Annotated in this window: 53 protein-coding genes and 1 rRNA gene (1 of these 54 running past the window's edge); 20 read left to right on the top strand and 34 right to left on the bottom strand. The window is 54.8% G+C overall.

Going from position 1 to position 57,671, the window contains the following annotated elements:
• A protein-coding gene (locus E2L00_RS15985; protein ID WP_167613369.1) for a nickel/cobalt transporter crosses the window boundary here: on the bottom strand, positions 1-348 show its 5' end (the start). Its footprint begins 636 nt before the window's first position; the window shows 348 of its 984 coding nt (coding positions 1-348); the start codon lies at positions 346-348; its stop codon lies beyond the left edge, outside the window.
• Complete coding sequence (locus E2L00_RS15980) at positions 339-986, bottom strand: DUF1007 family protein (protein WP_167613367.1); 648 nt, start codon at positions 984-986, stop codon at positions 339-341. The genes E2L00_RS15985 and E2L00_RS15980 overlap by 10 nt, the downstream gene beginning before the upstream one ends.
• 126 nt (positions 987-1,112) lie before the next feature.
• Here E2L00_RS15980 and csiE point away from each other — a divergent pair, with 126 nt between their 5' ends.
• Positions 1,113-2,393: a stationary phase inducible protein CsiE gene (csiE, locus tag E2L00_RS15975; protein WP_167613365.1), complete on the top strand. Its 1,281-nt coding sequence runs from the start codon at positions 1,113-1,115 to the stop codon at positions 2,391-2,393.
• On the opposite strand, the gene E2L00_RS15970 is transcribed toward csiE, so the two are convergent.
• Positions 2,390-3,532, bottom strand: coding sequence for a 3-phenylpropionate MFS transporter (locus E2L00_RS15970; RefSeq protein ID WP_167613363.1), 1,143 nt, complete (start codon positions 3,530-3,532; stop codon positions 2,390-2,392). The genes csiE and E2L00_RS15970 overlap by 4 nt on opposite strands.
• A 188-nt stretch (positions 3,533-3,720) precedes the next feature.
• Here E2L00_RS15970 and E2L00_RS15965 point away from each other — a divergent pair, with 188 nt between their 5' ends.
• Entirely contained in the window at positions 3,721-4,143 is a 423-nt protein-coding gene (locus E2L00_RS15965; protein WP_167613361.1) for a DoxX family protein, read from the top strand.
• Between the two features lie 205 nt (positions 4,144-4,348).
• Here E2L00_RS15965 and glyA read toward each other — a convergent pair whose 3' ends face one another.
• The gene (glyA, locus tag E2L00_RS15960) at positions 4,349-5,602 is read right to left on the bottom strand and encodes a serine hydroxymethyltransferase (RefSeq protein ID WP_167613359.1); all 1,254 of its coding nucleotides are present in this window, start codon (positions 5,600-5,602) and stop codon (positions 4,349-4,351) included.
• A gap of 332 nt (positions 5,603-5,934) precedes the next feature.
• Here glyA and hmpA point away from each other — a divergent pair, with 332 nt between their 5' ends.
• Positions 5,935-7,125, top strand: coding sequence for an NO-inducible flavohemoprotein (gene hmpA / locus E2L00_RS15955; protein ID WP_167613357.1), 1,191 nt, complete (start codon positions 5,935-5,937; stop codon positions 7,123-7,125).
• A 57-nt stretch (positions 7,126-7,182) separates the two neighbouring features.
• Here hmpA and hutG read toward each other — a convergent pair whose 3' ends face one another.
• From hutG to hutU, 4 genes are read right to left on the bottom strand one after another with little or no spacing between them, the layout of a single operon-like run.
• A complete protein-coding gene (hutG, locus tag E2L00_RS15950; protein ID WP_167613355.1) occupies positions 7,183-7,986 on the bottom strand; it encodes an N-formylglutamate deformylase in 804 nt (267 codons plus the stop codon).
• Entirely contained in the window at positions 7,979-9,187 is a 1,209-nt protein-coding gene (gene hutI, locus E2L00_RS15945; RefSeq protein ID WP_167613353.1) for an imidazolonepropionase, read from the bottom strand. The genes hutG and hutI overlap by 8 nt, the downstream gene beginning before the upstream one ends.
• 11 nt (positions 9,188-9,198) lie before the next feature.
• The gene (locus tag E2L00_RS15940) at positions 9,199-10,599 is read right to left on the bottom strand and encodes a purine-cytosine permease family protein (RefSeq protein WP_167613351.1); all 1,401 of its coding nucleotides are present in this window, start codon (positions 10,597-10,599) and stop codon (positions 9,199-9,201) included.
• 59 nt (positions 10,600-10,658) lie between these two features.
• Positions 10,659-12,335, bottom strand: a complete 1,677-nt coding sequence (hutU, locus tag E2L00_RS15935; protein WP_167613349.1) for a urocanate hydratase — start codon at positions 12,333-12,335, stop codon at positions 10,659-10,661.
• 560 nt (positions 12,336-12,895) lie between these two features.
• On the opposite strand from hutU, the gene E2L00_RS15930 reads away from it, so the two are divergent.
• The 5 genes from E2L00_RS15930 to E2L00_RS15910 are packed head-to-tail and all read left to right on the top strand — an operon-like array spanning position 12,896 to position 17,762.
• Positions 12,896-13,987 (top strand): ABC transporter ATP-binding protein, encoded by a 1,092-nt coding sequence (locus tag E2L00_RS15930; RefSeq protein ID WP_167613347.1) that lies wholly within the window; start codon positions 12,896-12,898, stop codon positions 13,985-13,987.
• Positions 13,987-14,631, top strand: coding sequence for an ABC transporter permease (locus tag E2L00_RS15925; protein WP_167613646.1), 645 nt, complete (start codon positions 13,987-13,989; stop codon positions 14,629-14,631). Before E2L00_RS15930 ends, E2L00_RS15925 begins: the two co-directional genes overlap by 1 nt.
• Before the next feature lie 2 nt (positions 14,632-14,633).
• The gene (locus E2L00_RS15920) at positions 14,634-15,314 is read left to right on the top strand and encodes an ABC transporter permease (RefSeq protein WP_167613345.1); all 681 of its coding nucleotides are present in this window, start codon (positions 14,634-14,636) and stop codon (positions 15,312-15,314) included.
• Between the two features lie 29 nt (positions 15,315-15,343).
• On the top strand, positions 15,344-16,219 hold the full coding sequence (locus E2L00_RS15915; RefSeq protein WP_167613343.1) for an ABC transporter substrate-binding protein: 876 nt from the start codon (positions 15,344-15,346) through the stop codon (positions 16,217-16,219).
• A gap of 4 nt (positions 16,220-16,223) precedes the next feature.
• Positions 16,224-17,762 (top strand): HAL/PAL/TAL family ammonia-lyase, encoded by a 1,539-nt coding sequence (locus tag E2L00_RS15910; RefSeq protein WP_420808860.1) that lies wholly within the window; start codon positions 16,224-16,226, stop codon positions 17,760-17,762.
• Positions 17,763-17,799: 37 nt separating this feature from the next.
• Here the strand turns inward: E2L00_RS15910 and E2L00_RS15905 are convergent, their stop codons facing one another.
• Positions 17,800-18,360, bottom strand: coding sequence for a HutD/Ves family protein (locus tag E2L00_RS15905; RefSeq protein ID WP_167613341.1), 561 nt, complete (start codon positions 18,358-18,360; stop codon positions 17,800-17,802).
• On the bottom strand, positions 18,357-19,118 hold the full coding sequence (gene hutC / locus E2L00_RS15900; protein ID WP_167613339.1) for a histidine utilization repressor: 762 nt from the start codon (positions 19,116-19,118) through the stop codon (positions 18,357-18,359). Before hutC ends, E2L00_RS15905 begins: the two co-directional genes overlap by 4 nt.
• Before the next feature lie 108 nt (positions 19,119-19,226).
• On the opposite strand from hutC, the gene E2L00_RS15895 reads away from it, so the two are divergent.
• The gene (locus E2L00_RS15895) at positions 19,227-20,594 is read left to right on the top strand and encodes a formimidoylglutamate deiminase (RefSeq protein ID WP_167613337.1); all 1,368 of its coding nucleotides are present in this window, start codon (positions 19,227-19,229) and stop codon (positions 20,592-20,594) included.
• Positions 20,595-20,711: 117 nt separating this feature from the next.
• Here E2L00_RS15895 and glnB read toward each other — a convergent pair whose 3' ends face one another.
• From glnB to purL, 5 genes are all read right to left on the bottom strand, one after another.
• Entirely contained in the window at positions 20,712-21,050 is a 339-nt protein-coding gene (gene glnB / locus E2L00_RS15890) for a nitrogen regulatory protein P-II (RefSeq protein ID WP_002438074.1), read from the bottom strand.
• Positions 21,051-21,123: 73 nt separating this feature from the next.
• Positions 21,124-22,461 carry a two-component system response regulator GlrR gene (gene glrR / locus E2L00_RS15885; protein ID WP_167613335.1) on the bottom strand — a complete coding sequence of 446 codons (1,338 nt, stop codon included), beginning with the start codon at positions 22,459-22,461 and terminating at the stop codon, positions 21,124-21,126.
• The gene (gene qseG, locus E2L00_RS15880) at positions 22,458-23,216 is read right to left on the bottom strand and encodes a two-component system QseEF-associated lipoprotein QseG (protein WP_167613333.1); all 759 of its coding nucleotides are present in this window, start codon (positions 23,214-23,216) and stop codon (positions 22,458-22,460) included. Before qseG ends, glrR begins: the two co-directional genes overlap by 4 nt.
• Before the next feature lie 2 nt (positions 23,217-23,218).
• Entirely contained in the window at positions 23,219-24,655 is a 1,437-nt protein-coding gene (gene qseE, locus E2L00_RS15875; RefSeq protein ID WP_167613331.1) for a two component system sensor histidine kinase QseE/GlrK, read from the bottom strand.
• A gap of 643 nt (positions 24,656-25,298) precedes the next feature.
• Positions 25,299-29,186, bottom strand: coding sequence for a phosphoribosylformylglycinamidine synthase (gene purL / locus E2L00_RS15870; protein WP_167613329.1), 3,888 nt, complete (start codon positions 29,184-29,186; stop codon positions 25,299-25,301).
• A 265-nt stretch (positions 29,187-29,451) separates the two neighbouring features.
• Here purL and mltF point away from each other — a divergent pair, with 265 nt between their 5' ends.
• Positions 29,452-31,002: a membrane-bound lytic murein transglycosylase MltF gene (gene mltF / locus E2L00_RS15865; RefSeq protein WP_167613327.1), complete on the top strand. Its 1,551-nt coding sequence runs from the start codon at positions 29,452-29,454 to the stop codon at positions 31,000-31,002.
• Here mltF and tadA read toward each other — a convergent pair.
• Positions 30,893-31,429, bottom strand: coding sequence for a tRNA adenosine(34) deaminase TadA (gene tadA / locus E2L00_RS15860; RefSeq protein ID WP_167613325.1), 537 nt, complete (start codon positions 31,427-31,429; stop codon positions 30,893-30,895). The genes mltF and tadA overlap by 110 nt on opposite strands.
• A 31-nt stretch (positions 31,430-31,460) precedes the next feature.
• On the bottom strand, positions 31,461-32,099 hold the full coding sequence (gene yfhb, locus E2L00_RS15855) for a phosphatidylglycerophosphatase C (protein WP_167613323.1): 639 nt from the start codon (positions 32,097-32,099) through the stop codon (positions 31,461-31,463).
• Between the two features lie 236 nt (positions 32,100-32,335).
• Between yfhb and E2L00_RS15850 the strand changes: the two genes are divergently transcribed.
• Positions 32,336-33,184: a MurR/RpiR family transcriptional regulator gene (locus tag E2L00_RS15850; RefSeq protein ID WP_167613321.1), complete on the top strand. Its 849-nt coding sequence runs from the start codon at positions 32,336-32,338 to the stop codon at positions 33,182-33,184.
• 55 nt (positions 33,185-33,239) lie between these two features.
• On the top strand, positions 33,240-33,500 hold the full coding sequence (locus tag E2L00_RS15845; protein ID WP_167613319.1) for a YfhL family 4Fe-4S dicluster ferredoxin: 261 nt from the start codon (positions 33,240-33,242) through the stop codon (positions 33,498-33,500).
• Here the strand turns inward: E2L00_RS15845 and acpS are convergent.
• From acpS to rseD, 12 genes are all read right to left on the bottom strand, one after another.
• Positions 33,497-33,877 carry a holo-ACP synthase gene (gene acpS, locus E2L00_RS15840; RefSeq protein WP_167613317.1) on the bottom strand — a complete coding sequence of 127 codons (381 nt, stop codon included), beginning with the start codon at positions 33,875-33,877 and terminating at the stop codon, positions 33,497-33,499. The genes E2L00_RS15845 and acpS overlap by 4 nt on opposite strands.
• On the bottom strand, positions 33,877-34,608 hold the full coding sequence (gene pdxJ, locus E2L00_RS15835) for a pyridoxine 5'-phosphate synthase (RefSeq protein ID WP_167613315.1): 732 nt from the start codon (positions 34,606-34,608) through the stop codon (positions 33,877-33,879). The genes acpS and pdxJ overlap by 1 nt, the downstream gene beginning before the upstream one ends.
• Positions 34,609-34,682: 74 nt before the next feature.
• Positions 34,683-35,420 carry a DNA repair protein RecO gene (gene recO / locus E2L00_RS15830; protein WP_167613313.1) on the bottom strand — a complete coding sequence of 246 codons (738 nt, stop codon included), beginning with the start codon at positions 35,418-35,420 and terminating at the stop codon, positions 34,683-34,685.
• A gap of 3 nt (positions 35,421-35,423) precedes the next feature.
• The gene (gene era / locus E2L00_RS15825) at positions 35,424-36,326 is read right to left on the bottom strand and encodes a GTPase Era (protein WP_167613311.1); all 903 of its coding nucleotides are present in this window, start codon (positions 36,324-36,326) and stop codon (positions 35,424-35,426) included.
• A complete protein-coding gene (rnc, locus tag E2L00_RS15820; protein ID WP_167613309.1) occupies positions 36,323-37,003 on the bottom strand; it encodes a ribonuclease III in 681 nt (226 codons plus the stop codon). Before rnc ends, era begins: the two co-directional genes overlap by 4 nt.
• Positions 37,004-37,175: 172 nt before the next feature.
• Entirely contained in the window at positions 37,176-38,150 is a 975-nt protein-coding gene (gene lepB / locus E2L00_RS15815; RefSeq protein WP_167613307.1) for a signal peptidase I, read from the bottom strand.
• 14 nt (positions 38,151-38,164) lie between these two features.
• Positions 38,165-39,964, bottom strand: coding sequence for a translation elongation factor 4 (lepA, locus tag E2L00_RS15810; protein WP_167613305.1), 1,800 nt, complete (start codon positions 39,962-39,964; stop codon positions 38,165-38,167).
• Between the two features lie 206 nt (positions 39,965-40,170).
• Complete coding sequence (gene rseC, locus E2L00_RS15805) at positions 40,171-40,650, bottom strand: SoxR-reducing system protein RseC (RefSeq protein WP_167613303.1); 480 nt, start codon at positions 40,648-40,650, stop codon at positions 40,171-40,173.
• On the bottom strand, positions 40,647-41,603 hold the full coding sequence (rseB, locus tag E2L00_RS15800; protein ID WP_167613301.1) for a sigma-E factor regulatory protein RseB: 957 nt from the start codon (positions 41,601-41,603) through the stop codon (positions 40,647-40,649). Before rseB ends, rseC begins: the two co-directional genes overlap by 4 nt.
• Positions 41,603-42,250, bottom strand: a complete 648-nt coding sequence (gene rseA / locus E2L00_RS15795) for an anti-sigma-E factor RseA (protein ID WP_167613299.1) — start codon at positions 42,248-42,250, stop codon at positions 41,603-41,605. The genes rseB and rseA overlap by 1 nt, the downstream gene beginning before the upstream one ends.
• Before the next feature lie 31 nt (positions 42,251-42,281).
• Positions 42,282-42,857, bottom strand: a complete 576-nt coding sequence (gene rpoE, locus E2L00_RS15790) for an RNA polymerase sigma factor RpoE (protein ID WP_167613297.1) — start codon at positions 42,855-42,857, stop codon at positions 42,282-42,284.
• Positions 42,854-42,922: a rpoE leader peptide RseD gene (gene rseD, locus E2L00_RS22015; RefSeq protein WP_167613642.1), complete on the bottom strand. Its 69-nt coding sequence runs from the start codon at positions 42,920-42,922 to the stop codon at positions 42,854-42,856. Before rseD ends, rpoE begins: the two co-directional genes overlap by 4 nt.
• Positions 42,923-43,290: 368 nt before the next feature.
• Between rseD and nadB the strand changes: the two genes are divergently transcribed.
• Complete coding sequence (nadB, locus tag E2L00_RS15780; protein WP_167613295.1) at positions 43,291-44,907, top strand: L-aspartate oxidase; 1,617 nt, start codon at positions 43,291-43,293, stop codon at positions 44,905-44,907.
• Here nadB and trmN read toward each other — a convergent pair.
• The gene (gene trmN / locus E2L00_RS15775; protein ID WP_167613293.1) at positions 44,892-45,629 is read right to left on the bottom strand and encodes a tRNA(1)(Val) (adenine(37)-N(6))-methyltransferase TrmN; all 738 of its coding nucleotides are present in this window, start codon (positions 45,627-45,629) and stop codon (positions 44,892-44,894) included. The genes nadB and trmN overlap by 16 nt on opposite strands.
• A gap of 133 nt (positions 45,630-45,762) precedes the next feature.
• On the opposite strand from trmN, the gene srmB reads away from it, so the two are divergent.
• Positions 45,763-47,085, top strand: coding sequence for an ATP-dependent RNA helicase SrmB (gene srmB, locus E2L00_RS15770; protein WP_167613291.1), 1,323 nt, complete (start codon positions 45,763-45,765; stop codon positions 47,083-47,085).
• Positions 47,086-47,230: 145 nt separating this feature from the next.
• On the opposite strand, the gene grcA is transcribed toward srmB, so the two are convergent.
• The gene (grcA, locus tag E2L00_RS15765; protein ID WP_167613289.1) at positions 47,231-47,614 is read right to left on the bottom strand and encodes an autonomous glycyl radical cofactor GrcA; all 384 of its coding nucleotides are present in this window, start codon (positions 47,612-47,614) and stop codon (positions 47,231-47,233) included.
• A gap of 319 nt (positions 47,615-47,933) precedes the next feature.
• Here grcA and ung point away from each other — a divergent pair, with 319 nt between their 5' ends.
• A complete protein-coding gene (gene ung, locus E2L00_RS15760; RefSeq protein ID WP_167613287.1) occupies positions 47,934-48,617 on the top strand; it encodes a uracil-DNA glycosylase in 684 nt (227 codons plus the stop codon).
• A gap of 179 nt (positions 48,618-48,796) precedes the next feature.
• Here ung and E2L00_RS15755 read toward each other — a convergent pair whose 3' ends face one another.
• Complete coding sequence (locus E2L00_RS15755; protein ID WP_167613285.1) at positions 48,797-49,858, bottom strand: tRNA/rRNA methyltransferase; 1,062 nt, start codon at positions 49,856-49,858, stop codon at positions 48,797-48,799.
• A 211-nt stretch (positions 49,859-50,069) separates the two neighbouring features.
• Here E2L00_RS15755 and trxC point away from each other — a divergent pair, with 211 nt between their 5' ends.
• From trxC to E2L00_RS15730, 5 genes are all read left to right on the top strand, one after another.
• Positions 50,070-50,489 carry a thioredoxin TrxC gene (trxC, locus tag E2L00_RS15750; RefSeq protein WP_167613283.1) on the top strand — a complete coding sequence of 140 codons (420 nt, stop codon included), beginning with the start codon at positions 50,070-50,072 and terminating at the stop codon, positions 50,487-50,489.
• Positions 50,490-50,564: 75 nt separating this feature from the next.
• Positions 50,565-51,266, top strand: coding sequence for a tRNA-uridine aminocarboxypropyltransferase (locus tag E2L00_RS15745; RefSeq protein WP_167613281.1), 702 nt, complete (start codon positions 50,565-50,567; stop codon positions 51,264-51,266).
• A 32-nt stretch (positions 51,267-51,298) separates the two neighbouring features.
• The gene (locus tag E2L00_RS15740) at positions 51,299-53,959 is read left to right on the top strand and encodes a bifunctional acetate--CoA ligase family protein/GNAT family N-acetyltransferase (RefSeq protein WP_167613279.1); all 2,661 of its coding nucleotides are present in this window, start codon (positions 51,299-51,301) and stop codon (positions 53,957-53,959) included.
• Positions 53,960-54,072: 113 nt separating this feature from the next.
• A complete protein-coding gene (pssA, locus tag E2L00_RS15735) occupies positions 54,073-55,428 on the top strand; it encodes a CDP-diacylglycerol--serine O-phosphatidyltransferase (protein ID WP_167613640.1) in 1,356 nt (451 codons plus the stop codon).
• 55 nt (positions 55,429-55,483) lie between these two features.
• Positions 55,484-55,807, top strand: coding sequence for a YfiM family lipoprotein (locus tag E2L00_RS15730; protein WP_167613277.1), 324 nt, complete (start codon positions 55,484-55,486; stop codon positions 55,805-55,807).
• On the opposite strand, the gene E2L00_RS15725 is transcribed toward E2L00_RS15730, so the two are convergent.
• Together E2L00_RS15725 and rrf are read right to left on the bottom strand one after the other, a co-directional pair.
• On the bottom strand, positions 55,804-57,108 hold the full coding sequence (locus E2L00_RS15725; RefSeq protein ID WP_167613275.1) for an MFS transporter: 1,305 nt from the start codon (positions 57,106-57,108) through the stop codon (positions 55,804-55,806). The two genes, E2L00_RS15730 and E2L00_RS15725, sit on opposite strands and share 4 nt — an antisense overlap.
• Before the next feature lie 320 nt (positions 57,109-57,428).
• Positions 57,429-57,544: ribosomal RNA gene (rrf, locus tag E2L00_RS15720) — 5S ribosomal RNA — on the bottom strand.
• Positions 57,545-57,671 lie beyond the last annotated feature (127 nt).

Raw genomic sequence — 57,671 nt, 5'->3', positions numbered from 1 at the left:
GGCGAACGTCAGTTTCAGGCTGCTTTTCAACTGCGAAGGATGTGTGGCGAGCCACGTCGTTATAACAATCTTGCCATGCCCCGGCCCCAAAGCGTGCAGCACGCCGTAAACAAGGCTGAACGACAGCAATGACCATTCCGCCCGCGCGGGGTTTTCCGCCACTTGGCGCAGTAGGCTGCTTAGCTGCTGATTAATTGATTTTTGCCATCCGGCACTATGAAAAAGGATTTGCGGCCAGTATTGCCAGACGGCATATAGCGCGCCCATCGACGCCAGCAGAAAAAGCGCCAGCGGCCACATTTGCAGAACGCGTCGGGTATCCGGTTTAGCGCAGAAAATTACTGACATTGTAACGTTACCTGCTGAGCAAACTGTTTACCCAGGCCCATATCTTCCGGCGGTGCATCGGCCTTATCAAGGGACTGGGCGAAGGCCAGCGTATTTTCCGTTGGCTGTGGCGTTTTCACGGTAATATGGCAGTTTTGCGCCAGCTCTTTTGGCAGCGTTGCATCCGTCGGCCGGGCATAACTCATATCAACAAAGTAGGTCGGGTCAAAGGTGGCAAAGGTATAAGTTTGCCCCGACAAGGGCTGTGGATGCGCCAGCGGTAACGTAAAAGTAAGCACCGCCTGATGTTTAACCCGCGCCAGGCTATATTCGGTGGGCAAATTATTGAACTTCACTTTTTCACCGTTATGCCAGAATTCCGTAAAGTAGTGCTGCCCCAGTACGTTAGCCATTACCTCAGCGGCCAGCCTCTTCCAGACCGGTGAGTCAGGCTTTGCATCACCCGCGTCATACAGTAGATCTGCTGAAGTAATTTCATCCATCGTCCACTGCATTTTCAGGCCGGTCATTTGCCCGTCTCGCACCATCACCGTGGAGACAAGCGTGATAAAACTGTGAGGATGCGCCAGCACAACGGGTGCCCAAAACGCCGTGGCAAGTGCCACTGTCCTTATTTTGATATGCAAATTCCTGCGCATTTTCCCCTCAGGAAAAAAATTCTGTGAGCCAGTCATAATTCCGCAATTAAAAAGTGTGAATGCAGCGATCTGCATCAAAAGCTTTAGCTATTCTTAGCAATAATCACTATAACTGGACCCCTACGGATGATGACATTGCTCTCCCCACCACCATCTGTGCTCTCCAGTCCGCAGCGACGCTGCCACCTGCTTTTGATGCTTTATCTTCCGGGTCAGGCGGTGACCCCGGAGATTCTGGGCAGGATTAACGGAGTAGACAGTATTAAAGCCCTGCAAGATATAGCCGACACGGGCGATGAAATCCAGCGTTATCACCGGCTGGCGATGATCACCGAGCCCGACGGCAGCTACCGGATTGAAGGCAGCGCCCTCAACAGGCGCCTTTGTTTGTTGCACTGGCTGCGACGAGCGCTGCGGCTGTGTCCGCACTTCGTGCAGCATCACTTTACTCCGGCGCTTAAAGAGCAGCTCAGACAGCAGGGCATCACGAAAGCCCTGTATGACGAAACTAATCTTCAGGCGCTGGTAAGCCTCTGCGCTCGCCGCCTGCAACGCCAGTTTGATAGCCGCGACGTCCAGTTCTTAAGCCTGTTTTTGCAGTATTGTCTGCATCAGCATCAGTTGGGGAATACGCCTGAGTTTAACGAAAAACAGCGTGAATGGACGCGCCTGCGCCCGGAATACCTCGCCGCACAGGAGATAGCCCGGCACTGGACGCGTCGTGTAAAGCAGCCGGCTCACGAAGAAGAACAGCTTTTCCTTTCCCTGCTGTTCCGGATGTTGCGCACCCCGAATCCGCTTCGCGATAATCATCAGCAAGATTTACGCCTGCGCGCGTCTGTTTCCGCGATGATTGCCCGTTTTCACGAGCTGGCGGGAATGTCGTTCAGTGATGAACAGGGGCTGAGCGACCGGCTCTATATTCATCTTGCCCAGGCTCTCGACCGCTGTCTGTTCGCTATCGGCATCGACAACAGCCTGCCGGATGAGATCACCCGCCTGTACCCAAAACTAATGCGCACCACTCGCCGGGCATTTGACGCATTTGAAGCAGATTATGGCGTCCAGTTCTCAGACGAAGAGGTAGGCCTCGTGGCGGTAATTTTTGGCGCCTGGCTAATGCAGGAGAACGATTTGCAGGAAAAGCAGGTGTTATTGCTGACGGGTAATAATGCCGAGCTGGAACAGCAGATCGAACAGCAGCTTCGCGAACTCACTTTGCTACCGCTGAATATTAAGCATCTGACCGTGCATGGTTTTCAAAAAGACGGTGCACCGAAAGAAGTGGTGCTGGTTGTAACGCCCTACTCAACCAGCCTGCCGCTTTACTCGCCTCCCCTGATCCACGCTACGCTGCCGCTGGGCGACCATTTGCAGCAGCATATTCGTGAAATACTGGAGGCTTAATCTGGCCTTGCCGCGACTCGTGGACGCAGCACGAGCGCTGGCAACGCTACCAGCGCCATAATCCAGAACATCCTACCCTGCATATGCTGGTACAGAAAACCTGAGAACATCGTCATGATGGCAATCCCGCCGCCCATTGCTACGGCCGAATAGACCGCCTGCAGACGAATAACCTCGCTACCCTGCCGCGCCGAGATATAACGCATGGCCGCCAGATGGCAAACGGTGAAGCTTCCGCAATGCAGAATCTGCGCCGCAATCAGCCACGGCAGATCGGTAGTCCAGGCCATCAGGCTCCAGCGAAGAATGCCCGCCGCGCCGGAAAGCAGCAGCAGGTCACGGGCGCCCCAGCGGCGGAACAGCTTGTTGCTAAGCGCAAAGACGACGATTTCCGCCACCACGCCCAGCGACCATAAATAGCCGACCACCGAGGCAGAATAACCTGCGCCCTGCCAGTAAATGGCGCTGAACCCGTAATAGGCGGCGTGCGCCCCTTGCAACAGCGACACGCAGGCAAGAAAACGCCACGAGCTGAATATTAGCGTCTTCCAGGCCTGCCAGCCCGCGGCCTCTTTCTGACGTGTTTCCCCCTGCGGCATTACAGACGGGCGCAGCAGCATGCCAATCAGCATGGAAGCCACGCCGATGCTGAGCAAAACCAGAATCGCCTGGTAGCTGAACACGCTGACCAGCTTGCCGGTTAGCGCCGACCCAATAACAAACGCCAGCGATCCCCACAGGCGTACCCGCCCGTAATCCATGGTGATTTGTTTTTGCCAGGTGCCAGCCAGGGCATCCGTAAGCGGCACCAGCGGTGAGAAAAAGAGGTTAAAGCCAACCATCACAATCAGTAGCCAGGCAGACGTTTGCCCGAACCAGAAAGCCACGGCAAAAAGCAACGTCAGCAGGGCCAGCAAGCGGAGAGCAAACACCAGTCGGGAAGGATCGGCGACGCGCGGTGCCAGGAGCAGGCTACCAAGGAAACGCGCGATTAAACCCGCGCCTAACAGAAGCCCGATAGTTTCAGGCGGCAGACCTACTCCGGTAAGCCAGACGCTCCAGAATGGCAGGAAAACCCCGTAACTAAAGAAGTAGGTAAAATAACTGAGCGCCAGCCAGCGCGTAGAGTGCAAAACCATGATCCCTCCCGTTTTGGAGGCGATAGTGTGGCGGAGCGCTGGCTGGCTTGCAAGCTATCATTAACAGATTAATAACACCTGTTTTTTGAAAGGTTAAGCGTTTTTCGGCAACAAGAAATGCTATTTCCAGGCGCGCTTTATGGTTGTGTATTACGTTTATTTTGTACTCCCCATAAATCGAGCCCGTTATGAACACATTACGTTATTTCGATTTTGGACAGTCGCGCTCGGTGCTACTGCTGATTGCCCGCATCGCCCTCGTGCTGCTATTTATTATTTTTGGCTTGCCAAAAATGACAGGCTTTAGCGGAACCGTGCAATATATGGCTTCCGCTGGCGCACCGCTGCCGATGATTTCCGCCATTATTGCCGTGCTGATGGAGGTCGTCGCCGCCATTCTTATCGTGCTGGGCTTCTTTACCCGTCCGCTGGCGATACTTTTTATTTTTTATACCCTGGGAACCGCGGTGATTGGCCACCATTACTGGAATATGACCGGCGATGCGGTAGTGCCGAATATGATTAACTTCTATAAAAATATCAGCATTGCTGCGGCATTTCTGCTGCTGGCGATTGCCGGGCCGGGAAGCATTTCCCTCGATAAGCGCTGAGACGGTTTGCAAAAAAGGCCGCTTTCGCGGCCTCTTGAGAATGCTAAATTTCGTGCTGACAGGTTTTAAAAAACGCATCTGAAATTAACAGGAAAACCAATTCATTGATTTTTATCTGCTAGCTCCTGGGAAAGAAAAACCACGTTTTTTCTTTCCTGTTAGCAAAGTAAGGCCGCTTTCGCGGCCTTTTTATTGACTGTTTAACTTACGCGTAAACCGGCAGACGAGCGCAGATATCGAGCACTTTCTGTTTGGTGCGTTCAATAACGGCTTCGTCGTTGATGTTGTCCAGGACATCACACATCCAGCCAGCCAGCTCACGGACGTCTGCTTCGGTAAAGCCACGGCGAGTTACCGCCGGAGTACCAATACGGATACCGGAAGTCACAAACGGGCTCTTCGGATCGTTTGGCACGCTGTTTTTGTTCACGGTAATGTTCGCGCGGCCCAGGGCTGCATCCGCTTCTTTACCGGTCAGATTTTTGTCGACCAGATCCAGCAGGAACAGATGGTTATCGGTGCCGCCGGATACCACTTTATAGCCGCGTTCCAGGAAGACGCTTACCATCGCTTTGGCGTTTTTAGCAACCTGCTGCTGATAGGTTTTGAACTCCGGCTCCATCGCTTCTTTCAACGCAACCGCTTTGCCCGCAATAACGTGCATCAGCGGGCCGCCCTGGGCGCCCGGGAATACAGCGGAGTTCAGTTTTTTGTACAGCTCTTCGCTGCCGCCTTTCGCGAGGATTAAACCACCGCGCGGACCCGCCAGCGTTTTATGCGTAGTGGTGGTGACGACATGAGCGTGCGGAACCGGGTTCGGATAAACGTCTGCGGCAATCAGACCGGCGACGTGCGCCATATCCACGAACAGGTAAGCGCCAACCATGTCGGCGATTTCACGCATTTTTGCCCAGTCAACCACGCCGGAATAGGCAGAGAAGCCGCCGATGATCATTTTCGGCTTATGTTCTTTAGCCTGCTTTTCCAGATCTGCGTAGTCGATATGGCCTGTTTCATCGATACCGTAAGGAACGATGTTGTACAGCTTGCCGGAGAAGTTTACCGGGGAGCCGTGAGTCAGGTGGCCGCCGTGCGCCAGGTTCATACCCAGAACGGTATCGCCTGGATTGAGCAGCGTGGTGTAGACCGCGAAGTTAGCCTGGGAGCCGGAGTGCGGTTGTACGTTAGCGTAATCAGCGCCAAACAGCGCTTTTGCGCGGTCGATAGCCAGCTGCTCGACCACATCAACGTATTCGCAACCGCCGTAGTAGCGCTTGCCCGGGTAACCTTCAGCGTACTTATTAGTCAACTGAGAACCCTGTGCCTGCATAACGCGAGGACTGGTGTAGTTTTCGGAGGCGATCAGTTCAATGTGCTCTTCCTGACGTACTTTTTCTTGCTCCATAGCCTGCCACAGTTGGGCATCATAATCGGCAATATTCATTTCACGCTTTAACATTCGCATCTCCTGACTCAGCTAACAGTAAAAATTTGGGCTGCTTTGAGGGGCCCTTCCGGGCGACGGGCAACAGTGTAAACCGAATTGATAGCGGGTGATAGGTCTTGACAACGCTTTTTACGCAAACGATTGGCTGCGCGTGGCATAAGGGTTTGATGGCGAAAACTCTGCGTTGATTTGGCGGATATTTCTTCATCAACAACGTGCATGTTTTTCACTTTCTGTGATCCGTGTCGTTAACAACAATAACCCATTTACAACATGGGCTTATTTTTATAAGATGCATATAAAATACCACTTATACAAAACACGTTGTTTTTCAGGAGCCACCCATGCTTGATGCACAAACCATCGCCGTTGTGAAATCCACCATTCCTCTGCTTGCCGCAACCGGCCCAAAACTTACCGCCCACTTCTACGACCGCATGTTCAGCCATAACCCCGAGCTGAAAGATATCTTTAACATGAGCAACCAGCGCAACGGCGATCAGCGTGAAGCGCTGTTTAACGCCATCTGCGCCTACGCCACAAATATTGAAAATCTTGCGGCGCTGCTGCCTGCGGTAGAGAAAATCGCGCAAAAACATACAAGTTTCCAGATCAAGCCTGAGCAATACAACATCGTAGGCGGTCACCTGTTAGCCACGCTTGATGAGATGTTCAGCCCGGGCCAGGAAGTGCTGGACGCATGGGGCAAAGCCTACGGCGTGCTGGCCGGCGTATTTATTAATCGCGAAGCGGAACTTTACCAGGCGAATGCGGCTAAAAGCGGCGGCTGGGAAGGCACCCGCGCCTTCCGTATCATGGCAAAAGAACCGCAGAGCGCGCTAATTACCAGCTTTGAGTTCGCGCCTGTGGATGGGTTGCCGATCGCCGATTATCAACCGGGCCAGTATCTTGGCGTGTGGTTAAAACCGGAAGGCTTCCCGCATCAGGAAATTCGCCAGTATTCTTTAACCCGCAAACCCGACGGCAAGACCTATCGTATAGCGGTAAAACGTGAAGATCTGGGGCAGGTTTCCAGCTGGCTGCATAATCACGCGAAGGTGGGTGATGAAGTGCATCTGGCCGCGCCTGCGGGTGATTTCTTTATGGAAGTTGCGGCCCAAACCCCGGTCACGTTGATTTCTGCGGGCGTGGGTCAAACACCGATGCTGGCGATGCTTGATACCCTGGCTAAAAATGCCCATTCAGCTCAGGTTAACTGGTTCCACGCCGCCGAATACGGTGATGTACATGCCTTTGCCGATGAGGTGCAGACGTTGGGTGAACAGCTGCCGCGCTTCGAACGTCACGTCTGGTACCGCACGCCGAGCGAGAACGATCGCGCTCAGGCAAAATTCGACAGCGAAGGATTAATGGATTTGCTTGCGCAGGAAGGGAAAATCAGCGCGCCGGATATGCAGTTCTATCTGTGCGGCCCGGTGAACTTTATGCGCTTTGCCGCAGAGCAGCTGGTGAAGCTGGGCGTGGGCCAGGATCGCATTCACTATGAATGTTTCGGGCCACATAAGGTAATGTAATTTCAATTAATTATCTCCCGATCGGTTTCCCGGTCGGGAGATAATCCCTCGCAAGCCTCAGGGCGCGCCGTACTGCTGCCGTCCCCACTGCAACGCCGTGTGAATCAGCTTCTCCAGTAGCCGCTGAACCTGCTCTCCCCGCTCGGGAAGATAGTCAAAGCTCTCCTCATCCATATAGATGCACTGCGCCATTTCAAGCTGCACCGCGTGGATATGATTCGCAGGATTGCCGTAGTGGCGGGTGATGTGGCCGCCTTTAAATCTGCCGTTGAATACCCGACTGTACTGCGGAAAATCATCACAGCCGGCCAGCAGCGCCTCGCTGAGCTGGGGCGAACAGCTTGCTCCTTCGGCGGTTCCAAAGTTCAAATCCGGCAGACGCCCTTCAAACAGGCGCGGCACGACGGATTTAATCGAATGCGCGTCCCACAGCAGCGCATAGCCAAACTTCTCCCGCAGGCGCGCCAGCTCGTTGGCCAACGTTTGGTGATAAGGTTGCCAGACGGTTTCAAGAATCTTAGCTTTCTCCGCCGGTCCAGGCTCGCTACCCGGCAGGAAAAGAGGTTCCCCGTCGAAAAAGATATCGGTGAACAGACCGGTCGTTGCCGTGCTGTATAAAGGCTTATCGTCCGCCGGGCGGTTGAGATCCACCACATAACGAGAATAGCGGGCGCAAAGCGTGCTGGCTCCCATCTGCGCGACGGTCTTGTAAAGCAATGGAATATGCCAGTCGGTATCTTCCAGCCGTCGCGCCCTTGACGTGAGCCCTCGTTCAATTTCCGGAGTCAATAACGTTCCCGGATGGGGCATGCTAACCAGCAGCGGCAATTCTCCTTGCTGAAAATCAAAAGCCTTAATCACGATAGACCTCCTCACCTTGATAAATAACCTGCTTTGAAAGCGAGCCGCCCAGCCAGTAGCTCAGCTCCGCCGGATGCTGAATATCCCATGCCACAAAACTGGCCTCTTTTCCCGCTTCCAGAGAGCCGCAAACCTCGTCCAGCCCCAGGGCCTTCGCGCCGTTGATCGTTACGCCCGCCAGCGCCTCTTCCGGCGTCATGCGGAACAGCGTGCAAGCCATATTCATCATCAGGCGTAGCGACAGCACCGGAGAGGTTCCCGGATTTAAGTCGCTGGCAAGCGCAATGGGAATCTGATACTGGCGCAGCAGTTCCACCGGCGGCAGCTGTTTCTCCCGCAGAAAGTAGAACGCGCCGGGCAACAGGACGGCCACGGTTTTCTGACGGGCCATGAGGGCAATATCCTCCTCACAGAGATACTCAAGATGATCCGCCGACAACGCTTGATAGCGAGCGGCCAGCGCGGCTCCGTGCTGAAGCGACAGCTGCTCGGCATGAAGCTTCACCGGCAATCCCAGCCGATGGGCCGTCAGGAAAACGCGCTCCACCTGATCCGGGGAAAACGCCAGATGTTCACAAAACGCATCCACCGCGTCGACCAGTCCTGCCTGGTGAAGCTCTGGCAGTAGGCTTTCGCAGATATAGTCGATCCACGCGTCCGCCCTGCCCTGATATTCCACCGGAACCGCGTGAGCGGCCAGGCAGGTGCTGCGGAGGGTGAGCGGGAGAGATTCGCTAAGCTTGCGAACAATCCGCAGCATTTTCCTCTCGTTCGGCAAATCCAGACCGTAGCCGGACTTAACCTCAAGCGTCGTGACGCCGTCCCGGCAGAGCGCAGCCACGCGCCGTCGCGCGCTTTCCAGAAGCTGCTCTTCGCTGGCCTGCCGCGTGGCATTTACCGTGCTGGCGATGCCTCCTCCCGCGGCGGCAATCTCCGCGTAGCTTGCCCCTTCAAGGCGCATTTCAAACTCCCGCGCCCGGTCGCCGCCAAATACCGCGTGGCTGTGGCAATCCACCAGCCCTGGCGTGACCAGCCGGCCCTGTAAATCAACCCGCTGGGCAACGGGAAAATTCGGCAGATCCTCCCGGCGGCCAACCCAGAAAAGCGTGCTGCCCTGGGTCAACATCGCGCCGTCGGCGATAAGCTGATAGCGGCCACCCTCCATGGTGGCAATCTGGCAGTGATGCCAAAGGGTATACATATCGCACCTCATTAGCGGGTTGCGGCCGTACCGGCTGCCGGGTTGGCGGACTGCACTTTGCGCAGAATGTAATAGACCGCGGCAGGCAGCACCAGGCCAATTATCCAGGAGATATCAATCCCACCCAGCATTTTGACGAACGGACCAGAATAGAAGCCGCTGTCGATAAAGGGAGTCTGCACCGCCACACCAAGGATATAGACGCCGATGCCGGTAGCATTCCACGCCTTGTATTTCCCGTTAGGATCATTCAGGGCAGCCAGATCGATCTCCTGATGATTAAAGAAATAGTAATCCACCAGGTTGACTGCGCTCCACGGCGTAAAGAAAGTCAGCAGGAACAGCAGGAAAGATTTGAACGCCGCGAGGAAGGAGTGCTGGCCAATAATCGCGATGGCGGTGGCGAGGGCAATAATCAGGGCCAGCACTACCAGACGCACCCGCTGGCTGATACGGACCTGCCGCTTCCCGCAGCTATAGACCGTAGCCAGACACATCAGGCTACCATAGGCGTTCAGGGTATTAATGGTCAGCTTGCCGAAGGCGATACTCAGATAAAGCAGCGTTGCAATCGCTCCGGTTCCTCCTAATCCCACGATGTAATCCACCTCATGACCAACCAGCTTGCCCTGCGAGATAGCAGCCGCCAGCACGCCGACGGTCATCGCAATCTGAGCGCCAATCACCGCTCCGCTTCCGACGGCGAAAAAGACTTTTCGGCTGGAAGTGTTGCGCGGCAGATAGCGGGAATAATCCGCCACGTAAGGGCCAAAGGTGATTTGCCAGGAAGCTGAAAGGCCGGTTGCCGTTAAAAACGTGCTCCAGCTAAAGGCCCGGACGGTGAGCAACTCGCCCACCGGCTGAAAGGCGCTGATTCGCCAGAACAGATAGATAAACGCGACAATACCGACGATGCTCGCCAGCTTGCCCAGCAGGTGGATCAGGCGATAGCCGACGTAGGCGATAACCAGCGTCGCCACAGCGAAGATCAGGATGCCGCCGGTTTCAGAGGTATGGAAAACCGCAGAGATCGCCTGCCCGGAGAGGACGACGCCGGTGGCGATAAAACCCAGATACATCAGGCAGACCAGCAAAATCGGCAGGCAGGCGCCGTAGACGCCAAACTGCACGCGGCTGCTGATCATTTGCGGGATCCCAAGCTTCGGCCCCTGGGCTGCGTGCAGCGCCATGACAATCCCACCGGCAACCTGGCCCAGCGCCAGACCGGCCAACGACCAGAAGACATCCCCGCCGAAGACGATGGTTAATGCGCCGGTCACAATAGCGGTGATTTGCAGGTTCGCGCCCAGCCAGAGGGTGAACTGGCTGAAGATACTGCCGTGGCGCTCGTTATCAGGAACAGGCTCAATAGAACGTGTTTCAATGTATGTGTTGTTGCTTTGGTTACTCATGGCAGCGCTCCGCTAAAGGTGAAGGGGCGACATCGCGCCGCGCCGCTTCACCGCAGGAATTAATCCGCAATCATTGGCAGGTTGAGCCCTTGTTCCCTGGCGCACTCAATAGCAATGTCGTAGCCCGCATCGGCATGACGCATCACGCCGGTGGCCGGGTCGTTGCTTAATACTCTCGCGATACGCTCCGCCGCTTCGTCAGTTCCGTCACAGACGATGACCACCCCGGAATGCTGGGAGAAGCCCATGCCAACGCCGCCGCCGTGGTGCAGGGAAACCCAGGTCGCCCCGCTGGCGGTGTTCAGCAATGCGTTTAGCAGCGGCCAGTCGGAAACCGCATCGGAGCCATCCTTCATCGCTTCGGTTTCGCGGTTAGGGCTTGCGACCGAGCCGGAATCGAGATGGTCGCGGCCAATCACCACAGGCGCAGAAAGCTCGCCGCTGCGCACCATTTCATTGAAAGCCAGACCAAGACGCGCGCGCTGCCCTAAGCCAACCCAGCAAATACGGGCCGGTAATCCCTGGAAGCTGATCCTTTCCCGGGCCATGTCCAGCCAGCGGTGGAGGTGTTCATCGTCGGGAATAAGCTGTTTAACTTTCGCGTCGGTGCGATAAATATCCTCCGGGTCGCCGGAAAGCGCTGCCCAACGGAACGGGCCGATGCCGCGGCAAAATAGCGGGCGAATGTAGGCCGGGACAAAGCCGGGGAAGTCAAAAGCGTTTTCCACGCCCATCTCTTTTGCCATCTGGCGGATATTGTTGCCGTAATCGAAAGTTGGCACGCCCTGCTGCTGGAAGGCGAGCATGGCTTTGACGTGTTCAGCCATGGAGGCCTTCGCCGCCCTGATAACTTCCGCAGGCTGAGTCTGAGCGCGGTCGCGATACTCTTCCCAGCCCATACCCAGCGGCAGGTAGCCGTTCAGCGGATCGTGGGCGCTGGTCTGGTCGGTGACCATATCCGGACGCACGCCTCTTCTTACCAGTTCGGGCAAAATCTCTGCCGCATTGCCGTGCAGGGCGATGGAAACCGCCTTCCCTTCGGCGGTGTAGCGGGCGATACGCGCCAGCGCGTCGTCCAGATCCTGCGCCTGCTCATCGACATATTTCGTGCGCAGGCGGAAATCGATACGCGACTGCTGGCATTCAATGTTCAGGGAACAGGCGCCCGCGAGAGTGGCCGCCAGCGGCTGAGCACCGCCCATTCCACCGAGGCCCGCGGTCAATACCCAGCGCCCGCGCAGGCTGCCGTTGTAGTGCTGACGTCCGGCTTCGACGAAGGTTTCATAGGTGCCCTGGACAATGCCCTGGCTGCCGATATAAATCCATGAGCCGGCGGTCATCTGGCCGTACATCGCCAGACCTTTCGCATCCAGCTCGTTAAAATGTTCCCAGTTTGCCCAGTGCGGCACCAGATTAGAGTTGGCGATCAGCACCCGCGGTGCGTTGCTGTGGGTTCGGAAAACGCCGACGGGTTTACCGGACTGGATCAGCAGAGTTTCGTCATCGTTAAGCTCTTTCAGGCTCTCGACAATCTTGTCGTAACACTCCCAGTTACGGGCCGCCCGGCCTATGCCGCCGTAGACCACCAGTTCCTTCGGGTTTTCCGCCACGTCGGGATCCAGGTTATTCATCAGCATGCGCAGCGGGGCTTCGGTGAGCCAACTTTTTGCGTTCAGCCTCGTACCACGTGGAGCTCTGATTTCAACGTCGCGAAAACGGTTTGCTTGCTTACTCATGCGCTTTACCTTCTCATCGGTTATCTGTTGCATGTTGCTGGAGTGTTAACGTTATGGTGCATCGCTGTCTTGTATATACATGATAAGCACATAGGATGCCAAATTAGCAACAAAATAAAATAAACAGTAAATATCAATAAGTTAATAAATATTCATTAAATACAATGGTGGAAATCACCGTCGAAACGCATAAGTAATGAGCCATTTAAGTGCAAAAAAATAGCGTCCATGCCTCATTTTTGTGCACAAAATCATTACAAGCAGCTAACAATTGTGCTTTTATTGCATGCACAACACCCTGAACCCGGCCAAAAAACGGTGCAGACACCAGGCATAAAAACGCATTAACGACATGAATTAAAATGGATAAATGGCCTGATAGCTCAGCGCTCATTTTGGTCATGGCACAAGCATTGCTAGTTGTACATACAAGACAGTACATACAAGACAGGCGTACAAGAAAAACCTGCGAAGCTGAGCGGATAAGATCCTGCCAGGAGCCGTTTGTCGCCTCGCTCCCCGTCAGGCGGGAACCCAACACAACGACCAGAGGTGTGAAGATGATTACCTTCCAGAATGTGACCAAGCACTACGGCAACGGTTCGGTAGTAGACGGCCTAAGCCTGGTGGCACCCGGGGGCAAAATTACGGTATTTGTCGGCCCTTCCGGCTGTGGAAAAACAACCTCGCTGCGGATGATCAACCGCCTCGTGGAACCGTCCTCCGGCAAGATCCTGCTTAACGGCGAGGCTACCGACCAGATGGATATCGTGCAGCTTCGCCGCCGCATCGGCTACGTCATTCAGAATGCGGGTTTATTCCCGCATAAAAACATCATCGATAACATCGCCACTACCGCCATCCTCAATGGCATCCCCAAAAGCAAAGCCAGAATCAGGGCCGGTGAGCTGTTGGAAGTCGTGGGGCTGGACCCGCAGATTGCAAAGCGTTTTCCGTGGCAGCTTTCCGGTGGCCAACAGCAGCGCGTCGGCGTGGCCCGCGCCCTGGCGGCTGACCCGGAGTTTATGCTGATGGATGAGCCATTCAGCGCGGTTGACCCGGTGGTTCGCGAACAGCTTCAGGAAGAGTTTCTGCGCATTCAGAAAGAGGTGAGCAAAACCATCATTATGGTCACCCACGATATTGATGAGGCCATGAAGCTTGGCGATCTGGTCGCGGTGCTGAGACCGGGCGGCAAGCTGGCGCAGATGGCCTCTCCCGGCGAGCTGTTAAACACGCCGCAGAACCATTTTGTGGCAGACTTTATCGGGCGTGACAGGGGCTACCGTAAACTCAGCTTCCACGGCACCGATGCCGCTTCCGTGTTACGAAGCGAACCCTGTGCGGAGCTGGACTGCACGCTTGAGAAGGCCAAAGCGGCAACCACGGACCGCTGGCTGCTGGTTACCCAAAACGGCAAAGCCTTTGGCTGGTTCGATACCCATCAGCCGGTGACCTCCATTACCCTCGACAACATCAATCTGGGCGCCACCTTCCACCAGCAGGGCGGCGCGCTGCGTCATCTGCTGGACGCCGCGCTTAGCTCTCCCAACCACCGCGCGGTTATCGTCAATGAACAGCAAATCCCGCAGGGAAGCGTGCATCTGGATCAGGTGCTCGATATGTGTAAATCCACACGGCAGGGGGCATGATGAGATTCGACTGGCTATGGGCGCAAAGTGATAAAATCTTCAGTCTTCTGCTCTGGCACTGCTACCTCTCCATTGTGCCGGTGGTCATTGGCCTGCTCCTGGCGATTCCCGTAGGCTGGGGAGTAAACAACCTGCCGTCGGTGAAATCGGCCATTATTAACCTTTTTGGCCTGCTGTATACCATTCCTTCGCTGGCGCTGTTCGTGCTGCTGCCACCGCTGCTCAACACCCAGATTCTGGACCCTATTAACGTGGTCGTCGCGCTGACGGTCTACAGCTTTGCGTTGCTGGTGCGCACGGTCTGCGACGGGCTGGATTCCGTCTCCGCCGATACGCGCCAGTCCGCCGCGGCGCTGGGCTATAAACCCGCTCAGCAGTTCTTCCAGGTGGATCTGCCCCTGGCCGTGCCGGTTATTGGTTCCGGCCTGCGGGTTGCCGTCGTCTCCAACGTTAGCATCGTCTCCGTCGCCGCGTTAATCGGCGCGCCGCAGCTCGGTTCATTGTTTACCCAGGGCTTCCAGCTCCAGTTCCTGACCCCCATTATCGCCGGGATCGTGCTGAGTATCATTCTGGCGCTGCTGCTGGATATTCTGGTGGTCTACGTCACCCGTCAACTAAGCCACTGGCAACCGCAGAGAGGATAACTATGGCTACCTGGTTTCTGGATCCCGCCCACTGGTTTGGGGACGACGGCATTTTTCCTCTGCTGTTGCAGCATATCGGCTACAGCCTCGTCGCGCTGGTCATTGCTTTTGTCATCGCCTTCCCGGTGGGGTGCTATACCGGCCATACCGGGAAAGGTGAAGGGGTGCTGATCGGCACGACAAACGCCCTGCGCTCCCTGCCCTCGTTCGGGCTGATTATTCTGCTGGTGATTTTGCTTTCCGGCGCGTTTGAGTCCGATATGGCGTTTATCCTGCCCTGCATTCTGGTACTGGTTGCGCTGGCGCTGCCGCCGATTGCCCTCGGCGTTCACGCGGGGATCCGCTCGGTCGATCCCTATGTACATGATGCGGCTCGGGGAATGGGACTCACGCCGTTCCAGATCCTGACCCAGGTGGAATTACCCTGCGCGCTGCCGCTAATTCTTTCGGGCGTGCGCAGCGCCACCTTGCAGATTGTCTCTACCGCAACCATCGCGGCCTACGTCTCGCTGGGCGGGCTTGGCCGCCTGATTATTGACGGACGCGCGGCTAACGATTTCAGCCAGATGACGGCGGGTGCCGTGCTGGTTGCCCTGCTGGCGCTGCTAATCGACTTCGTGTTTTCCGTTTCGCAAAAAATGGTCGTTTCTCCCGGTATTACCCGGCGGGTCAAAAACCAATAACCACGCTCCGCCCATAAAAGGATACAAAGATGAATGTGAAAAAACGTGCTTTGACGCTGTGCTCCGCTCTGCTTATGTCCGTGACCTCATCCGCCTGGGCCGCCCCGAAAGTGGTTGTCGGTTCGGCTGACTTCCCGGAAAGCCAGTTGCTGGGCACCATTTATGCAGGAGCGCTGGAGGCGCAAAACATTCCGGTGGAGAAAAGGCTCAACATCGGCAGCCGCGAAGTCTATATCCCGGCCCTGCTGGACGGCTCCATCACCCTAATTCCTGAATACAGCGGCGCGCTGCTGAGCTACCTGGACGCGAAAAACGCAGCGCACAGCAGCGAGGAGATTGCGACCGCCCTGGCCAGCAAGCTGCCCGCGAAGGTCAAAATGCTGGATTTCTCTCAGGCCCAGGATATCGATGTGCTGGCCGTCACCCAAAAAACGGCGGATAAGTACAAGCTCAAAACCATTACCGACCTCCAGCCTGTCGCCAGCCAGCTCGTACTGGGCGGCCCGGCAGAGTGGAAAACTCGCCACGAAGGCCTGTCTGGCCTGCGCGAAGTGTACGGGCTGAACTTTAAGAACTTCAAGGTGCTGGATGTGGGCGGGCCGCTGACGCTAAGCGCCATGAAAAATAACCAGGTTCAGGTAGCCGACCTGCTTTCCACCACGCCTGCTATCAAAAAAGATCGCCTCGTCGTGCTGGAAGATCCTAAGCACCTGTTCGCCGCGCAAAATATCGTGCCGATTGTCGCCAGCGACACGCTGAACGACACCATCACAACCACGCTGAATAAAGTCTCCGCCGAACTGACCACCGAGGAGCTTATCGATATGAATGAGCAGATCGCCGAGTTTGTCAGCATCGACGACGTTGCGCAGCAGTGGCTGGTCAAGCACGGATTCAGCAAGTAAGGGCATGACGATGACAACTCATCCGCACAGCCCTGTCATTCTGGGACGCGACCCGAGCAGCATAGATGATATTGTGCGCATCGCCGACGGTGCTCCTGTCGCGCTGGACCAGGCGGCGCTGGACAATATGGCCGTGGTTAGCCAGCGCATCGAACTCGCTATTGAAGAAGGCCAGGTTATTTACGGGCTGACGACCGGCGTGGGCGATCTGGTGACGACCCGCCTCTCCAGGGAGCAGATTTCCGGCACGCAGCTAAATATGTTACGCAGCCACGCCTGTGGCGTAGGGCCGGATCTGAGCCTCCGGGAAGTGCGGGCGATGATGGTAGTAACGTTAAAATCGCTGCTGCAAGGTTATAGCGGCGTGACGCCAGCCCTGGCCCAGCGCATCGCCGATATGTTGAATCAGCAGGTTACGCCCTGGTCACCGGGTAGCGGCTCGGTTGGCTATCTGATTGCTACGGCCCATATCGGTCTTGCGGTCTTTGGCGAAGGAAGGTGCTGGTATCAGGGGGAAATGCTGCCTGCCGATAAAGCGCTGGCGCTGGCAGGCATCCCGCCTTACGCGCCCGGACCCAGAGAGGGACACGCCCTCGTGGGCGGCACCTATGAGATAACCGCCCTGGCCTGCCTGGCGGTAGCTGACTTCGGGCGTCTGCTTCCCGTCGCCGATATGGCGGGAGGAATGTGTCTGGAAGCGCTGCGGGGCAACACTCGCGGATACGATGCCAGACTGCACGCCCTGCGCCCTCATCCCGGACAGCAGGAAACGGCCCGGCGTCTGCGCCACCTGCTGAAAGACAGCGAGATTCTGACCCGCTATCGCGATCACCGAATTCAGGATGCCCTGAGCCTGCGCTGCATTCCTCAGATTCACGGCGCGGTGCGCGATCAGCTGGCAAACTGTCGGCAGATTGTTACCACCGAGCTGAATTCGGTAACCGATAATCCGCTGTTCCTGGTCGAGGAGCAGCAGCTTACCGTTCTGCCGGGTGGAAATGGTCATGGAGCGCCGGTCGCGCTGGCGCTGGACTCGCTGGCTATCGCGATAGCCCAACTGAGCACCGCCTCCCAGGCTCGTTCCGACCGTATCACCAACGTGCATCTGAGCGGGCTGCCTGCTTTTCTCGTCACGCCGGGAGCGGGCTGTTCCGGAATGATGATTCCGCCTTACGTCGCCGCCGCGCTGGCCGGGGATAACCGCAGCCTGGCGGGACCCGCCAGCATCCACACGGTGCCTACCTGCGCCGGGCAGGAAGATCATGTGAGCATGGGCGTTTCGGCTGCCCGCAAGGCGCTGAAGGCGGTGGAGAACGCCGTGGATATCGTCGCGATTGAACTGCTGTGCGCCTGTCAGGCGCTGGAGTTCCACCGCCCGCTGCGCGCCGCGGTCGGCAGCGAAGCAACGCTCGCCCTGGTGCGCGAGGTTGTTCCCTGGCGGGAAAAAGACACGGCGCTTTATCCAGATATGCATGCGCTACGGGATCTCATTAATCGTGGAAAGCTCAGCGCGATGCTACAGGAAATGTGTGTAGGGGAGTAAAACGACTGGCCACGGGCGGCCATGCTGCTCGTGGTGATTAACGTGAGAAAAGAGTGATACGCGCCAGCCGGGCTTCACTATGTTCGGCGTGGATAACCAGATTCCCCGGCTCATCCACCAGCAGGCTGTCATAATGGTTTAGCGTATACGGTTCGCCACCCACCGTCACCCGTAAGGCGGGCCCGGCGTTAAACAGCACCCGCAAACCGCCCTCATAAAGCCACTCTTTGGCCCCGCTCCACTCCACGGTGGTCCGGATCTCAGCTTCGCGATAGATGACGTTAAAATCCAGCAGCGGGCCGCCGATAATCTCACAGGAAACGGTGCTCGCGCCGTTGAAACCAAGGGCCTGGAAAGGCGCGATTAGCGGACTGCGCTGGCCGTCAATCGTCAGGAACATTCCTTCGCCTTCCAGTACGCTGATATTGCGCAGGTAGCCGGGGAAAGCTGAAAACGGGCCCGCCTCGCGAATGGTCGCCAGGGAGATGCGCCAGTCGTAGTCGCCATCCTGCGGATAGCGGCACACTTCGCGGGTAATGCCCTGACCGTTCTTCCAGGGCATATCTGTATACTGCCCGGCGGATAGCAAACGGATCATTTGCGCATGCTTCCTTCCAGACGGTAGCGGGAGCCGGGGTAGACCAGGCGCACGCTGGTGACGATTTTCTTCTCCTGACGACCGGTCCAGGTACGCCTGTTGACCATCAGGCAAGGCGTATGCTCGTCGATTTCCAGCCAGACGCATTCCGCCCGGCTGACGTTAACCGCCTCGATAACGTGCTCGCCTTCAACGATGGGCGCAATCGAAGATAGATAGGCGTTGGGGGTAATGCGGGTAAAGTCCTGCTGGAGATAGTCCGGCACGACCTGAGTGTTCACCAGGCGATCTTCGAGCATGACCGGCACGCCGTTTTCGTAGTGGCAAATCAGAGAGTGATATAGCGCGCTGCCCTGTTGCATACCAAAGCTGAGCGCCTGCTGCGCATCGGCTTCTATTTCCGTCAGCCTGAAGACCCGGGCATGGTGGCGATGGCCCCGGCTGGCAATCTCATCGGCGATATTGTTGATTTCCAGCAGCGCTGACTGGCCGCGGATTTCCGCCACAAAAGTTCCCACGCCCTGCATACGCACTAAAAGCCCCTCAGCCGTCAGCTCGCGCAGCGCACGGTTGACCGTCATCCGGCTATAGCCAAACAGCGTAACCAGTTCGCTTTCGGAAGGAACACGGTAGTTAACGGGCCAGGCTCCGCTGTGGATTTTGGTTTTGATCATCGCCTTCACCCTTTCATAAAAAGGGGCCGGATGCTCAGGTAGCTCACCCACGGAAGCCGGGTTTGCCAGGTCATTGTGCGCCATTAATCATTCCTCAATCTGCTGACTTTGTTAGTTTACTCTATGACCTGTTAGATGTATATCTATGTACATGTATATACATTTACAACAAGCTGAAAACAAGGTGATAACATGGCAGTCTGGTTCGCAGAAAAAGCGCTCTTGCCTGACGGCTGGGCGCGTAATGTCGGCATAACCGTCTCTGAAGAAGGTATCATCACGGCCCTGGAGAAGGATACCCAACCTGACCCGCAGGCGACGCTTATCAAAGGGCCCGTCGTGCCGGGAATGCCCAACCTCCATTCACACGCCTTCCAGCGGGCCATGGCCGGGCTGACGGAGGTGGCGGGCAACCCATCTGACAGTTTCTGGACCTGGCGCGATCTGATGTACAAGCTGGTGGATAAAATCACTCCGGAGCAGCTCGAGACGGTCGCCACCTATCTGTATATCGAAATGCTCAAGGCCGGATACACCGCCGTGGCGGAATTCCACTATCTGCATCACAGCAGCACGGGCGCCCCTTATGGAGAACGCGCGGAATTAGCATTGCGCATTGCCAGCGCGGCCAAAAACGCCGGCATCGGCCTGACATTGCTGCCCGTACTTTATAGCCACTCAGGATTTGGGGCCCAACCGCCCTCCATCGGACAGCGCCGCTTTATCAACGACAGCGACAGCTACCTGGCGCTGTACGAAACGCTCACCTCCCGGCTGGCTCACGAACCAATGCAGCGCACCGGGCTGTGCTTTCACTCTCTGCGCGCCGTTACGCCCGGGCAGATTGAGACCGTGCTGGCCTGCCATCCAGGGCAGCAGCCGATTCATATCCATATCGCAGAGCAGCAAAAAGAGGTGGATGATTGTCTGGCCTGGGCCGGTGAACGCCCGGTTGAATGGCTGTACAACCATGTGCCGGTGGACGACCGCTGGTGCCTGATTCACGCCACTCATCTGACCCAGCAGGAGACGGTAAAAATCGCAGCGTCCGGCGCCGTGGCGGGTCTTTGCCTGACGACGGAGGCCAACCTGGGCGACGGGATCTTCCCTGGACAACATTACCTGGCCTGCAACGGCGTCTGGGGCATCGGCTCGGACAGCCATATCAGCGTCAGCGTCACCGAGGATTTACGCTGGTTTGAATACGGACAGCGCCTGCACGCCCAGCGCCGCAACAGGCTTTACACACCGGGAGAGCCGCACATCGGCAACGTGCTGTATAAGGGCGCATTACGCGGCGGCGCTCAGGCGCTGGGCCAGAACATCGGCCAGCTAAGCGTGGGCTATCGCGCCGATCTGCTGGTGCTTGACGAGCGGGATCCTTTCATTGCCAGCGCTCAGGACGAGATGCTGCTCAACCGCTGGATCTTCGCCTGCGCCTCCAGTCCCATTCGCGCGGTAATGACCGGCGGACGCTGGGTTATCGAGGACGGACACCATAGCCAGCAAGAAAAGATAACTCTGGAATTTACTCAGGTATTAAAACAACTGGCGAGCTGATTGATAAGGCAGGAAGGAAGAGCTGACGTGGATCCGGCGCACCGTCTTTGCTTACGGACAGTGAACCGGATCTGTTTTACCACGAGGCCGCGAATGCGGAACGGAAAGGGGTAAAACTTAAATCGCCGCGTCGTCTTCTTCGCCGGTGCGGATACGCACCACGCGCGCCACGTCAAAGACAAAGATTTTACCATCGCCGATTTTGCCGGTCTGAGCGGTACGGATAATCGTGTCCACGCAGGTATCGACGATATCGTCGGTGACCACGATTTCAATTTTTACCTTCGGCAGAAAATCCACCATATATTCGGCACCGCGATACAGTTCGGTATGCCCTTTCTGGCGGCCAAAGCCTTTTACTTCGGTCACCGTCATGCCGGTGATACCAACTTCCGCCAGCGCTTCGCGCACGTCATCCAGTTTGAACGGCTTAATAATCGCGTCAATTTTTTTCATGATTTTCTCTGTCATTTCCGCACAACTTATGTGTGCTGCAAGCATGGTAATCGGTTGCTCAAATTACCATAGACTACTCTTTAAAGTCATTGGCATCGAGTTCATGCCGGGAGAGTAATTTATAGAATTCAGTGCGATTGCGCCCCGCCATGCGCGCTGCATGGGTAACGTTGCCTTTAGTGATTTGCAGCAGCTTGCGCAGATAATTGAGTTCGAACTGATTACGCGCCTCGACAAACGTCGGCAGGACGGTGTTTTCACCTTCCAGCGCCTGCTCGACCAGCGCTTCACTGATAACAGGAGCGGAAGTCAGCGCCACACACTGTTCGATAACGTTAACCAGCTGACGCACGTTACCCGGCCAGCTTGCGGCCATTAAGCGTTTCATCGCGTCGGTTGAGAAGCTGCGCACAAACGGCTTGTGGCGGTCGGCCGACTGGCGCAACAGATGATTTGCCAGCAGCGGGATATCTTCCGCACGCTCGTGCAGCGCCGGAATTTTCAGGTTCACCACGTTTAAGCGATAGAATAGATCTTCGCGGAACTCGCCGCGCTCCATCGCTTTTGGCAGGTCGCGGTGGGTCGCGGAGATAATACGCACGTTAATATCCAGATCGCGGTTGCTGCCCAAAGGACGCACTTTGCGTTCCTGCAGGACGCGCAGCAGCTTAACCTGTAAAGGTATCGGCATATCGCCAATCTCATCGAGGAATAACGTACCGCCTTCCGCCGCCTGGAACAGCCCTTCCCGGCTGCTCACCGCGCCGGTAAACGCCCCGCGCGCATGACCAAACAGCTCCGATTCAAGCAACTGCTCCGGCAACGCGCCGCAGTTAATAGCAATGAATGCGTTTTTACTGCGCGGGCTGGCGTTGTGGATTGCCTGCGCCAGAATCTCCTTTCCGGTACCGCTTTGTCCGTTAATCAGCACGCTGACATCGGACTGCGCAACCATGCGCGCCTGCTCCAGCAGACGGAGCATATTCGGGCTGCGGGTGACTATCGTTTCGCGCCACATGTCATCGCCCGCGGCGACGGTGTGCACCAGCGCATCATCGATAGCCTGATACAACGCGTCTTTGTCTACCGGCTTGGTCAGGAAGCTGAACACGCCCTGCTGCGTGGCGGCAACGGCGTCCGGAATCGAACCGTGAGCGGTGAGAATGATAACCGGCATCCCCGGCTGCATCCTCTGGATTTCCGCGAACAGCGCCATGCCGTCCATTTCATCCATGCGCAGATCGCTTATTACCAGATCGATTTTTTCCCGCCCGAGCAACCGAAGCCCTTCTGCACCACTTTCCGCCGTCGAAACGGTATAGCCTTCGCTTGCCAGACGCATGCCGAGGAGCTTGAGCAACCCCGGATCGTCATCAACAAGCAGCAATCGGGCCGGTTTGCGTTGTGTCATGGTTTTGCCTCCTGCTGATTTTTATTATCCGTTTCGGGAGCGGGCTTAGCGATATCGTCATCCGCCTTGCCCTGCGCCGCCGGAGCCGGAGCTACCTTTTCGGCGTCTCGTCCGCCTTCCGGCAGATAGCTGCTGGCTGGTTTGCGGCTGGAAAGCTGCCGTTCGATATCTGTCAGATTTTCAAGCTTGCGGGTGGTCAGATCCAACTGACTACGCAGGCGTTGCTGCTGCTCGCGCAGCGTATCCAGCTCCCCATCCGCCGATTGCTGGAGCTTGCTATAGCGCGTACGCTCATCAGAAAGGTCGAGCAATGAAGCCTGGCCATCGCGCCATAGCTGGAAGAGCGGCCGTACCTGGGCAGGAACTTCACTCGCCATCGTATCGAGCTGAGTCATATAACGACGGCGTTCTGTTGGGGTGATTTTGGCGTTAGCTAACAGGATGCCGCGCTTAAAGGTGTCCTGCCAGGTATCGTCTGCCCACCTGCGGGCTTCCGTCCGCGCTTCTGCTGGCGACAATCGTTCCGCGCAGTCCATACCGCGCAGCCAGAACAAGGGGTTGTTAACCGCTTCATATCCCTCAATGTGCCAGATTTCCATACAGTCGGTGGAGAGATAATCCGCCAGTTTCTGCTCCGGTTCTTGTAGCTGATGGGGCTGTTTAATGGAGCTGGTTACCGTATCTTGCACGCAGCCTGCCAGCATTAATGGCAGTAGAAGTACGCCAATACGGCGATGGAATAGTGTCACTTTCATTTTTAATCATTCTCGGGAAAGACGGGCAATTCGATACGGAAACAGACATCGGTTGTGTTGTCCTCAACCAGACGCAGCTCGCCGTGCATACGGCGGATACAATCCTGAGCGATGCTCAGCCCCAGGCCACTGCCTTTGACCGCACCTTTACGTTGTAGACTGCCCTGATAAAAAGGCTCAAAGATCATCTCCCGTTCGGTGGCCGGAATAGGTTGCCCGGTATTCGCCACCTCGATACGTAACGCAGAGCCAACCTGTGAGCTGCGCAGGTAAATGGTACCGGATTCACTGCCATAGTGCACCGCATTGGAATAGAGATTATCCAGCACGCTCATAAGCAACATGGGTTCCGCCAGACAGGCCACGGGACTGAGGTCACACTCGGTATGCATCATTTTAGCCCGTGCCGGCAAACTGTGGGCAGAGATTACCACCTCGACTAATGGCGCAAGCCGCACCTTTTCCAGCTCTATCTGGCCGTCCGCCAGCTTGCGATTGTAATCCAGCAGTTGTTCGATCAGTTTCTGCAGGTGGCGACTGCTGTTATCCAGAATTTCCACCACCTCTTTTTGATCGGCCGTCAGCGGCCCGGCAACTTCGTCGGCCAGCAGCTCTGTCCCCTCACGCATGCTCGCAAGCGGCGTTTTTAATTCATGGGAAATATGCCGCAAAAATTCATGACGTTGCGATTCAAGCCAGGAAAGGCGTTCGCTTAGCCAGACGATACGCTGACCAACAGAGCGCAGTTCGCGCGGGCCTTTAAACAAAACGGAGTTGCCCAGCGAGCGTCCTTCACCAAGCAGATTTATCATCCGCTCAATGCCTTTCACCGGACCGATAATCATGCGGGTAAAAATAATCACCAGCCCGAGGCTCAGTAAAAACAGCACCAGCGCCTGCCAGCCAAAGAACTGACCGCGTTCGGCGATTTCCTGCTGGAGCTGCTGGCCGCGAGAAAACACTACCGTACGCGTGGCCTGGACCATTTCAGCGTTGGCCGTTGCAAATTTTTCAAGGTGTAACGCAGCCGCCGCGTCGGGACCGCTGTTTTTACACTGTAGCGCGGCAAGACTGTTTAAGGACTGGCGCAGCGCCTGATAGAGATGATCGTCAGGGAGCACACCCGTGTGGGCATCAAGCATTTCCGCATAGCGCTTACGCTGCCCCTGGTAAACCTTTGCAAGCGTTGTGTCGTCCAGCACGCAGTACTGGCGATAGCTGCGTTCCATTTCGAGGGCTACGTTGGTCATCGCCTCGCTGCGACGGGCATCGATTAGCGTGGTACGGTTGGTTTGTGCGGCCTGCGCGCTAAGCGCGTTCAGGCTCTGCCAGGCCTGCCAGGCAAGAACCAGCAACGGAACCAGCACCAGCAAAAAAGCCATCATCACGAGCTGGCGTAACGATCGGGGAAAAAAGTGCCACTGGTTCAATAGCTTCATCTCAAATTTACCTGTGAGACATGATGCTAGCCGGGATTGGAGGGAGTTTAAAGCCTGGAAGTCCAGAAACCACAAAGGCAGTAGAAAAAACGGCGAACTATATGCGAGAGATTGGTGGTTTTTTTTTGTAAAAGCTTTTTTAACCACAAAGAAGGAAAAACCACGTTTTTTCCTTCTTTGTCAGCAAATAACAAAGGCAGGGTCAAAAACCCTGCCTTTGCTCTGGAATCAGGCGGTGCCTTACTCAACGTTTCGCCCGGAGTATGCCAGGTCTCGAAGACTGTTGGCAAAAGGTGGACGGCAGGCACCTTGAGTGCATCATTCGATGGTTTATGTAGCACAACTCTGAAAACAGAGGGCTGACATAAGAGGGTGAATGAGCCACTGAGTAATTTAATGCAGGATGCATGCCAGCTTTAAATTAAAAATTATATCCCGCTGTTTTTATTATATTTATTTAATATGATAGCTCTATCTGTTACGCACGATTTTTCGGCCTTTTGTCGTCAATCGGCAACACGATAAAAACGCCCCAAATAAACCATTTAAAAACAAGTAATTAAATGTCTCCATCTGGAGACACCTAAAAGAACGCTATGTCGGGATTTGTAGACAATAACCCCGCCGCAGCGGGGAATGATAATTAACCCAGCTGCTTACGGGCATTACGGAAGATACGCATCCACGGGCTGTCTTCACCCCATTCCGCCGGATGCCAGGAGTTGCTGACGGTACGGAACACGCGCTCCGGGTGCGGCATCATAATGGTGACGCGCCCGCTTTCGTTAGTTACCGCTGTAATGCCGTTTGGCGAGCCGTTCGGGTTAGCCGGATAGTTTTGCGTGACCTTACCGAAGTTGTCGATAAAGCGCAGCGCCACCAGGCCTTTGCTTTCAAGCGCGGCCAGATGCGCGGCGTCACGCATTTCCACATGTCCTTCCCCATGCGACACGGCGATTGGCATATGGGAACCTGCCATGCCTTCTAATAGCAGGGACGGGCTGGCGCTGACTTCCACCAGGCTGAAACGCGCTTCAAAACGGTCGGACTGGTTACGCACAAAGCGTGGCCACAGGTCGCTGCCGGGAATCAGCTCGCGCAGGTTAGACATCATCTGACAGCCGTTACACACGCCCAGCGCCAGGGTTTGCGGACGATGGAAGAAGGTTTCGAACTCGTCACGCACGCGCTGGTTGAACAGAATCGATTTCGCCCAGCCTTCGCCCGCGCCTAACACGTCCCCATAGGAGAAGCCGCCGCAGGCCACCAGCGCCTGGAAATCTTCCAGGCCGCGACGCCCTGCCAGCAAATCGCTCATGTGCAAGTCGATGGCGTCGAAACCGGCGCGGTGGAAGGCCGCAGCCATTTCAACATGGGAGTTAACGCCCTGCTCGCGCAGCACGGCAACTTTCGGACGGGCGCCCGTGGCGATAAACGGCGCGGCGATATCTTCTTTGATATCGAAGTTCAGCTTCACGTTCAGGCCAGGATCGTTGTCATTTGCTTTCGCTTCATGCTCCCGATCCGCGCAGTCCGGGTTGTCGCGCAGGCGCTGCATCTGCCAGGTGGTTTCCGCCCACCACATACGAAGCGTAGAGCGCCTTTCGCTGAACACGGCATGCCCATCCGCCGTGATAGTGAAACGGTCGCCAGCAACGGCTTTACCCAGCAGGTGCACGCAATCCGCCAGGCCGTGATCGGCAAGGATTTGTTCAACCGCCGCGCGATCCGCCGCGTTAACCTGGATCACCGCACCCAGCTCTTCGTTAAACAGCGCGGCAAGACGATCGCTACCCAGCGCGGCGATATCTGCCTCCACGCCGCAATGGCCGGTGAAGGCCATTTCCGCAAGCGTAACCAGCAAACCGCCGTCTGAACGGTCGTGGTAAGCCAGCAGTTTCTGCCCGGCCACCAGCGCCTGCATCGCGTTATAGAAGCCTTTAAGCTGTTCAACGTTACGCACGTCGGCAGGCTTGTCGCCCAGCTGGCGATAAACCTGAGAGAGCGCCGTTGCGCCCAGCGCGTTGTGGCCTGCACCCAGATCGATAAGCAGCAAGGCGTTATCTTCCGTGCTCAACTGAGGCGTTACCGTGCGGCGCACGTCTTCCACACGAGCAAACGCGGTGATAACCAGCGAGAGCGGAGAAGTCATCTCACGCTGTTCGTTGCCTTCCTGCCAGCGGGTTTTCATCGACATAGAATCTTTGCCCACCGGAATGGTGATGCCAAGCTGCGGGCAAAGCTCTTCGCCCACGGCTTTAACCGCTTCATACAGGCCTGCATCTTCGCCGGGGTGACCTGCCGCGGCCATCCAGTTAGCGGACAGCTTGATGCGTTTAAGCGAGCCAATCTGCGTGGCGGCGATGTTGGTCAGCGCTTCACCCACGGCAAGACGTGCGGATGCGGCAAAATCCAGCAATGCAACCGGCGCACGTTCACCGATGGACATCGCTTCGCCGTAATAGCTGTCCAGGCTTGCGGTAGTAACCGCGCAGTTGGCTACCGGGATCTGCCACGGACCGACCATCTGGTCGCGCGCAACCATGCCGGTTACGGTGCGATCGCCAATAGTTATCAGGAAGGTTTTTTCCGCAACCGCCGGCAGATGCAGAACGCGATTGACCGCGTCGGCAATAGTAATAGTGCTGCTATCCAGCGCATCGCCCTTCGCTTTCAGAGTTTCAACGTTGCGTTCCATCTTCGGCGTTTTGCCCAGCAGCACGTCCAGCGGCATGTCGATTGGCTGGTTGTCAAAATGGCCGTCGTTAAGCGTCAGGTGCTTTTCTGCGGTGGCTTCACCGATAACCGCGTACGGCGCGCGCTCGCGGCGGCAAAGCTCGTCAAACAGTTCAACCTGCTCAGGTGCTACCGCCAGAACGTAACGTTCCTGGGATTCGTTACACCACACTTCAAGCGGGCTCATGCCCGGTTCGTCGTTGAGGATGTCGCGCAGTTCAAAACGACCGCCGCGACCGCCGTCGCTTACCAGTTCCGGCATCGCGTTAGACAGGCCGCCCGCGCCGACATCGTGAATAAACAGAATTGGGTTGTCATCGCCCATCTGCCAGCAGCGGTCGATAACTTCCTGACAGCGACGCTCCATTTCCGGGTTATCGCGCTGTACCGATGCAAAATCCAGATCCGCATCTGACTGGCCTGAAGCCATAGAAGAAGCCGCCCCGCCGCCCAGACCGATATTCATGGACGGGCCGCCAAGAACGATAAGCTTCGCACCCGGTGGAATTTCGCCTTTTTGTACGTGATCGGCACGGATATTACCAATTCCGCCCGCCAGCATAATTGGCTTGTGGTAGCCGCGCAGCTCAACGCCGTTGTGGCTGTTAACCTGCTCTTCGTATGTACGGAAATACCCTGTTAACGCCGGACGGCCAAACTCGTTGTTAAACGCGGCGCCGCCGAGCGGGCCTTCGGTCATGATATCCAGCGCCGTAACGATACGGTCTGGCTTACCAAAATCTTCTTCCCACGGCTGTTCAAAACCCGGGATACGCAGGTTAGAAACGGAGAAGCCAACCAGGCCCGCCTTCGGTTTCGCACCGCGCCCGGTTGCGCCTTCGTCACGGATTTCACCGCCGGAACCGGTCGCGGCGCCCGGCCATGGCGAAATCGCCGTCGGGTGGTTGTGCGTTTCGACTTTCATCAGGATATGGGCGTCTTCCTGGTGGTAATCGTAGCGGCCCGCTTCACGGTCTGCGAAGAAGCGCCCTACCTGTGAGCCTTCCATCACCGCCGCGTTGTCTTTATAGGCAGACAGCACGTGGTCAGGCGTTTGTTCAAAGGTATTTTTAATCATTTTGAACAGCGACTTCGGCTGCTGTTCGCCATCAATTACCCAGTCGGCGTTGAAAATTTTATGACGGCAGTGCTCGGAGTTGGCCTGCGCAAACATATACAGTTCGATGTCGTTTGGATTGCGGCCCAGTTTTGTAAAAGCGTCCTGCAGATAGTCGATTTCGTCTTCCGCCAGCGCAAGACCGAGGCGGACGTTGGCTTCCACAAGCGCGCCGCGACCCAGGCCCAGCAAGTCAACGCTTTGCACCGGTGCCGGTTCGTGATGGGAAAAAAGCTTCTCGCCATCGTTCAGAGAACCAAACACGCTTTCCATCATGCGGTCGTGCAGCAGCCCGTGTACTTCCTGCCACTGTGCCTCAGTCAGCGTTTCACCGCTGACGTAATAAGCTACGCCGCGCTCCAGACGCTTTACCTTAGCAAGATCGCAGTTATGGGCAATATCGGTAGCTTTGGAGGACCAGGGCGAGATGGTACCAGGGCGTGGCGTCACCAGAATCAGGTGGCCCGTCGGGGCGTGGTCTGCAAGGGTTGGGCCATATTTCAGCAGCCGTTGCAGTCGTGCGTGCTCTGAGGCCGCAAGCGGCGCGTCTAAATCGGCAAAGTGAACATACTCGGCGTAAATGTCGCTCACCGGCAGGTGGGCATCTTTAAAGCGGGCCAGCAGTTTGTTAATACGGAATGCCGATAGAGCGGGGGAACCACGCAGAATTTCCATCATCAAATCTCTCGTCTTCAAGCGTGAGCGACGCTCACGTGGGCGCAAGGGGAAAACGGGCGTCATTATAGAGAATACCGCGCCGTGACGAAACCGTTTGCGTAGAAATAAACGCATTACTTTATGCGGTACGATAAATGTACGAAACAGCCGAATAAGTTGCGCGCTGGCGCTTTGTTAAGCAAAATGCGCCTCATCCGCTGACTGAACCGCCCCGGTAAATGACCATTGTTAGCTAAGTCCTGAGGCACCGCAGAAGATTAACCCTTTGAAAAAATTTAAAATTAATTATCTGCTTATCGGTGCCGTAACCTTGTTGCTGGCAGTGGCGCTCTGGCCCTCTATTCCCTGGTTCGGAAAAGCCGAAAACCGCGTCGCCGCTATTCAGGCGCGGGGAGTTCTGCGCGTCAGTACGATTACTTCTCCGCTGACCTATAGCGTAGCGAACCATAAAGCGCTGGGTCTTGATTACGAACTGGCTCAACAGTTCGCCGACTATCTTGGCGTGAAGCTTCAGGTCACCGTTCGTCCGAATATCAATGCGTTGTTTGACGATCTGGATAATGGCGATGCCGATTTACTTGCCGCCGGTCTGGTCTATAACACCGCGCGTAGCCAGCACTACCAGGCGGGTCCGGCTTACTATTTCGTGTCGCAGCAAATGGTTTATCGCGTGGGCAGCCCCCGCCCTAAAACGCTCGCAGGCGTAAAAGAGAACAAGCTGGTCCTATCGTCAGGTCTTGCCGTGCTAAGCGATCTCCAGGCGCTGAAAGAGAGCAAATACCCCGATCTGTCGTGGAGCATCGATAACAAGCACACCAGCAATCGGCTCTTACAGCAGGTCATAGACGGCAGCATTGCGTTCACTATTTCCGACTCCATCGCCATCAGCATTTTCCAGCGCGTTCATCCGCAGCTGGCGGTAGCGCTGGACGTGACCGACGAGCAGCCGGTGACCTGGTTTAGCGTGCGCAACGGTGACGATAGCCTTTCCGCAGCCCTTCTCGATTTTTATAACAAACTGAGCGGCGACGGCATCCTGGCGCGCCTGGAAGAGAAATACCTCGGTCACATTGGGGATTTCGATTATGTCGATACCCGCACCTTCCTTAGCGCCGTAGATAACGTCCTGCCGGAGCTTCGGCCGCTGTTTGAAAAATACGCTACGGATATCGACTGGCGTTTGCTTGCCGCTATCTCTTATCAGGAATCACACTGGGATAGCCAGGCCACCTCCCCTACCGGCGTGCGCGGCCTGATGATGTTGACAAAAAATACCGCGCAAAGTCTGGGTCTGACGGACAGGCTCGACCCGGAACAGAGCATCAGCGGCGGCAGCCATTATCTGCAGGACATGATGGGGAAAGTGCCAGAAACGGTGTCGGAAGACGAAAGGATTTGGTTTGCTCTGGCAGCCTACAACATGGGTTACGCCCATATGCTTGATGCGCGGCAGCTCACCGCGAAACTGAAAGGAAATCCCGATAGCTGGGCCGATGTTAAATTGAGGCTGCCGCTGTTAAGCCAGAAGCAGTACTACAGCAAAACCACTTACGGCTACGCACGCGGCCATGAAGCCTATGCGTACGTTGAGAATATCCGTAAGTATCAGTTAAGTCTGGAAGGATATCTGCAGGAGAAAGAGAAGCAGGCGGCGCAGGAAGCAAAATTTGCTGAAGCTTATCCGGCGGTGGCGCCGGTGGAGCTGGCTACTCCGCCTTACGGGCCATTTCCTTTAGGGCCTTTTTCTCCAGACGCCGGGCACGGAAAAAATCACTCAGCATTGCCGAACACGCTTCTGCCAGCACGCCTTCAATAACGCCGACCTGGTGATTCATGCCAGGGTGCCCCAGCACATCCATCAGCGAGCCAATCGCCCCGGTTTTAGCATCGCGCGCGCCAAACACCAGAGAGCCAATACGGCTGTGAACCATCGCGCCCGCGCACATGACGCAAGGTTCGAGCGTGACATAAAGCGTGGTATCTAACAGACGGTAGTTTTGCAGCACCATACCGCCCTGGCGCAGCGCCATGATTTCCGCGTGCGCCGTTGGATCGTGGCGGCCTATGGGTCGGTTCCAGCCCTCACCAATCACTTTATTCTCATGCACCAGCACAGCGCCGACCGGAACTTCCCCCTCATCCCAGGCACGCTGTGCAAGCGTTAGCGCATGGCGCATCCAGTCTTCATGGGTACATTCACTTTTTGACACGGGAAACTCCTGAGGAACTAAGGCGCGGCGCATTATACACACCGCTTAGCGGATGCGAAATGCGTTACTCAAGCTGCTGGAGCTGGCCCTGCGGGGTGACGCGCCAGCGGTGCTGGCAGAAGTAGAGCAGCGGGTTATCCTGCTTGCTGTCGCTGTAGCCGCTGTAAAGCTGGAGAGGCGTGCCGATATGCTGCTCAAGCTGCGCTACTTTTTCGTGCCCGAGGCAGCGCATCGTCAGCACCCAGCCGCCGTGCGAGCGTTTAATCTGGCTGGCGATAAGCTTCACTTTGGGCAACCATAGCGTATCGTAATATACCTGCTGTACCAGCGGCTGCGGCGAGCCGGTGATAAGCCAGACGTCGGCATCGGAACTGGTGAGATAGTCAGTAAGCCTTTGTTGCACAATAGGAAACGCCGTCACACGGGTACGAAACCAGGTAACAAAGTTCATCTCCAGTTGCTTAAGCCGCGCTTCGCTGTGCCCGAAAGTCGCGCCCCACAGCAGCAGGCTCATCGGCCAGCGAGCGGCACGCCCTTTAATCAGCAGCGCAGCGCCTATTACCGGCAAAAGCGGAGTAACAAGCAGCAGATTGAGGGGTTGATGACGCAGCAGGTAACGTAAAAAACTGCCGAACATATCCTGCTGATGCAGGGTGCCATCTAAATCAAAAAACACTACCCGACGCTCGCTCTGGTTTGCCAAACGCAACTCCTTTGAATGGTTAACTTCCCCAGGCCGTATAAAACGTCTCCGACGGCGACCGTTACACAAAGCCTAACAGATAGACTCACAACTTTCCGGTAACTATCGCCGGGCGCCCTTTGATTGAATAATTAATTCCATCTAACAGCGTAATAATGGAATCAACATACATTCAGCTGCGTAATTTACGTTATCATCTAACAGACCTGTTATTGCATTGATCCAACGGAGCGGAAATGAATTGTTTACTGCGTATTCGTCAGCGTTATCCCACTCTGGCGCAAAGTGACCGTAAACTGGCAGATTTTCTGTTGGCGAATCCCGACAAATCCCGTCATCTCAGTTCTCAACTTCTCGCCAGAGAAGCAGGCGTCAGCCAGTCAAGCGTGGTTAAGTTCTCCCAGAAGCTGGGCTTTAAGGGCTTTCCCTCACTTAAGCTTGCCATCAGTGAGGCGCTGGTCAGCGGCCAGGATCCCCACTCCGTGCCGGTCCATAATCAGATCCTTGGTGACGACCCGCTAAGGCTGGTGGGTGAAAAGTTGATTAAAGATAATCTCGCCGCCATGCATGCAAGCCTTGATATCAACAGCGAAGAAAAGCTGCTGGCAAGCGTTGCAATGCTGCGTAACGCACGGCGCGTGCTGATTGTCGGTATTGGCGCATCGGGCCTGGTTGCGAAAAATTTTGCCTGGAAGCTGATGAAAATCGGCATTAATGCCGTCGCGGAACAGGATATGCACGCCCTGCTGGCCACCGCGCAAGCGCTTAGCCCGGACGATGTCCTTTTCGCCATTTCCTATTCAGGCGAACGGCGCGAAATTAACCTCGCCGCCGATGAAACGTTACGCACAGGCGCAAAAATTCTCGCCGTCACCGGCTTTACGCCAAACGCGCTACAGCAGCGCGCCACGCTTTGTTTGTACACCATCGCTGAAGAACTGGCGACGCGCAGCGCGGCTATTTCCTCCACCAGCGCGCAAATGATGCTGACGGATTTACTTTTTATGGCGCTTGTTCAGCAGGATCTGGAAAACGCGCCGGATCGTATCCGGCACAGCGAGGCTTTGGTGAAGAAGTTGGTATGAGAAGGGATTGGGCGTATAATGCCCGCCCTGTTTATGTTGTTACTGAGATTTCCCCATGGCGCTGCTTATCACAAAAAAATGTATTAATTGCGATATGTGCGAGCCTGAGTGCCCGAACCAGGCGATCTCTATGGGGGAGAGCATTTACGAGATCGATACCGATCGCTGTACCCAGTGCGTGGGCCATTATGAAACGCCAACCTGTCAGCAGGTCTGCCCGATTGTGAATACCATCATCATTGACCCGGCGCATCAGGAAAGCGAAGAACGCCTGTGGGACAAATTTGTTCAGCTCCATCACGCCGATAAAATCTAGCTTTCGATAATAACCGTCGCGCAGGCGTAGTGGCGTTCATCAGCCAGCGTAACGTGGACTGACCGCACGCCCATCTGCTCAGCAAGCCGTTCCGCCTCTTCCCAGAACCGCAGTTGTGGTTTGCCTAAGGCATCGTTAAATACTTCAAACTGATTAAACGCAAGGCCGTTGCGAATACCAGTCCCGAAGGCTTTGGCTGCCGCCTCTTTGACCGCAAAGCGTTTGGCAAGAAAACGCACCGGCTGCTGGTGCGCTGCATATTGTTTCCATTCGTTGGCGCTCAGCACGCGCTTCGCCAGCCTGTCTCCCGAGCGGGAGATAACGCTTTCAATGCGCGCTATTTCCACGATGTCCGTGCCGAGGCCAAGGATCGCCATTAGCGACGCGCTTCCTGCATCAGGCGTTTCATTTCCGCAACGGCTTCTTTCAGGCCGCTCATCACCGCACGCCCGATAATCGCATGGCCGATATTCAGCTCGTGCATTTCCGGCAGGCGAGCGATGGCCTGCACGTTGTGATAAGTCAGCCCGTGCCCGGCATTGACCTTCAGGCCTTTGCCCGCGGCATAAGTCGCCGCCCCGGCGATACGCGCCAGCTCTTTTGCCAGCGTTGCTTCGTCTTCGGCATCCGCATAGCAACCCGTGTGGATTTCGATATAAGGCGCGCCCACGGCAACGGCGGCATCAATCTGCGCATGGTCGGGGTCAATAAATAAAGAAACCAAAATGCCCGCGTCGGCCAGACGCTTACAGGCGTCGCGCATTTTATCGAGCTGGCCGGCAACGTCCAGGCCGCCTTCGGTGGTCACTTCCTGACGTTTTTCCGGCACCAGGCAGCAGAAATGCGGTTTGGTTTCGCAGGCGATGGCGATCGTTTCTTCGGTGACGGCCATTTCGAGGTTCATACGGGTATCGAGGGTCTGGCGCAGAATACGTACATCGCGGTCGGTGATATGACGGCGATCTTCACGTAAGTGCACGGTAATGCCATCGGCGCCCGCCTGCTCTGCAATAAAAGCAGCCTGCACCGGATCCGGATAGGCCGTACCGCGTGCGTTGCGTAGGGTCGCGATGTGATCGATGTTTACGCCTAACAATAATTCAGCCATAGCTATCCTCGGGGATCAGAATGATATGTCTGGCAGTGTACACCGGGGATGGAAAGCGTGGCTACGGCCAGGCGTTATTGCGTGTCGGGAGGTGATTTGAGTGATGGATTTTTGGGCACAAACTGACGGAACAGTTCGCGGCTTTTGAGCGGTTTGCCGCCGAGATAGGGTTTTAGCGCCATACGTGTGAAGCGTTTGGCCGCGCGTAAGGTCGCAACGTCCGGAAACTCACGGTTTGCCAGCGCCTTAAGCTCATGGCCCGTAAAGCTGCTGTTATCAACCACCAGGCTTGCGATAAAACCTTTCTCTTCCCGATAGCGGTAGGTCATGGCATCTGCGACCTCCTCTCCGCTTCCGGCGCAGTGCAGGAAATCTACGCCATAGCCAAGATGGCCCAGCAGGGCCAGCTCAAAGCGGCGCAGCGCAGGCTCAGGCGTTCCGTTAGCGCCGGCTAACGCCTGGATGCAGTGCAGGTAATCAAAAAAAAGCTCAGAGAAACGGGTCTCCTGCTCAAGCACGCGGGAGACAAGTTCGTTGACGTAAAGTCCGCTGTAAAGGCAGATGCCGCCAAGAGGAAGCGCAAGGGAAACCGCTTCGGCGCTGCGCAGCGTTTTGACTTCACCGCGGCCGCTCCAGCGTACCAGCAAGGGAGTGAAAGGCTGCAATGTGCCTTTCAGGTTGGAACGGCGAGAACGCGCGCCTTTGGCAATAACGCGTACTCGCCCTGATTCTTCGGAAAACAGGTCGAGAAGAAGGCTGGTTTCACTCCAGGGGCGACTATGCAGGACAAAAGCCCGTTGCCAGCCTTCCATCAATTAATCGTCTGTATAACCGAGGCTACGCAGCGCGCGCTCGTCGTCTGCCCAGCCGGATTTAACCTTAACCCAAAGCTCCAGGTGGATTTTGGCTTCGAACATCTCTTCCATGTCTTTACGCGCTTCAATACCGATGGTTTTGATCTTGGCGCCTTTATTGCCAATAACCATTTTTTTCTGGCCTTCACGCTCTACCAGAATCAGACCGTTGATATCGTAGCCGCCGCGCGCGTTGGTGACGAACTGTTCGATTTCTACGGTAACGGAATACGGCAGTTCAGCGCCCAGGAAACGCATCAGTTTTTCACGGATGATTTCAGACGCCATAAAGCGCTGCGAGCGATCGGTGATGTAATCTTCCGGGAAGTGGTGAATCGCTTCCGGCAGACGCTTGCGCACGATGCTGGCGATGGTGTCAACGTTCATCCCGGTTTCGGCGGAGATGGGCACGATATCGAGAAAATTCATCTGGCTGCCAAGGAACTGCAAATGCGGCAGCAGGATGCTTTTATCCTGTACGTTATCAACTTTGTTGACCGCAAGAATAACCGGCGCTTTGCTGTCGCGCAGCTTGTTAAGCACCATTTCGTCGTCGGCGGTCCACTTAGTGCCTTCAACCACAAAGATAACCAGCTCAACGTCGCCGATGGAACTGCTGGCCGCTTTGTTCATCAGGCGGTTAATGGCGCGCTTCTCTTCCATGTGCAGCCCTGGAGTATCAACATAAATTGCCTGATAAGCCCCTTCGGTATGGATGCCCATGATGCGGTGACGCGTGGTTTGCGCCTTACGCGAGGTAATGGAAATTTTTTGCCCAAGCAACTGGTTTAGCAGCGTGGATTTGCCGACGTTCGGGCGACCTACGATGGCCACGAACCCGCAAAATGTTTGTTCTTCGCTCATTCCAGCTCCAGCTTTTTAAGCGCCTGTTCGGCCGCAGCCTGTTCCGCTTTACGGCGGCTTGAGCCTGTTCCTATAACCGGCTCAGGCAGGCCACTCACCTGACAGTGAATAGTAAATTCCTGATCGTGCGCTTCGCCGCGAACCTGCACCACCAGATAGGATGGCAGAGGTAAGTGACGACCCTGCAGATACTCCTGCAGACGCGTTTTCGGATCTTTTTGTTTGTCGCCCGGACTGATTTCATCAAGGCGGGTTTGATACCAGGAGAGGATCAAACGTTCAATGTTCTGAATATCGCTGTCGAGAAACACGCCGCCGATTAAGGCTTCAACGGTATCGGCAAGGATAGATTCACGGCGGAAGCCGCCGCTTTTCAGCTCGCCCGGCCCAAGGCGCAAACATTCGCCCAGTTCAAATTCGCGCGCAATTTCTGCCAGCGTATTGCCGCGAACAAGCGTGGCACGCATGCGGCTCATGTCGCCTTCGTCAACGCGAGGGAAACGATGATAAAGCGCGTTGGCGATAACATAGCTCAGAATGGAATCACCCAAAAATTCCAGCCGCTCGTTGTGTTTACTGCTGGCGCTGCGATGGGTTAAAGCCTGCTGCAACAGATCCTGATGTACAAAAGTGTAGCCCAGCTTACGCTGCAGCCTGGTGATTACGATGGGGTTCATGCGATACCAATTAATGAATGCGTCAATTATTCAGCACACGGAACAGACCTGAACCAGGGAGCCCAACGCTGTTTCGTGTGCCGTGGCTCCTCAGCGAGGAGCCAACCTAAATACGGGGGGATATTCTATACACAACGACCGGGGATGTCGTCACCTGAATAGATTTAATTGATCAATGGATTCCGCCAATACGATTTAAGCGAACGCCGGTTGGCCACTGACCTTCTTGCTTCTCAAAGCTCATCCAGATAGCGGTTGCTTTACCGACCAGATTTTGCTCAGGAACGAAGCCCCAGTAGCGGCTATCGGCGCTGTTATCGCGATTATCGCCCATCATGAAATAATGTCCCGGCGGCACAATCCACGTCGCCAGTTGCTGACCCTGCTGCTGGTAGTACATTCCCAGCTGGTCCTGCGCGATCGGCACGGTAAGAATACGGTGCGTTACGTCACCCAGCGACTCTTTGCGCTGCGCCAGGCGAATACCGCCTTCTTTGGTTTCGTTTTGCGCAACCTGGAAGAAACCGGAGGTCGCTTCGCTACCGTTGTTACGCGCGAAGGTCTGTACAAAGTCGCTCGGCTCTACATTGCTGTAAGTAATCGGCAGCGCGTTTTCACAGGCCTGGCCGGAGCTGCAATTTGGCTGCACGGTAACTTCTTTCGCCACCGGATCGTAGCTTACGCGATCGCCCGGTAAACCAACTGCGCGTTTAATGTAATCCAGACTCGGATCCTGCGGATATTTAAAGACCACAATATCACCGCGTTTTGGATGGCCCGTTTCAATTAGCGTTTTCTGGTAAATAGGATCTTTAATGCCGTAGGCAAATTTCTCGACCAGAATAAAATCGCCAATTAACAGCGTCGGCATCATTGAACCCGATGGGATCTGGAAGGGTTCGTAAATAAACGAACGCACGATCAGAACAATTGCCAGAACCGGGAATACGGACGCGCCGGTTTCCAGCCAGCCGGGTTTTGGCCCAACCTTTTTCAGCGTTTTCGGATCCAACGTTTCGCCAGTGGCAGCCTGCGCTGCCGCCTGTTTTTCACGACGCTTTGGCGCAAAGATAAACTTATCGATACACCATAAAATGCCCGTCACCAGCGTGGCTATCACGAGGATCAAGGCGAACATATTCGCCATGCCAACTCCTTAGGTTATTTGCCGTCTTTACCGACGTGCAGAATGGCGAGGAACGCTTCCTGCGGCAGCTCGACGTTACCGACCTGCTTCATACGTTTCTTACCTTCTTTCTGTTTTTGCAGCAGCTTTTTCTTACGGCTTACGTCGCCGCCGTAGCATTTTGCCAGAACGTTTTTACGCAGTTGCTTAACGGTGGAACGCGCGATGATATGCGCGCCGATTGCCGCCTGAATGGCAATATCAAACTGCTGGCGTGGAATCAGCTCCTGCATTTTTTCAACCAGCTGACGCCCACGGAACTGTGAGTTACCACGGTGGGTAATCAGTGCCAGGGCATCAACACGCTCGCCGTTAATCAGTACGTCTACGCGCACCATATCTGAGGCCTGGAAGCGTTTGAAGTTGTAATCCAGTGAAGCATAGCCGCGTGACGTAGACTTCAGGCGGTCGAAGAAGTCGAGCACCACTTCCGCCATTGGAATTTCATAGGTCAGCGCCACCTGGTTGCCGTGGTAAACCATGTTGGTCTGCACGCCACGCTTCTCGATACACAGTGTGATGACGCTGCCCAGATATTCCTGTGGCATCAGCATATGGCATTCAGCGATTGGCTCACGCAGTTCTGCAATATTATTCAGCGCCGGCAGCTTGGATGGGCTATCAACATAAATCGTTTCGCCGCTGGTAGTTTCAACTTCATAAACTACCGTCGGTGCTGTGGTGATCAGATCCAGATCGTATTCACGTTCCAGACGTTCCTGAATGATTTCCATGTGCAGCAGGCCGAGGAAGCCGCAGCGGAAGCCGAAGCCCAGCGCCGTTGAGCTTTCTGGCTCGTAGAACAGGGAAGCATCGTTCAGGCTCAGTTTACCCAGCGCATCACGGAAGTTTTCATAATCGTCAGAGCTGACCGGGAACAGGCCAGCGTAAACCTGAGGCTTGACTTTCTTAAAGCCCGGCAGCGCTTTTTCTGCCGGATTACGGGACAGGGTCAGGGTATCGCCAACCGGCGCGCCCAGAATGTCTTTGATAGCACAAACCAGCCAGCCTACTTCGCCACAGCCCAGTACGTCGCGATCGACACGCTTTGGCGTGAAGATGCCCAGACGGTCAGCGTTATACACCTGGCCGGTACTCATCACCTTGATTTTATCGCCTTTTCTCATGGTACCGTTTTTAATACGCACCAGTGAGACGACGCCAAGATAATTATCAAACCAGGAGTCGATAATCAGCGCCTGCAACGGCGCTTCCGGATCGCCTTCCGGTCCCGGAATATCACGCACTAAACGCTCGAGAACTTCCGTTACACCAAATCCGGTTTTAGCGGAACAGCGCACGGCATCGGTCGCATCTATGCCGACGATATCTTCAATTTCCTGCGCGGCGCGGTCAGGATCGGCTGCCGGCAGGTCAATTTTGTTCAGTACCGGCACCACTTCCAGATCCATTTCCATCGCGGTGTAGCAGTTTGCCAGCGTCTGGGCTTCTACGCCCTGCCCGGCATCGACTACCAGTAACGCGCCTTCGCAGGCTGCTAAAGATCGGGACACTTCATAAGAGAAGTCGACGTGACCCGGGGTGTCGATGAAATTCAGATGATAAGTTTCGCCATCGCTTGCTTTGTAATCGAGCGTAACGCTCTGCGCTTTGATGGTAATACCGCGTTCACGTTCCAGATCCATGGAATCCAGCACCTGGGCTGCCATTTCGCGATCGGAGAGGCCGCCGCAAATCTGGATGATACGGTCAGACAGCGTCGATTTACCGTGGTCGATGTGGGCAATGATGGAAAAGTTACGTATGTTCTTCATAGTTAGAGGTTTTTATGCCTTACAAATGCCTGAGAGCTCGGCGCTTCGCGCTGTACGGAGCATGATGTCAATGGCTGTCTTCTGCCTGAAACGCCGCATTCTACACTACAACGAGAAAGCGAGGAAACTGCTCATCCTGCAAGCTTAGCTGTGAGAAGAAAAGAGGCCGGGCAGAAGTGTTGCATTGAATAACGGCCAGCAGAATTTTACCGGTCATCTGCGGAAGTGATTGTCTCAACGCGCAGCGCATCCGGAGGCAGCGCAACGCTCAGAATAACGGGCTGCCAGTCTGCACGATGGCTCAGCTTTGCAGAAATGCCGCGAGCCAGAAGAAAACCGCCCATGCCGCCCAGCACCGCGCCGCAAAACGCCGCGAGATCGGAGCCGAATAATCCCTGAAATAGCGCAGCTAGCAGGAAAAGGCCCACCAGCGGAAACATATACACCAGCAGCGCAGAGCCGATCAGGCTGCCTTCGGCAATACCCAGCTCGACTTTCTGCCCTTCTACCAGCGGCTGTTCACTTGCGACCGACAGGAGATGATGATTTTGCGGCCCAAGCTTGTTGAGCAATCTGCTGCCGCAGCCCGCGCGCGATGCGCAACTGTTGCATGACGCTTTTACGTCGCAACGCAGCAGCGCCTCGCCTTTTTCCCAGGAGACAACGGTCGCCCATTCTTTGATCATGGAGCCGTCCTGAATTTGATGCTGTCCGCAATACGTTTGGCCGTTTGCGGCGGTAATTCACCCACGATGGTAATTTCTGTTTTATTACGCACAACAGAGCTAACGGTGCGACGCCCGGTGCGCAGCAGCTGATCGCCGCTGGCAGTACCTGCACGGCTGATATTCACAGAGAAGCTAAACAAGCCATCTGAATAAAGGCGTGACTCAATGGGCACATCAACGGTGGGTAAAGGCCGGCGGCTGCTGGAAACTTCGCTGAAACCTTGCGGCAGCCAGGTTGGTGCCCAGGAGAAGTTGGATTTTTCACCGCCCGGCATGGAAAGCAGCGGCGGCAGGCTCGCTTTGGCAAGCTTTTGCATCATTCCGCTTACCTGTTCATTCACCGAAAATGAAATCACGCGGAACTGCTCCAGCGTTTCACCGTCTCTGTCGAGTAAATCGACGCGTAGCGGCAGCTTAGTTTCGGCGTCCATCCAGACGATGTAACTGTAACGTGTACCGTCACGGGCAACGACGCGGATGACTTCACAAAGCCTGTCGGCAATACGCGTGCGGCCCACGGAGATAAAGTCATAATACGGCGTCAGGCGTTTGAAATCGGTATAGACAATAGAAGGCAGGGAGTCGACGATATAATCCCCGTTCAGCGTGAACGGTTCCAGCCCAGGCTCAAAGTAGCTGATTTCGCTACCGCGCTGGACAACTTCCCGACGAGGGCCATCCATTTGAAGTAATTGTGCAAGCGGTCGGTTATCCAGCCGGGCATGACGATAGCGTAAGGACTCTATCCCCTGCTTATTGATACTGATAAACGCCAACTCATAATTGAGTGACTGACTCGCCTGGTTCATCTGCTGCAACAACGCCCCGGACGAAACGGTATCCGCCGAGGCGCTGGAGGTGAACAACAGGCTGCCCGCCACCAGGGACAGAGCACACCAAAGTTGCTTCATTACTGCGATTGAGTTCCTAAAGTTTGGTTTCCTGGTACTTGCACAGCAGCCTGCTGGGTTTGTGCCTGTTCAAACTGGAGTTGCTCGGCGTGTAAACGACGCTGCAATTCATAATCCTGCAGCATAGCGTTGATACGACGACGCTGTTCCTGCACCTGCTGCTGACCCGTGCTGGCAGTGCTGTCAGACGGTACGCCTAAGCTTACCGGGCTGGCTTTGCCCATCATTGGCAGCGTGTTGAATACCGGTGTTTCCGGCTGCGCAGGATTGTCTGACTGACCGTTATAGTGCTGCACCCCAACGATAACCGCAAGCGATACGCATGCCGCCACTCCCATCTGGGTAAGCTGGCTGGCCCACGGACGCACCTTTTGCCAGAACGGCATTTTCTGCCATTGCTGCGGCTGGGGCTGTTGTTCCGGTATCAGTGGCGTGGCCTGACGCGCTGGTTCATTTTCGATTGCAGCCATAACGTTAGCCGCAATATTAAAATGAAGAATTTCACTGGTATCTCCGCGCATGGTGTCGCGGATTAGGTGGTAGCTCTCCCAGCTATGCTGCAAGTTGTTATCTTTCGATAATGTGTTCAGCAGCTCGCTATCCAGAGTCTCCCCATCCATTAAAGCGGAAAGCTGTTCTTTCTGCATACCTAAATACCCTTCCAGTAACCCGCTATCGTCAACGCCTGATAAGCGGTTGAACTTTATTATCAATAGCTTCCCGCGCGCGGAAAATACGCGATCGCACTGTACCGACCGGGCAGTCCATGATGACGGCTATTTCTTCATAGCTCAAACCATCCAACTCCCGCAGCGTAATGGCCATGCGTAAATCTTCGGGGAGCGACTCAATAGTACGGAAAACTATTTGTCTCAGTTCTTCAGACAACATTAAATTCTCAGGGTTCGAAATTTCTTTCAGCGCGCTGCCGCTTTCGAAGTTTTCAGCATCTATTGCATCCACATCGCTGGACGGAGGACGCCTGCCCTGAGCAACCAGGTAATTTTTCGCCGTGTTGACCGCAATGCGGTACAACCACGTGTAAAACGCGCTATCGCCGCGGAAAGAATCCAGCGCACGATAAGCTTTAATAAAAGCTTCCTGCACCACATCCGGGACATCCCCGGACGGGACATAACGGGAAACCAGGCTCGCCACCTTATGCTGATAACGAATTACCAGTAAATTGAAGGACTTCTGATCTCCTTTCTGGACCCGTTCGACAAGGACCTGATCCGTTAACTGCTCGCTCATCCGAGGTAATGTCTCCCCAAACCTAATTTCCACACGTAATCGAAAAGCCACCCGAACTCTGTAATATGAGCAAGCTCAGGGTTTGAGTGCCCGAAGGGAGCAAAGTTCCGTTACGCCTTTGTTTTTCTGTTCTGTTTCGCGAATTATCTTTTCTTGATTATAAGTTCGGCTACGCAAAACGGTTACGCTCTGTTTTATAAAAAACCACCCGCAGAGCACTACGCAGAGTATCGCACGAAAGGCGATTTTTCATCAGTAAATCTGTAACTAACGCTCGCTTTCGCAAAAATTTTACATTATCTGACGCCTCATGCTTAACGGCATATGAAAAACGCCTGCTGTTTAGTTCATACAACGCGGATAGAAAAAAAACGTGTTGCAACCCACGTCGAGTGCTATGCTGGCCCAACCTTTGTTTAGTAAATTAAACACAATGAACACTCATTCCGAACTTACCTGTGATGTACTGATCGTCGGTAGCGGAGCTGCCGGTCTTTCCCTTGCTTTGCGACTCGCCCAAAGCTGCAACGTAATTGTTCTGAGTAAGGGCCCGGTTAACGAAGGGTCCACCTTTTATGCTCAGGGCGGAATTGCAGCGGTGTTCGATGAAACCGATAGCATCGACTCGCACGTGGAAGATACGCTTATTGCAGGCGCAGGAATTTGTGACCGCGAGGCGGTGGAGTTTGTTGCAGGCAACGCGCGCCACTGCGTGCAATGGCTCATCGATCAGGGCGTGCTATTCGATACAGAAATTCAGGCAAATGGGTCAGAGAACTATCACCTGACCCGAGAAGGCGGCCACAGTCACCGCCGTATCCTGCATGCAGCCGATGCGACCGGTAAAGCAGTGGAAACCACGCTGGTCGGTAAGGCGCTGAGCCACCCGAACATCCGCATCATTGAGCGCAGTAACGCGGTCGACCTTATTGTCTCTGATAAAATTGGCCTGCCGGGCACCCGCCGCGTCGTCGGTGCATGGGTCTGGAATCGTAATCGCGAGAAAGTAGAAACCTGCCGCGCGAAGGCCGTTGTGCTGGCGACCGGCGGTGCTTCGAAAGTTTATCAATATACGACTAACCCGGATATTTCTTCCGGCGACGGTATCGCCATGGCCTGGCGCGCAGGCTGCCGCGTAGCGAATCTGGAGTTTAATCAGTTCCATCCGACGGCCCTTTTTCATCCGCAGGCGCGTAACTTCCTGCTGACAGAAGCACTACGAGGCGAAGGTGCTTATCTCAAGCGTCCTGATGGCACTCGTTTTATGCCCGATTTTGATGAGCGCGGCGAGCTTGCCCCACGCGATATTGTCGCCCGCGCTATCGACCACGAGATGAAGCGTCTCGGTGCAGACTGCATGTATCTCGATATCAGCCACAAGCCGGAAGCGTTCGTCCGTCATCATTTCCCGACCATCTATGAAAAACTGCTGGGGCTGGGAATCGATTTGACTAAAGAACCGGTGCCCGTTGTTCCCGCTGCGCATTATACCTGCGGCGGCGTGATGATTGACGAGAACGGACGCACGGACGTTGACGGCCTGTACGCCATCGGTGAAGTAACCTATACCGGCCTGCATGGGGCTAACCGTATGGCCTCGAATTCCCTGCTGGAGTGCCTGGTTTACGGCTGGTCCGCTGCGGAAGATATCATTAAGCGCATGCCTTTCGCCCGCGAAACGAAATCCCTGCCGGACTGGGATGACAGCCGGGTAGACAACCCGGACGAGCAGGTTGTTATTCAACATAACTGGCACGAGCTGCGATTATTTATGTGGGATTATGTAGGTATTGTGCGTACCACGCGCCGCCTGGAGCGCGCTTTGCGCCGCATCACCATGCTGCAACAAGAGATCGATGAGTATTACGCGCACTTCCGGGTTTCCAACAATCTGCTGGAACTGCGAAACCTTGTGCAGGTAGCGGAGCTGATTGTGCGCTGCGCGATGATGCGTAAAGAGAGCCGGGGATTACACTACACGCTCGACTATCCGAATCTTGCAGAACAATCGGGGCCGAGCATCCTTTCTCCGCTTCACATAAATAAATAGAAATCCTGGGTCAGACCGCAGTAACCTTCGGACCAGGTCTGGTCTGGCCCACGAATAACCAGGCGCTCGGTAAAATATTCACCGTCAGTTGGCGAGAGCGCAAGCATCACACGATGAGGTAAACGGGTTTCATTATCTGCAACGTCCGTGCGATAGCGCACAAACCATCCCTGCGTTTTAGCCAGCTCCGTAAAGGCTGTACCCGCCGTTTCAGGCATGATCACACAGAAAAAACCGTCTTCGGTAATTAGCTGCGCCGCACTGCTCAGCAACGCGCTATGATCAAGCGTTGTGGTGTAGCGAGCCTGCGCGCGTTCAGGTGAAGCACAGGCGCTTCCCTGCTCGAAGAAAGGTGGGTTGCTGACGATAAGGGAATAACGTTTTGTCGCCTGCTGCGCCCATTGGCGAATATCCGCACAATGCACGTTTATACGGGACGCCCAACGGCAGCCGCTGGCGTTTTCTGCCGCCTGTTCAGCCGCGATGGGATCGAGTTCCACGGCATCGATGGTGACATTATCAGGCGTGCGTTGCGCAAGCATCAGCGCCAGCAAACCGCTTCCCGTGCCAATGTCCAGCACGCTTTTAACGTTGGCGACCGGAGCCCAGGCGCCGAGTAAAGTACCGTCCGTACCAACCTTCATCGCACAGCGATCGTGGGCGATAAAAAACTGCTTAAATGTGAATCCGTCACGACGCAAATGCGCTTTCTGCCTGGACATCTTATTAACCCTGTAAAGAAACCGCAGTAGCATAAGTGAAACTCGATGCCAGGAAAAGCATCACTTAGATACACTAACAGATGAAGATCGCAGCCATAACGTCTATAATCGGCGCCCCACATAGAGGTAGACCATGACTGTAAGCACTTTTTCCGAACTCGAACTAGACGAAAGCCTTTTGGACGCGCTCCAGGATAAGGGCTTCACTCGCCCGACAGCCATTCAGGCTGCCGCCATTCCTCCTGCGCTTGAGGGGCGTGATGTTCTGGGTTCCGCACCAACGGGTACCGGTAAAACGGCGGCCTATCTGCTGCCAGTGTTACAGCATTTGATCGACTTCCCGCGCAAGAAATCCGGCCCGCCGCGCATTTTGATCGTTACGCCAACTCGCGAGCTGGCAATGCAGGTAGCGGATCACGCCCGTGAGCTGGCGAAACATACGCATCTTGATATCGCCACTATCACCGGCGGCGTAGCTTATATGAACCATGCTGAAGTCTTCAGCGAGAACCAGGATATCGTGGTCGCCACCACCGGCCGCCTGCTGCAATACATCAAAGAAGAAAACTTTGACTGCCGCGCGGTAGAGACGCTGATTCTGGATGAAGCCGATCGCATGCTGGATCTGGGTTTCGCACAGGATATTGAAACTATCGCCGCCGAAACTCGCTGGCGTAAACAGACCATGCTTTTCTCCGCCACGCTTGAAGGCGATGCGATTAAGAATTTTGCAGAACGTCTGCTGGAAGATCCAGTTGAGGTTTCCGCTACGCCGTCCACTCGCGAGCGTAAGAAAATCCACCAGTGGTATTACCGTGCCGATGACGTGGTGCATAAAACTGCGCTGCTGGTGAACCTGCTGCAACAGCCGGACGCGACGCGCTCCATCGTATTTGTTCGTAAGCGCGAGCGCGTGCATGAGCTGGTAGCATGGCTGCGTGAAGCGGGTATTAATACCTGCTATCTCGAAGGTGAAATGGTGCAAATGAAACGCACCGAGGCTATCAAACGTTTGACCGATGGACGCGTCAACGTGCTGATTGCCACGGACGTTGCTGCGCGCGGTATCGATATTCCAGACGTGAGTCACGTGTTCAACTTTGATATGCCGCGCACAGCCGATACTTATTTACACCGTATCGGTCGTACCGGGCGTGCAGGCCTTAAAGGCACGGCAATTTCTCTGGTTGAAGCTCACGATCATCTGCTGCTGGGCAAAATTACTCGCTACATGAATGAGCCGTTAAAATCACGAGTCATTGATGAGCTGCGCCCAACGACTCGCGCGCCAAGTGAAAAACTCACCGGCAAGCCATCGAAGAAAGTGCTTGCGAAGCGTGAAGAGAAAAAGAAAGACGAGAAAGAAAAGCCGCGCGTGAAAGTTCGTCACCGCGATAAGAAAAACGTTGGCAAGCGCCGTAAGCCGAGCGCCGCGAAATCTGAGTCTGCGGAATAATTCAGCAGTAAAACAAAAAACCGTCTCTCCGGAGGCGGTTTTTTTATAAATTGAGTCCGGGATTTGGCCGTTTTAGCCCAAAATTCTGTCGAACCGACAAAAAAGCCGACGCATCGCTGAGCCGGCTTTTGCATTCTTTACGTGATTACAGGCTTTCAGTGAAAGTACGAGCGATCACGTCGCGCTGTTGTTCTGGCGTCAGGGAGTTGAAACGCACGGCATAACCAGAAACACGGATAGTCAGCTGCGGGTATTTCTCCGGATGCTCAACGGCATCCTGCAGCGTTTCACGACGTAGCACATTCACGTTCAGGTGCTGGCCGCCTTCCACACGGACCTCAGGTTTTACTTCCAGCGGAATTTCGCGATACTCAAACTGTCCGAGTTTGCTTACGGCCACCACTTCATCTTCTGAAAAGCCCGCTTTCGCACATACACAACGTGCTTCGCCTTTTTCGCTGTCGAGCAGCCAGAAAGAGTGCAGTAGTTCGTCGTTTGCAGCTTTTGTAATCTGGATACCAGTAATCATTTTATATCTCCCTGTGGGCTAGTTTTGCTGATTCTTTTGAGCCGCGTTCTGGCTCATTGGTAAAACCTTTATTGCGCTGATGATCTGTATACCAGCCCCGCCGACTGCAAACTTTGATTTAAGTCAATAAAATCCATATAGTAAACATGGTTATATTTGCATTTATTTGTTTTACATCAACTTAGCCACAACGCGTGGGATTAAAAATTTTGTAAAGTTTCAAATTTTGTTGTGCTACTCGCCCAGCGGGGCGCTGTGAATTTTGCTAAGAAGAAAGAAGCGGTTAAGCTATCAGTATAACGATGCGCAGGAGAGCGACATGACCACCTCACTTACATGGCACGACGTGCTGGCCGAAGAAAAGCAGCAACCCTATTTCGTTAACACGCTTAACACCGTGGCCGATGAACGTGCGGCAGGCGTCACCGTCTATCCGCCGCAAAAAGATGTGTTCAATGCCTTTCGCTTTACGGAGCTTGGCGATGTAAAAGTGGTGATCCTTGGACAAGACCCCTACCACGGCCCGGGCCAGGCACACGGTCTGGCTTTCTCCGTGCTTCCCGGCGTTGCTGTTCCTCCGTCGCTCAGCAATATATACAAAGAGCTGCAAAATAATTTCCCGGATTTTGTGCGGCCCGATCATGGATATCTGGAAAGCTGGGCACGCCAGGGCGTGATGCTGCTTAACACGGTGTTAACCGTTGAGGCCGGCAAGGCGCACTCGCATGCACGTCTGGGGTGGGAAACGTTCACTGATAAGGTGATTGAGCTGATTAATCAGCACCTTGAAGGAGTTGTGTTTCTTTTGTGGGGATCCCACGCGCAGAAGAAAGGCAGCATTATCGATCGCAAACGCCATTATGTTTTGCAGGCGCCGCATCCTTCGCCGCTTTCCGCTCACCGCGGGTTCCTCGGCTGCGGGCATTTTGCTAAAGCCAATGAATATCTCATTGAACGTGGTCTCACGCCGATAGACTGGTCGCCGAAGCTTCCGGATCGGTAAGCATAAAAAAGCCAGCTTTATTAAGCTGGCTGAGCCTGATGACAAACTTTCAACCAACACAGGTTGAACCTATACCGTCGAATAAAAAATAAGGAAAATCAATTCATTGATTTTCGGCTGATAAACACAAAGAAGGAACAACCACGCTTTTTCCTTCTTTGTCAGCAAGCTAAGCCCGATTACGCTTTATTCTGACGCCACCATTCGGCGAGCAACACGCCGGTTGCCACAGAAACGTTCAGGCTTTCTACGTTGCCGGTTCCGTCGATAGCAATACTCATATCGGCATTTTCAAAGGTGGCTTCCGTTACGCCTTCGCGTTCCTGGCCCAGCACCAGCACCATTTTCTTCGGTAGCTCAGCTTTAAACAGCGGCGTTCCTTGATGACTGGAAGTGGTGACAATGGCATATCCCGCTTTGCGGAATTGCTCCAGACCTTCAGTAAAGGTATCACCGCTGATAGCCTGAACGTGCTCCGCCCCACCTTCTGCCGTACGCACCGCAGCACCGGATTCCAGCAGCGAAGCATCCTGCACCAGCAGGCCTTTCACGCCGAAATGCGCACAGCTACGCATAATGCCGCCGAGGTTATGCGGGTTGCCGATGTCTTCCAGCGCCAGAACACAATCGTCCTCGCCTGCTTTAGATAGCCAGCTCTGCACGCTAATTCCGCTGCGTTTTTTGATCAGGAAGCAAACACCGCCGTGGTGCTCGGTACCGGATGCTTTAGCCAGCTCCGCATCGTCTACGACATGGTAGGCTTTGCGGTTGGCGGCCATCCAGCGCAGCGCTTCTTTGAAACGCGGCGTGACGCTCTGGATGAACCAGGCGCGTACGATACAGTCCGGACGGCTCTGGAACAGCGCCTGGCAAGCATTTTCACCGTAAACGCGGGTTTCTTCTGCGCGCTGACGGCGGATAACTTCCGGGTCGACAAAGCTCTTAACGCTGCTGCCGTCCTGATCCGGCGTTGTTGATTCTTCAACACGTGGGGCACGGGAAACCGTACGCCATGGTGAATCACCGCGATCTTCACGATCGACACTACGACCCCATTCGCGCCCGGCGCCAGGCTTATCATCGCGACGTGGGCGACGTCCGCCCTCACCACGTGACGGAGCTGACGCACGCCCACCACCTTTACCAGTACGCGGGTTTTGGCTGCGCTTTTCGCTGTCATCGTCACTGCGGACATACATCACTTTGACCTTGCCGCTTTTGCTTTTAAATTCGTCGTTCATTCTTCTCTCCACCTGGCTGAGCGCGTGGCGCGCAGATTACCCGATGTGGCACCGCTTAGCCATTAACTTTGCTCAAAAGCTAATAACTATTGTAACCATCGAATAAATCGCTTTGTTGACACCGGATTAATCCCCGATACTCTTTAACATATTAGAAACATTATCGGTTATTTACGCCGATCTCCTGACATCACACCTTTAGAGGTTAGTTATGAATACCGTTTGTGCCGCCTGCCAGGCTATTAATCGCATTCCTGACGACCGTATTGACGACGTTGCAAAATGTGGACGCTGCGGCCACGAACTCTTCGATGGCGAGGTCATTAACGCAACCAGCGAAACGCTGGATCGGCTGCTGAAAGACGATCTGCCGGTCGTCGTTGATTTCTGGGCGCCCTGGTGCGGCCCGTGCGTTAACTTCGCCCCTATTTTTGAAGACGTAGCCGAAGAACGTAGCGGCAAGGTTCGCTTTGTTAAGGTCAATACTGAAGCAGAACCGGCCCTGAGCGCGCGTTTCCGTATTCGCAGCATTCCGACCATTATGATCTTTAAGCAAGGTGAGATGGTGGATATGTTAAACGGAGCCATGCCGAAGGCGCCGTTCGACGGCTGGCTGAACGAAAATATCTGACCATTAAAGCGGGCGCGAATGTTGTGCTCCCCTTGACTATCTACGTTAGAATGGCGTTTTTACTTACGTATCCTGATGACTGAAAACGCTGTTCTTCGTCTTCGCGCTGAACGTCTGGCGCGCGCTACCCGCCCGTTTCTTGCCCGTGGTAACCGTATACGCCGTTGCCAGCGTTGCCTTTTGCCGCTGAAGCTTTGCCTGTGCGATACGCTGCAACCGCAGCCTGCGCGGAGCCGATTTTGTCTGGTAATGTTCGATACGGAGCCAATGAAGCCAAGCAATACCGGCCGCCTGATCGCCGATATTCTTCCTGATACGGCTGCGTTTCAATGGTCGCGTACCCATCCCCCGCGGGCGCTGCTCGATCTGGTCGCCGATCCCGGCTACCAGCCGATGGTCGTTTTCCCCGCCTCATATGCCGATAAAGACAGAACGGTGCTGACAACGCCACCGCTTTCCGGCAAGCCGCCGCTGTTTATCATGCTGGACGGAACCTGGACCGAAGCACGCAAAATGTTCCGTAAAAGCCCCTGGCTTGATGCATTACCCGTTATCTCCGTAGATTTGAGTATCGCATCGGCTTACCGGCTGCGCGTTGCCAGCGTGGACGGGCAATACTGCACCGCAGAAGTTGCGGCGGCGCTTCTTGAGCAGGCCGGAGATAACCAGGCCGCTTTTGGCCTGACGGGCCATTTCACCTTATTCCGCGAGCGTTACCTGGCAGGTAAACCCCATCATCAGGCTAGCGTCACAGCAGCGGAGCCAGAAAGCGTTTAAACTCACGTAGATATGTCTCAGGGGAGAGAGCAATGAGTCAACGTGGGCTGGAGGCGCTGCTGCGCCCCAAATCGATCGCCGTTATTGGGGCCTCAGCGAAAACCGATCGCGCCGGTTTTTTGATGATGCGTAACCTGCTGGCCGGGGGATTTAATGGTCCCGTTATGCCGGTTACGCCGGGCTATCAGGCCGTTTGCGGCGTCCTTGCCTGGCCTGATATTCCCAGCCTGCCTTTCCCACCCGATCTCGCCGTAATTTGTACGCATTCAAAACGCAACCTTGGGCTACTGCAGGCTCTCGGCGAAAAGGGCTGTAAGGCGTGCATTATTCTCTCTGCTTCGCCGGAACAACTGCCTGAGCTATTAGCCTGTGCGAACCGCTGGCAGATACGATTACTTGGTCCAAACAGCCTGGGCTTGCTTGCGCCGTGGCAAGGTCTGAACGCCAGTTTTTCCCCGGTTCCCATTCTGAAAGGCAAACTGGCGTTCATTTCCCAATCCGCAGCCGTGTCTAACACCATTCTGGACTGGGCGCAGCAGCGCGAAATGGGCTTCTCCTGGTTTATCGCGCTTGGTGATAGTCTGGATATCGACGTGGATGAATTGCTCGACTATCTGGCGCGCGATACCAAAACCAGTGCGATTTTGCTTTACCTCGAACACCTCAGCGATGCGCGTCGTTTTGTTTCAGCCGCGCGAAGCGCTTCACGCAATAAACCTGTTCTGGTGATTAAAAGCGGCCGTAGCGCCAAAGCGCAGGCTTTGCTGAAAACGCATCCCGGTCTGGATTCAGCCTGGGATGCGGCGATTCAACGCGCCGGCCTGCTGCGCGTGCAGGATACGCATGAACTGTTTTCCGCAGTAGAAACCCTGAGCCATATGCGCCCGCTTCGCGGCGAGAGATTAATGATTATCAGTAACGGAGCGGCTCCTGCTGCTCTCGCGTTGGATGAGTTATGGCGTCGTAATGGCAAACTGGCTTCATTAAATGAAGAAACGCTGGCGAAGTTGCAAAGTGTCTTACCCGTTAGCGTCGAAAGCGGCAATCCTCTGGATTTACGTGACGATGCAACGCCCGATCGCTATCTGCACGCTGCTGAAGCGCTGCTCGATAGCCAGAACCTTGATGCATTAATGATTATTCACGCTCCCAGCGCTGCGGCTCCCGGAACAGAAAGCGCGGCTAAGTTAATTGAATTACTGCGCCGCCATCCGCGGGGGAAATACGTCACAATAATAACCAACTGGTGCGGCGAATTTTCTTCCCAGGAAGCACGGCGGCTTTTCAGCGATGCGGGCATACCTACTTATCGCACCCCTGAAGGCACGGTTACGGCGTTCATGCATATGGTTGAATACCGCAGAAACCAGAAGCAGCTGCGCGAAACCCCTGCCCTGCCAGCCAACCTTGCGGCCAACGCCAGCGATGCACATCGACTTATTCAACAAGCCGTACAGGAAGGAGCGACGTCACTTGATACTCACGAAGTGCAGCCAATTTTACAGGCGTATGGCCTGAATACGCTGCCGACCTGGATTGCTGGCGACAGTGCCGAAGCGGTGCATATCGCTGAGCAAATTGGTTACCCGGTGGCGTTAAAATTACGCTCGCCGGATATCCCGCACAAATCGGAAGTCCAGGGCGTTATGCTTTATTTACGCACCGCCAGCGAGGTACAGCAGGCTGCAAACGCCATCATCGATCGTGTGAAAATGACCTGGCCGCAGGCGCGTATACACGGCTTATTAGTGCAAAGCATGGCAAACCGCGCAGGAGCTCAGGAACTACGCGTGGTGGTGGAACAGGATCCGGTATTCGGTCCGCTGATTATGCTCGGTGAGGGCGGCATTGAGTGGCGGCCAGACCAGCAGGCCGTCGTCGCTCTGCCTCCGCTCAATATGAACCTCGCCCGCTACCTGGTTATTCAGGCGATAAAAAGCGGCAAGATCCGCGGCCGCAGCGCCCTGCGCCCGCTTGATATCGCCGGCATCAGTCAGGTACTGGTGCAGGTTTCTGACCTGATCGTGGATTGCCCGGAGATCCATCGGCTGGATATTCACCCTCTGCTGGCTTCAGGAAATGAGTTCACTTTACTGGATGTTACGTTGCAACTCGCACCTTTCGAAGGCGATCCTGACGCACGACTTGCTGTACGCCCTTATCCGCACCAACTGGAAGAAAAAGTTGTTCTCAAGGATGGCAAGAGCTGTCTGTTCCGTCCGATCCTTCCTGAAGATGAACCTGAGCTTCAGCAGTTTATAGCTCAGGTAACCAAAGAAGATCTTTATTATCGATATTTCAGCGAGATAAACGAATTTACCCACGAAGATTTAGCCAATATGACCCAGATCGACTACGATCGGGAAATGGCCTTTGTTGCGGTGCGACGGCAGGACAACCGGGATGAAATTCTCGGTGTAACGCGAGCCATTTCAGACCCCGATAATATTGACGCCGAGTTTGCCGTGCTGGTGCGGTCTGATTTAAAAGGCCTGGGGCTGGGCCGTCGATTAATGGAAAAGCTGATTGCCTATACGCGCGATCACGGCCTGCAAAGGCTAAACGGCATCACTATGCCGAATAATCGGGGCATGGTTACGCTTGCCAGAAAACTGGGCTTTGAAGTCGACATACAGCTTGAAGATGGTATCGTTAGCCTGACTTTGCCTCTGGTGAAAAGCGCGGGCTTGTGAGTAAGGCACTGGAAAACTTACTCACTTTGCGAAGCAGTAGTGGTATTATCAGCAAGTTCTGACGTCTGGATTTTGCAGAGGCCATCCAATGAATAGAGAAGATATGCACTGTGATGTTGTCTAAATTTAAGCGTAATAAACATCAACAACACCTTGCCCAATTGCCAAAGCTTTCTCAATCAGTTGATGATGTAAAGACCCTTTTTTCCCCTGCGGATTTCCGCGAAACCTTGCTGCAAAAAATTGCCAGCGCAACGCACCGCGTTTGTATTGTCGCGCTGTACCTGGAGCAGGATGATGCCGGCAACGGTATCCTTTCCGCGCTTTATGAAGCAAAGCAAAAACGTCCGGAAATTGAAATAACGGTTTTAGTCGACTGGCACCGCGCGCAACGTGGCCGTATCGGCGTGGCCGCAACTAATACTAATGCTGACTGGTATCACAGCATGTCAGAGCAATATCCTGGTGTAGATATTCCTGTGTATGGTGTGCCCGTTAACACTCGTGAAGCGCTTGGCGTATTACATTTTAAAGGCTTTATCATTGATAACTGCGTCATCTACAGCGGCGCCAGCCTGAACGACGTTTACCTTCATCAGCATGACAAATATCGTTACGATCGTTATCAAATCGTCGGTAACCCACGGCTTGCAGATGTGATGTATGCCTGGGTGAATCAGTATCTGGTTCACGGCCGCGCCGTGCATCGTCTCGATGTCCCGCATCGTCCAAAGAGCCCGGAAATCAAAAACGAAATTCGCCTGTACCGCCAGGAACTACGCGACGCCACTTTCCATTTCCAGGGCAATGCCGACAACGAGCAGCTTTCCGTTACGCCGCTGGTCGGGCTTGGCAAATCCAGCTTGCTCAATAAAACCATTTTCCATCTGATGCCGTGTACAGAGCAAAAGCTGGTTATCTGTACGCCATATTTCAACCTGCCAGCGGTGCTGGTGCGTAATATTATTCAGCTTCTGCGCGATGGCAAACAGGTAGAAATTATCGTTGGCGACAAAACCGCTAATGACTTTTATATCCCGGAAGATCAGCCGTTTAAGATCATCGGGGCCCTGCCTTATTTATACGAAATCAATCTGCGTCGCTTCCTGAGCCGCCTGCAGTATTACGTAAATAGCGGGCAACTGATCGTCCGCCTGTGGAAGGACGAAGATAACAGCTATCATCTGAAAGGCATGTGGGTTGATGACGAATGGATGCTGCTTACCGGAAATAATCTAAACCCGCGAGCGTGGCGTTTAGATCTGGAAAACGCACTTTTGATCCACGATCCGAAACAAGAGCTGGCACCGCTTCGCCTTCGCGAGCTGGAACTGATCCGTACCCACACAACGGTAGTACAGCACTACCGCGATCTGCAAAGCATTGCCGAGTATCCGGTAAAAGTCCGTAAGCTGATTCGACGCTTGCGCCGTATTCGAATCGACAGGCTGATAAGCCGTATTCTCTGATTCATCTATAATTAAGGCCCTGCTTCGCAGGGCTTTTTTATGTGTGAGAGTGAATATGCAAAGGATAATCTTACCGGCAATATTTTTGTTAAGCGGCTGCAGCCATATGGCTCAGGATCGCTGGCATGGTCAGGACAAAGCTCAACATTTTATCGCGTCGGCTATGCTTGCCGCAGCAGGCAATGAGTATGGGCAGCGGCAGGACTGGAGCAATTCACGCAGCGCAAACTTTGGGTTCCTGTTTTCCGTCAGCCTGGGAGCCACGAAAGAACTGTGGGATAGCCGTGAGGCGGGAAGCGGCTGGAGCTGGAAAGACCTTTCCTGGGATATAGCCGGTGCGGCCACCGGCTATGCTTTCTGGCAGCTAGCCGAGCACTAAAGTTTGATACCTTTTCCTTTCCGATGCAGCATCAGCGATACCAGGAAAGCCACTGCGCCCATTGTTGAAACGTACCAGAAAAATGCAGTTTCGATCCCAAAAGATTTAAGCGAAAGCGCAACGTATTCTGCCGAGCCGCCGAAGAATGCATTGGCCACAGCATAAGAAAGACCGACGCCCAGCGCGCGAACCTCAGGCGGGAACATCTCAGCTTTCAGGATCCCGCTTATCGAAGTGTAAAAACTCACGATTAGCATCGCCAGCATGACCAGGCCAAACGCCGCGTAGGGCGAGCTGATATTTTGTAAGGCAGTCAGGATAGGTACAGTCAGAATTGCGGCAAGACTCCCGAAACAAAGCATTGAGGTGCGGCGACCAATTCTGTCCGAAAGCGCGCCAAAGAGCGGCTGCATGAGCATAAAAATGAACAGCGCAAAGGTCATGATGCCGCTTGCCACGTTGGCATGCATACCCGCAGTATTCACCAGATATTTCTGCATGTAGGTTGTGAAGGTATAAAAGCTTAGCGAGCCAGCAGCGGTAAAACCGAGGACCATCATAAAGGCGCGGCGATTCTTCCATAGCCCACCAAGCGTGCCTGCGTCTTTATGCTCGCGAGTTGCTTTATCCGACGTTTCATCCAGAGATCGGCGCAGATACAGGGCAACAACAGCTAACACGGCACCGATAGCGAAAGGTATTCGCCAGCCCCAGCTACGCAACTCGCCCTCACTTAAAACCTGCTGCAGCACAACTACGACCAGTAAAGCCAAAAGTTGTCCTCCGATTAGCGTCACATACTGAAATGACGCATAAAAACCTTTTCGTCCTTCAACGGCGACTTCACTCATATAGGTCGCACTCGTACCGTATTCACCGCCAACGGATAATCCCTGGAACAAGCGCGCCAGCAAGAGAAGCCCGGGCGCCCAAGTGCCAATGGCTTCGTAGCCAGGCAGGCAGGCAATAACCAGTGAACCGAAGCACATCATACAAACGGAAATCAGCATTGATGATTTCCGTCCGTGCTTATCCGCAATATAACCAAAAAGCCAGCCGCCAATTGGGCGCATCAAAAAACCGGCGGCAAAGACGCCGGCGGTCTGAAGAAGCTGAGTGGTTGTATTCCCCGAAGGGAAAAAGATGTGCGCAAAATAAAGCGAACAGAACGAGTAGACGTAAAAATCGAACCATTCGACGAGATTACCCGATGATGCTCCTACAATTGCCCAAATACGCCGACGGGTATCCGAACCGGTAAGAGCAGCTTTTTCTTCATGCGTGGTTGCTGCCTCTGTCATTTTCTAATCTCCTGTCTTCCTGAAAGAGCAAAAAGTCCCGAATACAGTAAAACAGCCTTCTTAAAAATGTTATTGAAAACGGAATTAATTGTATCGATAGGGTTAGAAATTGTGAGCTTGCTATGCATTTTGATGAAACAAACTGGGATTTCAGATATTCGAAATTCGGTACGATGAAGTTCAATGAGGGATGGGGAGATTAAGCGTAGTTTGACAGGAAGGAAACAAGGGGCGCCCCGCCTGCTGGCAGGATAGTTTTTCGTAAATCGCAGACAGCAAAAGGCCCTGCACTTGCGTGCAGGGCCTGTCACTGATTTGGAGCCTGGCAGTTCCCTACTCTCGCATGGGGAGACCCCACACTACCATCGGCGCTACGGCGTTTCACTTCTGAGTTCGGCATGGGATCAGGTGGGACCACCGCGCTGTTGCCGCCAGGCATATTCTGTTTCATTAACCGTCATTCTCATGACCATCAATGTTTAATCTCGGAATTCAGCTGAAAATTAAATTATCGTCTCTCACCAAAACACCTTCGGTGTTGTAAGGTTAAGCCTCACGGAGGA

Source organism: Cedecea colo, from assembly GCF_011808225.1.
Taxonomy (GTDB): Bacteria; Pseudomonadota; Gammaproteobacteria; order Enterobacterales; family Enterobacteriaceae; genus Dryocola; species Dryocola colo.
The sequence above is the reverse complement of the archived record's forward strand: the minus strand, read 5'-3'. Positions and strand labels throughout refer to the sequence as shown.

Coding starts and splice junctions, on each gene's coding strand:
- ung (WP_167613287.1), top strand. CDS start 47,934: ATGACCACCTCACTTACATGGCACGACGTGCTGGCCGAAGAAAAGCAG.
- hutC (WP_167613339.1), bottom strand. CDS start 19,118: ATGGCGCACAATGACCTGGCAAACCCGGCTTCCGTGGGTGAGCTACCT.
- rseA (WP_167613299.1), bottom strand. CDS start 42,250: ATGCAGAAAGAACAGCTTTCCGCTTTAATGGATGGGGAGACTCTGGAT.
- E2L00_RS15850 (WP_167613321.1), top strand. CDS start 32,336: ATGAATTGTTTACTGCGTATTCGTCAGCGTTATCCCACTCTGGCGCAA.
- lepB (WP_167613307.1), bottom strand. CDS start 38,150: ATGGCGAATATGTTCGCCTTGATCCTCGTGATAGCCACGCTGGTGACG.
- rseC (WP_167613303.1), bottom strand. CDS start 40,650: ATGATCAAAGAATGGGCGACCGTTGTCTCCTGGGAAAAAGGCGAGGCG.
- grcA (WP_167613289.1), bottom strand. CDS start 47,614: ATGATTACTGGTATCCAGATTACAAAAGCTGCAAACGACGAACTACTG.
- srmB (WP_167613291.1), top strand. CDS start 45,763: ATGACTGTAAGCACTTTTTCCGAACTCGAACTAGACGAAAGCCTTTTG.
- E2L00_RS15730 (WP_167613277.1), top strand. CDS start 55,484: ATGCAAAGGATAATCTTACCGGCAATATTTTTGTTAAGCGGCTGCAGC.
- hutU (WP_167613349.1), bottom strand. CDS start 12,335: ATGAGTAAGCAAGCAAACCGTTTTCGCGACGTTGAAATCAGAGCTCCA.
- E2L00_RS15940 (WP_167613351.1), bottom strand. CDS start 10,599: ATGAGTAACCAAAGCAACAACACATACATTGAAACACGTTCTATTGAG.
- glnB (WP_002438074.1), bottom strand. CDS start 21,050: ATGAAAAAAATTGACGCGATTATTAAGCCGTTCAAACTGGATGACGTG.
- acpS (WP_167613317.1), bottom strand. CDS start 33,877: ATGGCGATCCTTGGCCTCGGCACGGACATCGTGGAAATAGCGCGCATT.
- recO (WP_167613313.1), bottom strand. CDS start 35,420: ATGGAAGGCTGGCAACGGGCTTTTGTCCTGCATAGTCGCCCCTGGAGT.
- glrR (WP_167613335.1), bottom strand. CDS start 22,461: ATGACACAACGCAAACCGGCCCGATTGCTGCTTGTTGATGACGATCCG.
- rpoE (WP_167613297.1), bottom strand. CDS start 42,857: ATGAGCGAGCAGTTAACGGATCAGGTCCTTGTCGAACGGGTCCAGAAA.
- pssA (WP_167613640.1), top strand. CDS start 54,073: ATGTTGTCTAAATTTAAGCGTAATAAACATCAACAACACCTTGCCCAA.
- qseG (WP_167613333.1), bottom strand. CDS start 23,216: ATGAAAGTGACACTATTCCATCGCCGTATTGGCGTACTTCTACTGCCA.
- E2L00_RS15925 (WP_167613646.1), top strand. CDS start 13,987: ATGAGATTCGACTGGCTATGGGCGCAAAGTGATAAAATCTTCAGTCTT.
- E2L00_RS15740 (WP_167613279.1), top strand. CDS start 51,299: ATGAGTCAACGTGGGCTGGAGGCGCTGCTGCGCCCCAAATCGATCGCC.
- E2L00_RS15725 (WP_167613275.1), bottom strand. CDS start 57,108: ATGACAGAGGCAGCAACCACGCATGAAGAAAAAGCTGCTCTTACCGGT.
- E2L00_RS15965 (WP_167613361.1), top strand. CDS start 3,721: ATGAACACATTACGTTATTTCGATTTTGGACAGTCGCGCTCGGTGCTA.
- purL (WP_167613329.1), bottom strand. CDS start 29,186: ATGATGGAAATTCTGCGTGGTTCCCCCGCTCTATCGGCATTCCGTATT.
- tadA (WP_167613325.1), bottom strand. CDS start 31,429: ATGCGCCGCGCCTTAGTTCCTCAGGAGTTTCCCGTGTCAAAAAGTGAA.
- trmN (WP_167613293.1), bottom strand. CDS start 45,629: ATGTCCAGGCAGAAAGCGCATTTGCGTCGTGACGGATTCACATTTAAG.
- hutI (WP_167613353.1), bottom strand. CDS start 9,187: ATGTATACCCTTTGGCATCACTGCCAGATTGCCACCATGGAGGGTGGC.
- E2L00_RS15905 (WP_167613341.1), bottom strand. CDS start 18,360: ATGATCCGTTTGCTATCCGCCGGGCAGTATACAGATATGCCCTGGAAG.
- rnc (WP_167613309.1), bottom strand. CDS start 37,003: ATGAACCCCATCGTAATCACCAGGCTGCAGCGTAAGCTGGGCTACACT.
- glyA (WP_167613359.1), bottom strand. CDS start 5,602: ATGTTAAAGCGTGAAATGAATATTGCCGATTATGATGCCCAACTGTGG.
- trxC (WP_167613283.1), top strand. CDS start 50,070: ATGAATACCGTTTGTGCCGCCTGCCAGGCTATTAATCGCATTCCTGAC.
- E2L00_RS15895 (WP_167613337.1), top strand. CDS start 19,227: ATGGCAGTCTGGTTCGCAGAAAAAGCGCTCTTGCCTGACGGCTGGGCG.
- hmpA (WP_167613357.1), top strand. CDS start 5,935: ATGCTTGATGCACAAACCATCGCCGTTGTGAAATCCACCATTCCTCTG.
- qseE (WP_167613331.1), bottom strand. CDS start 24,655: ATGAAGCTATTGAACCAGTGGCACTTTTTTCCCCGATCGTTACGCCAG.
- rseB (WP_167613301.1), bottom strand. CDS start 41,603: ATGAAGCAACTTTGGTGTGCTCTGTCCCTGGTGGCGGGCAGCCTGTTG.
- E2L00_RS15970 (WP_167613363.1), bottom strand. CDS start 3,532: ATGGTTTTGCACTCTACGCGCTGGCTGGCGCTCAGTTATTTTACCTAC.
- E2L00_RS15920 (WP_167613345.1), top strand. CDS start 14,634: ATGGCTACCTGGTTTCTGGATCCCGCCCACTGGTTTGGGGACGACGGC.
- E2L00_RS15910 (WP_420808860.1), top strand. CDS start 16,224: ATGACGATGACAACTCATCCGCACAGCCCTGTCATTCTGGGACGCGAC.
- lepA (WP_167613305.1), bottom strand. CDS start 39,964: ATGAAGAACATACGTAACTTTTCCATCATTGCCCACATCGACCACGGT.
- era (WP_167613311.1), bottom strand. CDS start 36,326: ATGAGCGAAGAACAAACATTTTGCGGGTTCGTGGCCATCGTAGGTCGC.
- E2L00_RS15755 (WP_167613285.1), bottom strand. CDS start 49,858: ATGAACGACGAATTTAAAAGCAAAAGCGGCAAGGTCAAAGTGATGTAT.
- E2L00_RS15930 (WP_167613347.1), top strand. CDS start 12,896: ATGATTACCTTCCAGAATGTGACCAAGCACTACGGCAACGGTTCGGTA.
- csiE (WP_167613365.1), top strand. CDS start 1,113: ATGATGACATTGCTCTCCCCACCACCATCTGTGCTCTCCAGTCCGCAG.
- pdxJ (WP_167613315.1), bottom strand. CDS start 34,608: ATGGCTGAATTATTGTTAGGCGTAAACATCGATCACATCGCGACCCTA.
- E2L00_RS15845 (WP_167613319.1), top strand. CDS start 33,240: ATGGCGCTGCTTATCACAAAAAAATGTATTAATTGCGATATGTGCGAG.
- E2L00_RS15980 (WP_167613367.1), bottom strand. CDS start 986: ATGCGCAGGAATTTGCATATCAAAATAAGGACAGTGGCACTTGCCACG.
- nadB (WP_167613295.1), top strand. CDS start 43,291: ATGAACACTCATTCCGAACTTACCTGTGATGTACTGATCGTCGGTAGC.
- E2L00_RS15745 (WP_167613281.1), top strand. CDS start 50,565: ATGACTGAAAACGCTGTTCTTCGTCTTCGCGCTGAACGTCTGGCGCGC.
- E2L00_RS15915 (WP_167613343.1), top strand. CDS start 15,344: ATGAATGTGAAAAAACGTGCTTTGACGCTGTGCTCCGCTCTGCTTATG.